This window comes from Rhizobacter sp. P5_A1 (assembly GCF_056400745.1).
The window spans coordinates 1-52,111 of the sequence record NZ_JBFUKR010000033.1 but is presented as its reverse complement, the minus strand read 5'-3'; the positions used below and the strand labels follow the sequence as shown (position 1 = coordinate 52,111).

Sequence of the window (52,111 nt, the reverse complement as noted above, 5' to 3'; positions counted from 1 at the left end):
GATCAGCGCGCCGGCGTCGCCGGTTCGGCCGCGGAAGGCGCGAGGAACAGCGCCGGATCGACCAGCGCCCGGTTCAGGCTGACCGACCAGTGCAGGTGCGGCCCGGTCGCGCGGCCGGTGGCGCCGACCGCGCCGAGCGTCGCGCCCGCGGGCAGCACGTCGCCGACGGCGACCGAGATCGCCGACAGGTGGCAGTACATCGTCAGCAGGCCGGCGCCGTGGTCGAGCCAGACGGTGTTGCCGTTGAAGAAGTAGTCGCCGGTGTCGATCACTCGGCCCGCGGCCGGCGCGACGACCTTGGTTCCGGCCGCGGCCGCGATGTCCATGCCGCTGTGCGGATTGCGCGACTGGCCGTTGAACACGCGGCGCAGCCCGAACGAGCTGGAGCGGCGCCCGGGCACCGGTTGCCGCAGCCACAGCGTCTCGGGCGGCGTCTCGCTGAAGGTCGCGACCACCTCCTTCAGGTGCGCGGCCTCGCGCTCGTAGCGCGCCAGGTCCTGCTTCGACAGATCGACCTGGCCGGGCGCGACCTGCAGCTGCTGCTCGGCGTAGCGGAACGGCTGGATCGTGAACGGCAGCGAGCTCTCGACGCCATCGGCGCGCCGCACGGTGACGCCGCCGCGGCCGGGTTTCGCGGCGAGCGCAATGCCGAGCACGGCGGTCCACTGCGAGCCCTCGCGCAGCACCATCACCGGGACGCCGTTGACGCTGACCTGCGGCGCCTCGCGCGACGCGCCGAGCGCGAGGCGCGCGACGCCGCCCGGCGCGAGGCGCTGCTGCGGCAGATCGAGCGCGCTCGCCGCGGCTGCGGCCAGGCAGAGCAGCGCGGCGACGAGCGCCTGGGTCAATGCGCGGTCGAGCTTTCGGGACGGTCGAAGGGATGAAAGGGCGGGGTGCATGCCCGCGAGTTTCACATGCCCCAGCGCAGTGCCGGCGTGTGCAGCGGCGCATCCCACAGCGCGAGCGTCGCGTCGTCGACCGCGCTGACGGTGATCGAGCAGCCCGCCATCTCGAGCGAGGTCACGTACGAGCCGGTCAGGTGGCGCACCACCTTCACGCCGGCCTCGGTCAGGACCTTCAGCGTCGCGTCGACCATCAGGTAGAGCTCGAGCAGCGGCGTGCCGCCGAAGCCGTTGACGAGCAGGATCACCCGCTGGCCGCGCGGCAGCGACAGGTCCTTCAGCACCGCGCCGGTCAGCTCGGCGGCGATCTCGTCGGCCGTGCCGAGCCGCACGCGCTTGCGCCCGGGCTCGCCGTGGATGCCGACGCCCATCTCCATCTCGTCGGCGCCGATCTGGAACGTCGGCTTGGCCGCGGCCGGCACGGTGCACGAGGTCAGCGCCACGCCCATCGACGCGGTCGCCTTGTTGACCGCGTCGCCGAGCGCCTTCAGCTGCGCCAGGCTGTCGCCGCGCTCGGCGGCCGCGCCGACGATGCGCTCGACGATCAACGTGCCGGCGACGCCGCGGCGCCCGGTCGTGTAGGTCGAGTTCTCGACCGCGACGTCGTCGTTGACGATCACGGTTTCGTTGTCATGGTCCAGCATCTCGGCGGCCATCTGGAAGTTCATCATGTCGCCGGAGTAGTTCTTGACGATGAACAGCACGCCGGCGCCGGTGTCGACCGCGTTGGCGGCGGCGAGCATCTGGTCGGGCGTCGGCGATGTGAACACCTGGCCGGGGCAGGCCGCGTCGAGCATGCCGTGGCCGACGAAGCCGGCATGCAGCGGCTCGTGGCCCGAGCCGCCGCCGGAGATCAGCGCGACCTTGCCGGGCTTCGGCGTGCGGCGCCGCACGAACTGGTGCGCCGCGCCGAGCGTGACGATGTCAGCGTGCGCGGCGGCGAAGCCGTCGAGCGATTCGGTCAGCAGGCTGTCGACGTGGTTGATCAGCTTCTTCATTCGGTCACCTCGGGAACGTGGAGAACGGGGGTCGCGCCGCGTGGTTCAGAGCCTGTCACAGACCGCGACCATGATCAACGCCATCGAGCGCGAGCCGGGGTCGACATGGCCCAGCGCCCGGTCGCCGAGGAACGACGCGCGGCCGCGGATCGCGTCCATCCGGGCGGTCGCCTGCGCGCTGTCGAGCGCGCACTGGCGAACGCGCGCGACCAGGTCGGCGCCGCCGAGCGCCAGCACCTGCTGCACCGGCGCCAGCACGTCGAGCAGCGTCTTCTGGCCGACCTCGGCCTTGCCCAGACGGGTCAGCGCCTTGATCCCGGCGTCGATCGCGCGCGCGAGGTCGGCGGCTGCCGGCGCCGCGGGCAGCTCCTTCGAGAGCGTGACGAGCAGCGTGCCGAAGACCGGTCCGGAAGAGCCACCGATCGTCGACATGCAGGTCATCCCCATCGTGCGCAGCGCATCGTTCAGCGGCTGGCCGGCCAGCTCGCCGAGCCGCGCCTGGATCGCCAGCGCGCCGCGGCGCATGTTCAGGCCGTGGTCGCCGTCGCCGATCGCCTGGTCGAGCGTCGTCAGCTCGTCGACGTGGTCGATCAAGGTCTGCGTCGCATCGCGGATGAGCTCGGCGTGAGTCATGTGATCCTCCCTGTCATGTGGTGATGCGCCGGCCGTCGGCGTCGAACCACAGCGGCCGCAGCAGCTCGACCTGCACCGCATCGCCGGGCTCGAAGCTCGCGCCGGGTGGCGCCGCGGTGATCAGCTCCTGCTCGCTGTCGTCCAGACCCACGTGCACGAGGTGCAGGTCGCTCAGGCGTTCGATGCGCCTGACGCGCGCGTGGCGGTGGCGATCGTTGTCGTGGATGCCGGCGCGGTGCAGCCGCAGGTGCTCGGCGCGCGCGCCGACCGTGACGGCATCTGCCGGTGCCGGCACGCCGGCGACGAGCGCGCGCGGCATCAGGTTGATGCGCGGCGAGCCCAGGCGCGCCGCGACATAGCTGCTGACCGGGTCTTCGTAGATCTGCTGCGGCGTGCCGACCTGCACCAGCCGGCCGTGCTCGAGCACGCCGACGCGGCTGGCCATCGTCAGCGCCTCGATCTGGTCGTGGGTCACGTACAGCATCGTCGCGCCCAGGTCCTGCTGGATGCGCTTGAGCTCGAGTCGCAGGTCGTTGCGCAGCTTCGCGTCGAGCGACGACAGCGGCTCGTCCATCAGGTACAGCGAGGGGTCGCGCACCAGCGCGCGGCCGATCGCGACGCGCTGCATCTGCCCGCCCGAGAGCCGGGTCGCGGGGTTCTGCAGCTTGTCGGCGATGCGCAGCATCTGCGCGACTTCAACCACCTTGCGGCGGATCTCGGCCTCGGGCGTCGGGTGCAGCGGCGAGCGCAGCGGGAACGCGAGGTTGTCGTACACGCTCAGGTGCGGATAGAGCGAGTACTGCTGGAACACGAAGGCGACATCGCGCAGCGCCGGCGCGAGCGCGGTCACGTCGCGCCCGGCGATGTGGATGTGTCCGGCGTCGGGCGTCTCGAGGCCGGCCACCAGGCGCAGCGTCGTCGTTTTGCCGGCGCCGCTCGGGCCGAGCAGCACGACGAACTCGCCGCTGGCGATATCGAGGGTCAATCCGTCGATCGCCTGGATCGCGCCGAAGCGCTTCGCGATGCCGGTCAGGCGCAGGTCAGCCATCGCGGGCTCCGTTGCCGTTGACGTTGCGGCGGCGCCCGGTGTGCGGGCGATCGTCGCGTGCGGTGCGCAGCGCACGGCCGGACTCTCGATCGAACAGCGAGACCGCGGCGGCGTCGAAGGCCAGGCCGACCTGGTCGCCGCGCCGTGCGCCGCTCGCCACGTCGACCTTCGCGCGCAAGGTCGCGCCCTGTGCGGTGCTCACGGTGACGATCCGGCTCGCGCCGAGGTATTCGGTGCCGAGCACCTCGGCGCGCAGCGGCGATGCGTCGTCGAGCCGCACGTGCTCGGGGCGCACGCCACACAGCAGCGCGCGCGCCGAGACATCCTCGCGCAGCGCGGGCACGGCGATCTGCGCGGCACCGATCTGCACCGCGCTCGCACCGCTGGCGAGCGCGGCCTCGAAGGGCAGGAAGTTCATCGCCGGGGCGCCGATGAAGTCGGCGACGAACACGCTCGCCGGCCGCTCGTAGACCTCGAGCGGGGCGCCGAGCTGCTCGATCACGCCCTGGTTCATGATCGCGATCGTGTCGGCCATCGCCATCGCCTCCATCTGGTCGTGCGTGACGTAGACGGTGGTCGCGTTCAGGCGGTCGTGCAGCGCGCGCAGCTCGTGGCACATCACCTCGCGGAACTCGGAGTCGAGCGCGCCGAGCGGCTCGTCCATCAGGAAGGCGAGCGGCTGGCGCACGATCGCGCGGCCCAGCGCGACGCGCTGGCGGTCGCCGCTCGACAGGCCCGAGACCGGCTTGTCGAGCAGCCCGCTGATGCGCAGGATGCGTGCGGCCTGTTCGACCTGCGCGTCGATCTCGGAACGCAGCATGCCTTGCGAGACGAGCGGGAACGCGATGTTGCGGCGCACGTTCATGTGCGGGTACAGCGCGAACATCTGGAACACGAACGCGATGTCGCGCGCCGAGGCGCGCTTGAAGCTCACGTCTTCCGCGCCGAGGAAGATCTGCCCCGAGGTCGGCAGCTCCAGGCCGGCGATCATGCGCAAGGTCGTGGTCTTGCCGCAGCCCGAGGGGCCGAGCAGGCAGAAGAACTCGCCGTCGCGCACCGTGAAGCTCGAGTCCTTCACCGCGGTGAAGTCGGCGAAGGCCTTGTGCAGCTGGTGAACGCGGATCTCGGCCATCACGCTACTCGGGGAATTTGGAGACGACCATGAACATGGCGGTCCCGAACAAGGTCGTCACGAATGACCAGGTGTAGAGCAGCATCGCAAAGGGCTGCAGCATCATCACGAGGCCGAGCGTGATGACGATGCAGGCCAGCATCTCCATGCGCCCCCGGCGCAGCCACTCTGGCCACCTCTTCGATGGGGCTTTCATTTGCGCACCGCTCCGAAGGTGATGCCGCGCAGCAGGTGCTTGCGCAGCAGGATCGTGAACACGAGGATCGGGATCAGGAACAGCGTGGTGCCGGCCGCGACCGCCGGCCAGTCCTGCCCACCCTCGCCGATGATGATCGGGATGAACGGCGGCGCGGTCTGCGCGGTGCCCGAGGTCAGCAGCACCGCGAACGCGTACTCGTTCCACGCGAAGATCAGGCAGAAGATCGCTGTCGCGACGATGCCGGTCGTCGCCTGCGGCAGCACCACCTTGCGGAAGGCCTGCAGGCGCGTGTAGCCGTCGACCATCGCGGCCTCTTCGTACTCGCGCGGGATCTCGTCGATGAAGCCCTTCAGCAGCCACACCGCGAGCGAGACATTGACCGCGCTGTACAGCAGGATCATGCCGAGGCGCGTGTCAGACAGCCCGAGCTCGCGGTACATCAGGTAGATCGGGATCGCGACCGCGATCGGCGGCATCATCCGCGTCGACAGGATGAAGAACAGCAGGTCGTCCTTCAACGGCACCTTGAAGCGCGAGAACGCGTACGCCGCCATCACGCCGAAGCCGACCGACAGCAGCGTCGAGCCGAACGCGATGATCAGCGAGTTGACGAAGCGCGGCATGAAGTTCGAGGCGCCGGCGACCACCATGTTGGCGTTGCGCGCGACCTTGTCGCAGGTGTCGGTGGCGGGCGGCAATGCGGCGATGTATTCCGGCGTCTGGCGCGAGCGCGTCGTGAACAGGTTGCAGTAGCCCTCGGCCGACGGCGTGAACAGGATCTTCGGCGGGTAGCTGATCGAATCGGGCGGTGTCTTGAAGCCGGTCAGGATGATCCAGACCAGCGGCACGATCGTGACCAGCGCGTACAGCGCGACGAGTGTGCCGGCGATCCAGCGCGACTGCGCGCTCGGCTCGACGACCGAGTGTGCGGTGCTGATCCCTCTCGCGATGCTGATGCTCATCGGGTGCCCCTCACCGGTTCTTGACGCGGTTCAGCGCCTTGACGTAGATGTTGGCCAGGCCGAACACCGCGACGAACAGGATGATCGCGAACGCCGACGAGTAGCCGGTGCGCCACTTCTCGAAGGCCTCGCGCTTCAGCGTGATCGACGCGAGCTCGGTGGCCGACCCCGGCCCGCCCGAGGTCAGCAGGTTGACCATGTCGAACATCTTGAAGTTCTCGATGCCGCGGAACAGCACCGCCAGCATGACGAACGGCAGCACCATCGGCAGCGTGATCGACCAGAACTGGCGCCACGCCGACGCGCGGTCGACCTCGGCCGCTTCGTAGATGTAGTCGGGGATCGAACGCAGGCCCGCGAGGCAGATCAGCATCACGTAGGGCGTCCACATCCAGGTGTCGACGATGATGATGGCCCAGGGCGCCAGCCTGACCGAGCCGATCATCTCGAACGACGACGGCGGCACGCCGGTCAGGAACGACACCGCGTAGTTGAACAGGCCCGTCTGCGGCTGGTACAGAAAGGCCCAGAAGTTGCCGACGACGGCCGGCGACAACATCATCGGGATCAGGATCATCGTGGTCCAGAAGCCGTGGCCGCGGAACTTGCGATCGATCAGGTAGGCGAGCGCGAAGCCGATCAGCGTCTGCAGCAGGATGGTCCAGAACAGGAAGTGCGCGGTGGCCTGCATCGCGACCCAGATGTCGGGGTCGGTCAGCACCGAGACGTAGTTGTCGATGCCCACGCCAAGCACGTTCGCATTCGGCCGGTTCGCGCGGAAGTTCGTGAACGAGAGCTTGATCGTCCAGATCAGCGGGAAGATGTTGATCGCGAGCAGCAGCAGCATCGTCGGGCCGACGAACAGCCACGCGATCGAGCGATCCGACAGCCCGCGCATGCGCGTGGCCAGCACCGGGGGGGTGGCCTGCGCAGCGCGTGCGACGAGCGTGGAAGGGACCGACATCGGTGGCCTGTGAGGATGCGGCTGCTGTGTTGTCGACTGCGATCTACTTCGACTTCCCGTCTTCCTTGAACACCTTCTTCCAGTCGACCACCAGCCCGTCGAGCGCCTCCTTCGCCGTGCCCTTGTCGGCGACCACGTAGTCGTGCACGCGCTTTTGCATCGCCAGCATCAGCTGCGCGTACGAGGGTTCGGCCCAGAAGTCGACCACCATGTCCATCGAGTCGAGGAAGGCCTGCGCGAACGGCGAGCTCTTCGGGTAGCCCGGGTCGTTCAGCACCGACTTCGCGGCCGACGAGCCGCCGATCGCCTGCCACTTCTTCTGCACGTCGGGGCTGGCGAACCACTTGATGTACTGCAGCGATTCGTTGCGGTTCGGCGAGTACGCGACCACCGAGATGCCCTGGCCGCCGAGCTGCACGCCCTTGGCCTTGTCGGCGGGGTTCGTGAAGAAGCCGATCTTCTCGCCGCCGACGTTCGGGTCCTTGTACAGGCCGGGGAAGAACGCGAACCAGTTCATCATCATCGCGACCTGGCCCGACTTGAAGGCGTCCAGGCCCTCGCCCATGTAGGCGTTGGTCAGGCCCGGCGGCGTGCTGCCCTTGTAGAGCGCCTTGTAGAACTCGAGGCCTTTCACCGCGTCGGGCGAATTGACGAAACCGTCCATCGCATACGGCTTCTTCGGGTCCTCGTACTTGAAGCCCATCGGGTAGAGCACGTTGGTCACGCCCATCGTGATGCCTTCGGAGCCGCGCTCGGTGAACAGGTAGGCACCGTAGACCTTCTTGCCGTCGATCATGCGGCCCTGGAAGAACTCGGAGACCTGCCTGAACTGCTCCCAGGTCTTCGGCGGTGCGAGCTCGCGATTGAACTTCTTCTTGAACTCGGTCTGGATCTCGGGCCTGGCGAACCAGTCCTTGCGGTAGGTCCAGCCGACCGCATCGGCCATCGCCGGCAGGGCCCAGTAGTTCGGCGTGTTCTTCGGCCACTCCGCGTAGCCGACCACCGTGGCGGGCGCGAAATCGGTCATCTTGATGCCTTCCTTCGCGAAGAAGTCATTCAGCTTGACGTAGTGGCCGTTCTCGGCCGACCCGCCGATCCACTGGCTGTCGCCGATGATCAGGTCGCACAGCTTGCCCTTCGAGTTGAGCTCGTTGAGCATGCGGTCGGCGAAGTTCGTCCAGGGCACGAACTCGAACTTCATCTTCACGCCGCTCTTCGCGGTGAAGTCTTTCGAGAGTTCGACCAGCGCGTTCGCCGGGTCCCAGGCGGCCCAGCACAGCGTGATGGTCTTGTCCTGCGCGCGCACCGATGTGCTCGCCAGGCTGAGGGCGGCCACTGCAGCGAGGGCGATCACCCCCGGCAGCATCTTCGAGATGGTTTTCATGAGGCTGTCTCCAACAGGGTTCGTGAGTTCAGGGACGACACACACCGGACCGCCGCTCAATGAAGGTTTTCGGCCGTCAGGATCTCGACGCGCGGCTGCACCACGTTGAGTGCGCCGCGAACGTTCTCGCACAGCGCGCGCAGCACCCGCGCCGCGCTCAGCACGCAGTAATGGATGTCCTGGTGCAGGACATACGACAGGCCGTTCGCGGCCAGCAGCGCGCGATGCGCCTCGGTGAAGTCGTGCGCGACGACGCCGGTGTGCGGCGCCAGGCCCGCCGCTTCGAGCGCGCGAACCACGCCGGCACTGCCCGAGCCGACGTTGTAGAGGCCGGCCACGCGCGCCGCCTCGGCGGCGTCGGACCGCAGGAATTGCAGCAGCGTCTCGCTGGCGCCCATCTCGTCGGCCGGCAGGTCGGGTGTGCGCAGCATGCGCAGCTTCGGGAAGCGCTCTTCGATGACCTGCGCGAAGCCGATGCGCCGCTCGATCTCCGCCGACAGCCGCGTCGCCTGCGACGAGAGCAGCAGCGTGTCGCGCCCGGCGGCATTCGCCATGCGCGCCAGCAGCAGGCCGGCGGTGCGGCCAGCGGCGCGGTTGTCGGCACCGATGCAGGTCTCGCGCATCGAGCCGGCGACATCGGAGAAGAAGGTCACGACGTGCACGCCCGCGCGCACCAGCTCGTTGATCGCGAGCTTGATCGGCGGCAGATCGGGGGCGAGCAGCGCGATCCCCTCGCACTCGCCGACCTGGGCCAGCTCGGCGGCGAAGCGCGCCGGATCCGACGTGTCGATGCGATGCGTGACCTCGGTGATGTGGGCGTGCCGGAAGTCTCCCGCCGCCTGCGCGATCTGCCGGTCGAGCAGTTCGAGGAACGGCGACTCCTCGGCCGGCAGCACGAACGCGAACCGGAAGTTCTCGCCGCGCCTCGGCCGCCCGGGCTGTTGCGGTGCGCCCAGCTCGCCAACCACCTGCAGCACGCGCTGCACGGTCTCGGCATTGACGCCGGGGCGGCGGTTCAGGACCCGGTCGACCGTCGCGGTACCGACGCCCGCGAGGCGGGCGATTTCGGCGATGGTGGGTGCGGCGGACATCGGCTGGGTTGGCTTGATGCGATGACTTTAATAACATCAATAATTAAATCAATCAGGGTTTAACTGGAGTTGGAGAAGGGTCGACGGCGTGCCCGCAGCGATTGCCCGGGCCGGCGCAACATCGCGTTACCCCGAGTCCAGAAAGGCGCTCATTTGCCCGGATCGCGTCGCGTGGGCGACGACCAAGATCGTCATCCCGACGCGGTGAACCGCGACAAATCGCACACGCGGAAACGTCGCGTCGCGCGGTCCGGGACTTGCGAGCGTCACGCGGCCATGCGCGCGGGCAGCCATGACGAAAACGGGAGCAGCAGATGGGTGCGATTCGAGTTGAAGTTCGGCACTGGATCATCACCAGCCTGCTGGCCGCCTGCACCGTCTGGCTCGGCGGCTGCACGACCGCCGGCCTGCTGGTCGGCGCCGTCGGCGTCGCGACCGACACCAGCGTGACCTGGGAAATCGCCAAGCACCTGCACGCGAAGATGACCGAGGGCGACGACATCGCGTGCCATCGCCTCGACAGCGTGCAGCGCGCGCTGAATCTGCGCTGCGGCCCGTTCGTGCCGGGCAGCTTGCGCGCGGCGGATCTGCAGCACAACCCGCTGCAGGGCTGCGCGCTCGCCGTCGCGGTGCGCGAGCCGCGCTTCTGGCCGGCGTTGCCCGAGTTCATCGAGAAGGGCGCGCTGCCTGAAACCTGCGCGCGGTCCCCGCTGGTCGAACTCGCGCAGGCCCAGGACTGCCCCGACTTTTCGAGCGCCTCGCCGGCGGTGCTGCAATCGCTGCGCTGGCTCGCCGAGGTGGACGCGCGGTCGGTCCACCATGACGTGATGCGCCTGCTCAGCTGCCCGAACGCGCAGCGCGCAGGGCTCGACCGCGCGCTCGAGACCTGGCTCGCGCAAGGCGTGCTCGATGTCGGCAGGATTTCGTTCGGCCCGCTCGGCGCGCTGCACCCCGACTACCTCGCCACACCTTTCGCGCATGCCCTCGAAGCGCAGGGCCACACGGCGCGGCAAGGCCTCGGCGGCTACGACGGCGTGCAGCCGCGCGGCTTCGAGCTCGCGCTGCGCGGCAGCCACTGGGCCGCGCTCGACTGGTGGCTCACGCGCGTGCCCGAGCTCGCGAACCGCGTGCCGCCGACGCAGGCCAACCAGCTGCCCTGGCTGCCGCTCGCGCGCGTGCTGACGCCGAACTTCCTGAGCCAGCCGGCGACCCAGACCGAGATGGTCGAGTTCCTGCTCGCGCGTGGCGCGAACCCGTGGCAGAAGCTGCCGTTCGATGCCGGCAGCTCGGTCGTGCAGTACGCGCGCGCGCTGAAGAGCCCGCAGCTGGCGCTGCTCGACCCGCCGATCATGCCGGTCGTGGTGGCCGCGACCGCAACACCGGGCGGTCCGGGGCAGTAGGGCCTACGCGCCGCGCAGCGGCGCGCGGATCACTTGCCCCACGAATCCTTCAGCGCTGCGATCCGGTTGATCACCGGCCTGCCGGCCGTGTGATCGACGCGGTCGGCGACGAAGTAGCCGTGGCGCTCGAACTGGAACTTGTCGTCGGGCTGCGCGTTCGCGAGCGAGGGCTCGACGAAGCCGCGGACGACCTGCTTGCTGTGCGGGTTCAGCGCGGCCTTGAAATCCTTGCCGCCGGCGTCGGGCTGCGCTTCGGTGAAGAGGCGGTCGTACAGGCGCAGTTCGGCGGCGACCGCGTCGTGCACGCCGACCCAGGTGATCGTGCCCTTGACCTTCACCGCATCGGCGCCGGGCGTGCCGCTCCGGGTGTCGGGCACGATGGTCGCGGTGACGGCGGTGATCGCGCCGCTCGCATCCTTCTCGCAGCCGGTGCACTCGATCACGTGGCCGTACTTGAGCCGCACCTTGTTGCCCGGGAAGAGCCGGAAGAAGCCCTTGGCCGGCACCTCGGCGAAATCGTCGCGCTCGATCCAGACCTCGCTGCCCAGGCTGAATGCACGCGGCGCGAGTTCGGGCCGGTGCGGATTCGCCGGCGCGTGGCAGCGCTCGCGAGCGTCCGCGCTGCCGAACAGCTCGGCCCAGTTCGTCAGCTTGAGCCGGACCGGGTCGACGACCGCCATCGCGCGCGGCGCTTTGGCCTCGAGGTCTTCGCGCAGCGCGATGTCGAGGCTCGCGTAGTCGGTCCAGCCGCCGGCCTTGCTGGTGCCGGCGCGCTCGCACATCAGGCGGATCGCCTCGGGCGTGTAGCCGCGCCGGCGCAGGCCGACGATCGTCGGCATGCGCGGGTCGTCCCAGCCGTCGACGATCTTCTCGTCGACGAGCTCGCGCAGCTTGCGCTTGCTGGTGATCACGTAGGTCACGTTCAGGCGCGCGAACTCGTGCTGGTGCGGCCGCGGTTGCGCGAGCAGGCCCAGCGTGCACAGCGTGTCGAGCAGCCAGTCGTACCAGGGCCGCTGGTCTTCGAACTCGAGCGTGCAGATGCTGTGCGTGATGCCTTCGAGCGCGTCCTCGATCGGGTGCGCATACGCGTACATCGGATAGATGCACCAGGTGTCGCCGGTGTTGTGGTGCGTCGCGTGCTTGATGCGGTACAGCGCCGGGTCGCGCAGGTTGATGTTCGGGCTCGCCATGTCGAGCTTCGCGCGCAGCACCGCGGCGCCGTCGGGCAGCGCGCCGTCGCGCATCGCGCGAAAGCGCGCGAGGTTCTCGGCCGGCGTGCGGCTGCGGAACGGGCTGTCGGTGCCGGCGTGGCCGAAGTCGCCGCGGTTCGCGCGCATCGCGTCGGCGCTCTGCTCGTCGACGTAGGCCAGGCCCGCGCCGATCAGCGCCTCGGCGGCGCGGTACATGAAGTCGAAATAGTTGCTCGCGCAGTAGAGGTGCTCGACGCCGTTCGCCTGCCAGTCGAAGCCCAGCCAGCGCACCGCGTCGAGGATCGCGTCGACGTACTCCTGCTCCTCCTTCTCGGGGTTCGTGTCGTCGAAGCGCAGGTGACAGATGCCACCGTACTCGGCCGCGAGGCCGAAGTTCAGCGTGATGCTCTTCGCGTGTCCGATGTGCAGGTAGCCGTTCGGCTCGGGCGGAAAACGCGTGCGGATCTTCGCCGGGTCGGGCTGGCCGGCCGCATGGTGCGCCGCATCGCCCGGCGTGCCGGCGAAGCGGCGCTGCGCGTAGATGCCGTCGGCCAGATCGCGCTCGACGATCTGGCGCAGGAAGTTGCTGCTGGTGCTGCGTGCGGAGGCGTTGTCGGCGGGTGCGGTCATGGGTGATCAGGCGTGCCCGGCGTTCGGGCCGGCGCTGGGAAGCTGGGTTCGATTCTGCCAGCAACGACTCCTTACCTCCGGTCACGCCGCGGGGTCAACGCGGGCCGGGCCGTCCCGCGTTGAAGGCGTACCAAGCCGCACCTGCGGCGAGCCCAAGGAGAGCCAGATGATCAAGTCCGTCGTTCTTGCGTTGGTCACCAGCACCGCCGCGCTGGGCGCAACGAGCGCCCATGCCGGTGGGGTTTCATGGTCGGTCGGCATCAACACCCCGGTCGTCGGCACGGTGATCTCGAACCAGCCGGCCTACTACGACCCGGGCTACGGGGTCTATGCGCCGGTGCCGGTGTATGCGCCGGCTCGCGTCTACGCGCCGCCGCCGGTCGCCTACTACCCGGCGCCGGTCGTCTACCAACGGCCGGTGCCGGTGCTGTATCCACGCTACTACGGGTACGGGTATGGCGGCCATCCCGGCTGGCACCACGGTCACCGCCACTGGCACGGCGGCTACCGCTGAAACGTCGCTGTGGGCGGATGACTACGGCGCGGGGGCGTCCCGCCCCACGCGCCGGCGCGGGCTGCGCCGATGGGTCGCAGGCGCCGCGGGTAAAAGAATGATTCACGAGGCCGGGCGCGGCGATGCTGCGCCGGTATCGACATTGACTTGAAGGAGTTCCGCCATGTCCACACGCCATCTTTCAACCCTCGCCGCTCTCTCGACGCTCGCGTTCCTGACCGCCTGTGTCGCGCCGCCGCGCGAGCAGCGCGTGGTCTACACCCAGCAGCCGGTCGGGCGCTACGCGGCGCCCGTTTACGCGGAATACGGCCGGGTCGAGAACATCGGCTACATCCAGGTTTCGCAGCGCCCGAGCGGTGCCGGTGCCGTGCTCGGCGCGGTGATCGGTGGCGTGATCGGCAACCAGTTCGGCGCTGGCACGGGTCGCGCCCTGGCGACCGGTGCCGGCGCGATCGGCGGTGCGGTGGCCGGCAATGCGATCGAAGGCCGCCAGCGCCGCGACGACGAGGTCTATCGCGTGCAGGTGCGCTTCGACAACGGCAGCGTGCGCGACTTCGACTTCATGCGCATCGACGATCTGCGCATCGGCGACCGCGTCAAGTTCGAGGACGGGCAGCTGCACCGCCTCTGATCCGCGGCTTCAGCCTTCGCGCCGACGCAGCTGTTCGATCTCGCGCTGCAGCATGCTGCGGCGCAGGCCTTCGCCTTGCAGGCCGATGAAGGTGACGAGGCCGTGGATCGCCAGGCCCAGGCTCCAGCCCATCAGCGGGAAGCGGGCCCAGTGCGGCTCGCCGGTCAGTGCGTTGATCGCGAAGAGGCCGAGGTTGACGAGCACGAACACCAGCGCATGCAGGTAGAAGCCGACCTTGCGGCCGACGCGGCGGCGGGCACGGGCTTCGAGGCTGGTCGTCGATTCGGGCGTTTCAGTGGTTCGCATGGTTCGCATGGTTCGCTCCGGTGGGTCAGTGAGCGAATCCTCGATCCGGCCGGCTCGCCGCGGTGCGCTGCGGCGACGAAACGACGAGGCAGGCGACGAAACCGTCGCCGCGCGGCGCGAGCCGCACCTCACATCGCCTTGAACAGGTGCGCGTAGAGCCGGCTCGCGACGAGCTTGTCGGCGTGGCCGCGCAGCGTGATGTGCACCTTGCCCGACTCGTCGCGCAGCGCGGTCGCGATCGCGTCGGCGCGCACGACGGTGCCGCGGTGGATCTGCCAGAAGCGCTCGCCGTCGAGTTGCGGCAGGAGTTCGCGCAGCGAGGTGCGGATCAGGTACTCGCGCTCGGCGGTGATGACGCGCACGTACTTGTCGGCGGCCTCGAAGTACAGCACGTCGCCGACCGGCACCATGTGGATCGCGGCGCCGACGCTGGCCTGGATCACGCCGAGCCGCTGCGGCGCCGCGCCCACCCCGCCGTTGGCGCGGGCCGCGAGGTCCGGCGCGGTGAGCAGCTGGCGCAGCTGCGCGAGCGTCGCGTCGAGCGCGGCCGCGGGCGCAGCGGACTCGGCGCGGGTCTTCAACGCCGCCTGCACGCGTGCGCAGGTCTGCGCGAGGCGATCGGGCTGCACCGGCTTCAGCACGTAGTCGACCGCGGCGCGCTCGAAGGCCTGCAGCGCGTACTGATCGTAGGCGGTCACGAACACGATCAGCGGCGGCGCGCCGCCCTCGGGCCAGTCCTCGGTCAGCGCCTGCGCGGCCTCGAGGCCGTTCATGCCGGGCATGCGGATGTCGAGGAAGACCACGTCGGGCTTCAGCGCCAGCGCATGCTCGACCGCGGCCGCGCCATGGCCGACGTTCGCGATGATTCGCAGCTCGGGCCAGAGCCGCGCCAGCTCGGCCTGCAGGTTCGCGGCGAGCAGCGGTTCGTCTTCGGCGATCAGGGCACTCGGGGTCATGACATCGCGGGCGGGGTGGCGATCGGCAATCGGAGGATCGCGAGCGTACCGCCTTCGGCGTCGCCGGCATCGGTCAGCGTCAGCGACGCGCGCGTCCCATACAGCGCGGCCAGGCGTTCGCGCACCTGCACCAGGCCGAACTTCGTGCCCGCGACGGACGCATCCGACAAGCCCGTGCCGGTGTCGCGCACGCGCAGCACGAGCTCGTCGCCTTCACGCGCCGCACCGACATCGATCCGGCCACCGGCGACGGCCGGCTCCAGCCCGTGCTTGATGCAGTTCTCGACCAGCGGCTGCAGCAGCAGCGGCGGCACCGGCAGGTCGGCCAGCACGTCGGGCAGTTCGAAGCGGGTCTGCAGCCGCTCGCCCATGCGGACCTGCATCAGCGCGAGGTAATCGGCGAGCCGCGCGAACTCGGCGCGCAGCGGGTGCTGCGCAGCGCGCGAACCGGCGAGGGTCGCGCGCAGGAACGCGATCAGCTGATCGAGCATCGCCTGCGCACGCGCCGGGTCGATGCCGATCAACACGCGCAGGTTCGCCAGCGTGTTGAACAGCATGTGCGGCTCGAGCTGCGACTCGAGCAGCTTCAGCTGGTGCTCGGCCGCCAGGCGCTGCGCGGCGAGCACCGCGGCCTCTTTCGCGGCGATCGTCTCGCGCGAGTGGAACCAGTAGGTGATCACGGTGCCCGGCACCAGCGAGCCGATCAGCAGCGCGAGCATCTGGCGCCAGCTGCCGCGGAAGTAGCCGGCGAAATGGCGGCCCAGGATCAGACTCGCGATCTCGTTGCCGACGCTGAAGCCGACCACGGAGCCGACGACGATCGCGACCAGCATCAGCGGCCAGCCGGGCCAGTGGCTTGCGGCCTCCGGCGAGCCGGCCGGGTCGTTGCGGTGCGCCCACTTCGCCAGCGGGATGCGGCCGAGGTCGATCATGAACCAGCACATCGTCGCGATGCACACCGACTGCACCAGGTTCGGCCAGAACGGCGTGCCGAAGCCGCCGGTCAGCAGCAGCGCGATCACGACGCCGAAGGCCATGCTGCGCAGCCCGCGCACCAGGAAGCGCTCGCGGCGGTGCGCGACGACGAGCGTTTCGGCGATCGGCGGCGAATGAGACATGCGCGATTGTCTCAGGCGGTCTGCAGGCCGGCCGGGCGTCGCGCGAGACTGCGCAGCGCGATCCCGCGCGCCAGGAACAGCCCGCTGAAGCCGCCGTAGGCGAGGCTGCACAGCCCCGCGAAGACCGCATCGGCGGCGCGCGCCGGATGCATCGCGAGCTGGACGCCGACGAAGTACTTCACCGCGAACAGCCCGACGATCAGCGCCAGCGGCACCCAGCTGCCCGGCACGTGCAGCGTCGCGGTCTGCGCCGACCAGGTCGCGCCGCGCGCCGAGACGATCTGGCGCCCGAACGCCAGCGCCGCGCCGACCCCGGCGGCCCAGCCGCCGAGCGCGACGGGGAAGTGACCGAACGCGCTGAACACGCCTGACAGCGACAGCGCGATCATCACCAGCGGCAGGATCGTGACCCGCAAGAGGCTCATCTTCCGATCGCGGGTCTGCCACAGGCCGAACGCGATCAGCACGCTGAGCAAAACCCAGACCCATGTGGGGGTGTGTTGGACGATCGCGATGAACATGATGGAACTCCTTGAAGCGAAATGACGGGGCGCCATGCGCCGATGCCCCGCACTGTGCCGAGCGGCCCGCCGGCCGGCCACGGCCCTGCGACGAAGCGGCCGCAGGTGGCGCGAAACGCCGGTCCGCGGCCGCGAGCTGCCTGCTGCAAAATGGCTCGACACGACCGAGCCCGACCGGGAGGCAAGCCGATGACCGCCGCAGCCGAGACCGCCAGCACCCATCCCCACGCCGCCTCCGAAGCCCGCCGCACGCCAATGCCGCTGGCGGCGGTCGCCGGGGCGCGATTCAACAGCCTGCGCGGGCAGGGCGTGATCGTCACCGGCGGCGCCGGCGGCATCGGCGCCGACATCGTGCGCGGCTTCGCGGCGCAAGGCTGCGCGGTCGGCTTCCTCGACCGCGACGAGGCGGCCGGTCTCGAACTCGCGGCGAGCCTGCCGAACGCGCATTTCCAGGCCTGCGACGTGACCCAGGTGCCGGCGCTGCAGGCGGCGATGGCGACCCTGATCGCGCGGCTCGGCGGCGTCGACGTGCTCGTCAACAACGTCGCCAACGACGAGCGCCACGCGATCGAAGCGGTCACCCCGGAGTTCTTCGACGACCGAATCGCCGTCAACCTGCGGCCGCACTTCTTCGCGACGCAGGCGGTGATCGGCCCGATGCGCGAGCGCGGCGGCGGCGCGATCGTCAATCTCGGTTCGGTCAGCTGGAAGAACAAGACGCCGGGGCTGTCGGTCTACGCGACCGCCAAGGCGGCGATGCTCGGCTTCACGCGCAGCCTCGCACGCGAGCTGGGGCGCGACGGCATCCGCGTCAACTGCGTGGTTCCCGGATGGGTCATGACGCAGCGCCAGATCGAGCGCTGGCTCGATGCCGCCGGCGAGCGCGAGATCGAGCGCAACCAGTGCCTGCCCGGCCGCATCGTCGGCACCGACATCGCGCAGATGGTGATGTTCCTGGCCGCCGACACCGCGCGGATGATCACCGCGCAGGAGTTCGTCGTCGATGCCGGCTGGTCCTGAACCGAGGCCATGCCGGAGCGCTGCATGAACAACGAAAGGAACGGATTGACGCGGCTCGCCCGCCAATGGCCGCTCGCGCTCACGGCCGCAGCGCTGTGGGCCTGCAGCAGCAGCGTGCCGCTGACGCCATGGCGGCCGGTGCCGCCGCCCGAACCGCCGGCCACGGCGGCACCGATCGCGCCCGCGCAGGCAACGGCGCCGGCGCCGGCCGCGATACCGGTGCCGGCCGCGCCGGCCTCGGCCGCGTCGGCACCGGCCGAAAGCGCCGCGGTCGCTGCGCGCTTTCCCGATCCGCCGGTCGGCTACCGCACGCCGGCGTTCGAGCCCGGCCATGCCGGTTTCACCAGCAACGCCGAGTTGCGCACGCTGCTGCACGGCCTGGTGCGCGACGGCGACGGCCGCGCCGGCTCGACGACGGTGACGCTGCAGCAGGTCGGCAGCTCGCAGACTGGCGTGCCGCTGGAGGCGCTGCACTTCAGCCGCGCGCCGGTCCCGCTGGCCTCGAGCGGCGCCACCGTGCGGCCGGCGCGCCCGACCGTGCTGCTGATCGGCCAGCAGCATGGCGACGAACCGGCCGGCTGCGAGGCGCTGATCGCGATCGCGCAGGAACTCGCCGGCGACGGCCGGCTCGCGGCGGTGCTCGAGCGCATCGACGTCGTGATCCTGGCGCGGGCGAACCCCGACGGCGCGGCCGCCGGCAAGCGCGTCACCGCCAGCGGCATCGACGCGAACCGCGATCACCTGCTGCTGCGCACACCCGAGGCCCAGGCGCAGGCGCAGCTCGTGCGCGAGTTCAACCCGGCGGTGGTCGTCGACGCGCACGAGTTCTCGGTGCTCGGCCGCTACGTCGAGAAGTTCGGCGCGGTGCAGCGCTTCGATGCGCTGATCCAGTACGCGATGACGGCGAACCTGCCCGAGTTCGTCGCGAAAGCCTCGGAGGAGTGGTTCCGCCAGCCGATGCTGCGAAGCCTGAATGCCCAGCGGCTGAGCCACGAGTGGTACTACACGACCTCGACCGACATCGCCGACAAGAAAGTCTCGATGGGCGGCGTGCAACCCGACACCGGGCGCAACGTCAACGGCCTGCGCAACGGCATCAGCTTCCTGATCGAGACCCGCGGCGTCGGGCTCGGGCCTGCGCATCTCGCACGCCGCGTCCACACCCAGGTGACCGCGATCGCCAGCGTGCTGCAAAGTGCGGCCGCGCGCGCCGACGACCTGCTGAAATTGCGCCGCTTCGTCGATGCCGAGGTCGCCGCGAAGGCCTGCCAGGGCGAAGTCATCGTCGAGGCCGCGGCGACGCCGAGCGAATACAACCTGCAGATGCTCGACCCGCAGACAGGCGCCGACAAGACGGTCAACGTCGCGTGGGATTCGGCGCTCGAGCTGACGACCGTGAAGCGCCGCGCACGCCCGTGCGGATACTGGCTCGGCGCCGACCAGGCCGATGCGGCGCTGCGCCTGCGCGCGCTCGGCGTGCAGGTGCAGCGGCTCGACGAGCCGGGCGCGCTGCGCGGTGAGACCTACACCGAGCTCGCGCGCGATCTCGCGCCGCGCCGCGACGTGCGCGGCAGCATCGCCGACGCCGGCGGCGCGCTGCGCATCCAGGTCGACCTGGTGCCCGCGCTGCTCGACGTGCGCAGCGGCAGCTACTACATCGGCCTCGACCAGCCGCTCGCGAACCTCGTGGTCGCCGCGATGGAGCCCGACACGCAGAGCGGCTTCATTGCGAACCGCATCGTCTCGGACCTGAAGTCGCAGGCGCGCGTGCTGCAGCGACCCGAGGTCAAGATGACGCCGATGCCATGAGCGCAGCCTGTAAGGACCGCGCTCGACCGCCGACTGACTCGCGATGAACCCGCCCGCCGCCCCGTCGCCTGCCCTGCGCGAGACCGCACCGACCGAAGCGCCGGCCGCGCGCGCGGCGGCGCGCCGCATCTATCGCCACCGCCTGCCGGTGCGCCTGATGCACTGGATCAACGTCGTCTGCCTGACGATCCTGCTGATGAGCGGCCTGACGATCTTCAACGCGCACCCGGCGCTCTACTGGGGCCGCGATTCGCACTTCGCCGATCCGTGGCTCTCGATCGGCGCGCTGAGGGCGCCGAACGGCGCCATCCGCGGCGTCACGACGATCGCCGGCCAGCGCTTCGCGACCGACGGCGTGCTCGGCGCGTCGAAGGTCGGCGATGCGAGCACGCCGACCGCGCGCGCGTTCCCGTCGTGGGCCACGATCCCGGGGCCGCAGTGGCTGTCGATGGGCCGGCACTGGCACTTCTTCTTCGCCTGGCTGTTCGTGGTCAACGGCATCGCCTACGTGCTGTATGCGCTGTTCAGCGGCCACCTGAAGCGCGACCTGCTGCCCACGCGCGAAGAACTGCGCCACATCGGCCGCTCGATCAAGGACCACCTGCTGCTGCGCCACCCCGAAGGCGCGGCGGCGCAGCGCTACAACGTGCTGCAGAACATCGCCTACCTGGTCGTGATCTTCGGGCTGCTGCCGCTGGTGATCGTCGCCGGGCTGGCGATGTCGCCGCGGCTCGATGCGGTGTTCACCGGCTGGGTCGACCTGCTCGGCGGGCGCCAGTCGGCGCGCAGCCTGCATTTCCTTGCGGCGACCGGGTTGCTGCTGTTCGTGCTCGTGCACCTGTTCGAGGTGCTGATCAACGGCGCGTGGAACCAGATCCGCTCGATGCTGACCGGCTGGTACACCGTGCCGAAGGAGAAGAAGCCATGACCCGCAAACCGATCTCGAGCGGTCGCCGCGTGCCGCCGAGCCGCCGCAGCGTGCTGCGCGCCGCGCTCGCATCGGTCGGTGCTGTGTCGCTGGCCGGCTGCGATCGGCTGTCGAACAACCGGGCCTTCGTCGACGTGCTGAAGAGCGCGCAGGACCTCAGCCATGGCGCGCAGCGCCTGGTCGCCGGCCGCAAGGCGCTCGCACAGGAGTTCAGCCAGGCCGATGTCGCCGCGCATTTCAAGGCCAACGGCACGCTGGTCCCGGTCGACGCCGACTACCAGGCGCTGATGCGCGGCGGCTTCAAGGACTGGAAGCTGCAGGTCGACGGCCTGGTCGAGCACCCGGCCGCTTTCACGCTCGACGAGCTGCGCGCGATGCCTTCGCGCACCCAGATCACGCGCCACGATTGCGTCGAAGGCTGGAGCGTCATCGGCAAGTGGAAGGGCGTTCAGCTGAGCCACCTGCTGGAACAGGTCAAGCCGCTGCAGAACGCGAAGTTCGTCGTGTTCCGCTGCGCCGATTCGATGGAGCGGCCGGTCGCCGGCGTCGACTCGACCTACTACGAAAGCGTCGACATGGACGACGCGTACCACGTGCAGACGGTGCTCGCGTACGAGCTCAACGACCAGCCGCTGCCGGTCAACAACGGCGCGCCGCTGCGCGCCCGCATCGAGCGCCAGCTCGGCTACAAGCACGCGAAATACCTGATGCGGATCGAGCTCGTCGAGCGCCTCGACACCCTCCGCGGCGGTGCGGGCGGATACTGGGAAGACAACGGCTACGAGTGGTACGCCGGCATCTGATCCCTTGCTTCGGGAGTGCTCGCCATGTTCAGCACGTTCAAGCTGCTTCGATCATTGACTGTGGCGCTGGCCCTGGGCCTCGCGGCATTCGCGGCCGCCGCCGGCGAGCTGCCGTTCGACAAGGCGAAGTTCGATGCCGCGCTCGCGCAGGGCAGGCCGGTGATCGTCGACTTCTGGGCCAGCTGGTGCCCGACCTGCAAGCAGCAGAAGCCGATCGTGCACGAGCTGCTGCAGCAGAAGAAGCTGCAGCCGGTGACGTTCTTCGTCGCCGACTTCGATGCCGAAGAGGCGCTGAAGAAGCGCCTCGGCGTCACGATGCAGAGCACCTTCGTCGTCTTCAAGGGCGGCAAGGAAGTCGCTCGCGCAACCGGGCAGACGCGGAGGGCAGAGATCTCGGCCTTGTTCGACAAGGCCCTCTGAGCGGGATCGTGCGCTCGGGTTCGGGGCCGTGATGGACTTCGGCCTCGCGACCTTCGCGCTCGGCTACCTGGCCGGTGCGCTGTCCACGCTCTCGCCCTGCGTGCTGCCGCTGCTGCCGATCCTGATCGCGACGGCGCTCGCGCGGCATCGCTTCGGGCCGCTCGCACTTGGCGTCGGCCTGGCGCTGTCGTTCATGCTGGTCGGCACCTTCATTGCGGCGCTCGGTGCGTCGATCGGGCTCGATGCGGCGCTGCTGCGCCGGGTCGCGGCGCTGCTGCTGGTGGCGTTCGGCGTGGTGCTGCTCGTGCCGGCGCTGCAGGCACGCCTGGCGCGCGCGACCGGCGGGCTCGGCGCCTCGGGCGGCGCGCTGGTCGCACGCGTTCCTGGCCGCGGCTGGCCCGGCCAGTTCGCGGTCGGGCTCGGGCTCGGGCTGGTCTGGAGCCCGTGCGTCGGGCCGACGCTCGGCGCGGCGACGACGCTCGCGTCGCAAGGCCGCGACCTCGGCCAGATCGCGCTGCTGATGCTGCTGTTCGGCCTGGGCGCCGCGACGCCGCTGCTCGCGATCGGCATGCTGTCGCGTGAGGCGATCGCGCGTGCACGCGATCGCTGGCGGGTGTTCGGCGAGCGCGGCCGCTGGCTGCTCGGCGCGGTGCTGGTCGCGATCGGCCTGGCGGTGCTGAGCGGCGTCGACAAGCGCTTCGAAACCTGGGCCGTCGATCACTCGCCGGACTGGCTGACCGAGTTGACGACGCGCTTCTGATGGCCGGCCTTCGCCGGGGTTCCATTGGTTGCCCCACCGCGCTTCTCGCGACCCGCGACGCATGAAGTGCCGCTGTAGCTTTGGATCTCCGATCGCGGACCATTGCGGTTGTTCGCCCACAGCTTGCGACGCTCGGTGTGTCGCGGCAGGCGGTACCCGGCGCGGGCTCATGCTGTGGCGGTCGGTGCTGCGCACCGACTGCACTGCGCTGCTCGGTCCGGGGTCGCGCCGCCGAACTCACTGCGCTCACTTCGTTCGCTGCGTTCAGACAGCCGCGGCGAGTCAGACCACGAAGCACGCGCTGCGCGCGTGCCGACCCCGGCCCTGCGCTGCTCGTCGCCACAGAAATCGCCCGCACCGGGTACCGCCTGCCGCGAAGCCCACCCTCAGCGGCGTTTCGGTCTGACGCCGCCACCGTGCCTGCAAAGGCGAGAGCGGCCGGGCCGGCGAGGGCATGAAGAAGCCAGCGCCGAGCAGCGCAGCGCAGCAGGGTCGGGCCGCTTGCGGCCCAAGTCCGCATGTTTGAGGTCCTGTACCCAGGGCCGAGTTTGCGGACTTGCCCTGCGTAGCGAGCAGCGCAGGGCACCCCCGACGCAGTCGGGGGCGCGGCTTCAGCCCTCGCCGGCCCGGCCGCTCTCGCCTTTGCCGCTCCAACGACCGACCGGGACAGGCCGCAAACGTCAGCGTCTGCGGCTGCCGCCGCCGAGGATGCTGCCGAGCACGCCGCGGATGATCTCGCGGCCGACGCTCGAGCCGATCGAGCGCACCGCCGAGCGCGCGGCCGCCTCGGCCAGACCCTCGTGCTTGCCGCCGCGCGGGCCGGTGCTGCCGAACAGCACGTCCTTCAGGCCGCCGAGCAGGCCGCCGCCGGCGTTCGCGTCGGCGCTCGGGCCGCCGGGCAGGCTCGCGGTGCCGGTCGGCGGGATCGTCGGTGCCGGGGTCGAGGGTGGCGTGGCGGCGCCGGCGCTCGCGGCCGCGCGGCCTTTCAACCGCTCGTAGGCCGATTCGCGGTCGACCGCCTTCTCGTAGACACCGGCCACCAGCGAGCTCTGGATCAGCGCGGCGCGCTGCGCCGGCGTGATCGGCCCGATCTGGCTGCCCGGCGGGATCACGAAGACGCGCTGCGTCGGGCAAGGCCGACCCTTCTCGTCGAGCAGGCTGACCAGCGCCTCGCCGACCGCGAGTTCGGTGATCGCGGTTTCGATGTCCAGCCCCGGGTTCGCGCGCATCGTGCTCGCCGCCGCCTTCACCGCCTTCTGGTCGCGCGGCGTGAACGCGCGCAGCGCGTGCTGCACGCGGTTGCCGAGCTGCGCGAGCACGGTGTCGGGGATGTCGAGCGGGTTCTGCGTCACGAAGTAGACGCCGACGCCCTTGCTGCGCACCAGCCGCACGACCAGCTCGATGCGCTCGACCAGCGCCTTCGGCGCCTCGTTGAACAGCAGGTGCGCCTCGTCGAAGAAGAACACCAGCTTCGGCTGGTCGAGATCGCCGACCTCGGGCAGCTGCTCGAACAGCTCGGAGAGCATCCACAGCAGGAAGGTCGCGTACAGCCGCGGGCTGTTCATCAGCTGGTCGGCCGCGAGGATGTTGACGACGCCCTTGCCGTCAACCGTCTGCATGAAATCGGCGATGTTCAGCATCGGCTCGCCGAAGAAATGGTCGCCGCCCTGCTGGTCGATCTGCAGGATGCCGCGCTGGATCGCGCCGATGCTGGCGGCGCTGACGTTGCCGTACTCGGTCGTGAACTGGCCGGCGTTGTCGCCGACGTACTGCAGCATCGCGCGCAGGTCTTTCAGGTCGAGCAGCAGCAGGCCGTTGTCGTCGGCGATCTTGAACACGAGCTGCAGCACGCCTTGCTGGATCTCGTTCAGCGCCAGCATGCGCGCGAGCAGCAGCGGGCCCATGTCGCTGACGGTCGCGCGCACCGGGTGGCCCTGGGCGCTTTTGTCGGTCGCGAAGACATCCCACAGGGTCGCGGGGCAGGCGACCGACGGCGAAGGCTCGATGCCGCGCTCCTTCAGCACCGCGGCGAGCTTGGCGCCGACCTGGCCGGCCTGCGAGATGCCGGTCAGGTCGCCCTTCACGTCGGCCAGGAAGACCGGCACGCCGAGGCGGCTGAAGTTCTCGGCCAGGGTTTGCAGCGTGATCGTCTTGCCGGTGCCGGTCGCGCCGGTGATCAGCCCGTGGCGGTTCGCCAGCGCCGGAAGCAGGAAGCACTCCGTCTGCTCGTGTCGGGCGATCAGGATGGGCTCGGCCATGGGTGCTCCAGATGGGGCGCGGGGCGCCAAGTAAAATTGCAGTCTATCGAACAAACACGGCCGCACCGGATTTCGCCGGGCGGCACGTCACCGACAAAAGGGAGCCTCATGGCCGGTCATTCCAAATGGGCCAATATCCAGCACCGCAAGGGCCGCCAGGACGAGAAGCGCGGCAAGGTCTGGACTCGGGTGATTCGTGAGATCACCGTCGCGGCCCGCCAGGGCGGCGGCGATCTGGCGATGAACCCGCGCCTGCGTCTCGCGGTCGAGAAGGCCAAGGCGGCGAACATGCCGGCCGACACCGTCAAGAAGAACATCGACAAGGCCACCGGCAACCTCGAAGGCGTCAGCTACGAGGAGATCCGCTACGAGGGCTACGGCATCGGCGGCGCGGCGATCATCGTCGACTGCATGACCGACAACCGCGTCCGCACGGTCGCCGAAGTGCGCCACGCGTTCAGCAAATACGGCGGCAACATGGGCACCGAAGGCTCGGTCGCGTTCCAGTTCAAGCACGTCGGGCAGTTCGTGTTCGCGCCCGGCACCAGCGAGGACAAGGTGATGGAGGTCGCGCTCGAGGCCGGCGCCGACGATGTGCTGACCGACGACGACGGCGCGATCGAGGTGCTGTGCGCTGCGCCCGAGTTCGAGGCGGTGAAGGCCGCGCTCGAAGCCGCCGGGCTCAAGCCCGAGGTCGCCGAGGTCACGATGCGTGCCGAGAACACGGTGCAGCTGTCGGGCGAGGATGGCCAGCGCATGCAGAAGCTGCTCGACGTGATCGAAGACCTCGACGACGTGCAGGACCTGTACCACAACGCCGAGATTTCGGAATGAAGGTGCTGGTCATCGGCAATGGCGGCCGCGAGCACGCGCTCGCCTGGAAGCTCGCGCAATCGCCCAAGGTCGAGACCGTCTTCGTCGCTCCCGGCAACGGCGGCACAGCGGCCGATCCGAAGCTGACGAACGTCGCGCTCACCGATTTCGCCGCGCTGGCCGATTTCGCGCAGATCGAGAAGGTCGCGCTGACCGTCGTCGGCCCCGAGGGGCCACTGGCCGGCGGCATCGTCGACGTGTTCCGCGCGCGCGGGCTGCGCGTGTTCGGGCCGACGCAGGCGGCCGCGCAGCTCGAGAGCTCGAAGGCCTTCGCGAAGGCCTTCATGCATCGCCACCAGATCCCGACCGCGGCGTTCGCGACCTTCAGCGACGCGGCCGCGGCGCATGCGTACGTCGATGCCCAGGGCGCGCCGATCGTCATCAAGGCCGACGGCCTGGCGGCCGGCAAGGGCGTCGTCGTCGCGATGAGCCTGCCGCAGGCGCACGAGGCGATCCGCTGGATGCTCAGCGCCGACGACAACAAGCTCGGCGTGCAGCACAACGATGGCCAGGCGCGCGTCGTGATCGAGCAGTTCCTCGAAGGCGAAGAGGCCAGCTTCATCGTGCTGTGCGACGGCAAGAACGTCGTCTCGCTCGCGACCAGCCAGGATCACAAGCGCCTGCGCGACGAAGACGAAGGCCCGAACACCGGCGGCATGGGCGCGTATTCGCCGGCGCCGGTCGTCACGCCGAACGTGCATGCGAAGGTGATGCACGAGATCATCCAGCCGACCATCGCCGGCCTTGCGAAGGAGGGCATCGTCTTCACCGGCTTCCTCTACGCCGGCCTGATGATCGACGCGGGCGGCCAGCCGCGCACCGTCGAGTTCAACTGCCGGCTCGGCGACCCGGAGACGCAGCCGATCCTGATGCGCCTGAAGAGCGACCTGTTCGATGTGCTGATGCACGGCGCATCGGGCACGCTCGACAAGGTCGACCTCGAATGGGACCGGCGCGTCGCGCTCGGCGTCGTGATGGCCGCGAGCGGCTACCCGCTGGAGCCGCGCAAGGGCGACCTGGTCACGAACCTGCCGGCCGACGGGGACGACGCGATGGTCTTCCACGCCGGCACCGTGCCGACCGAAGCCGGCCCGGTCACGTCCGGCGGACGCGTGCTCTGCGTGACGGCGCTGGGCGACTCGGTCAAGCTCGCGCAGCAGCGCGCCTACGACCTGCTGCGCGGCATCCACTTCGATGGCGCGCAGTACCGGCGCGACATCGGCTTCCGGGCCATCAAACGTTGAGCGCGAACACGCCAGCAGTCCGCGACTATCTGCTCGACCTGCAGGGCCGCATCGTCTCGGCCATCGAAGCCGAAGACGGCCAGCCGTTCATCACCGATGCATGGCAGCGCGAGCCCGGCGGTCGGATTTCAGCCCCCGAGACGCCTGCGGCGTCGGCCCCCCGGGGGGGCGTGCCCGCCTTGGGGCGGCCCGGCGCCGGGCTGGAGGGCGAGGGCCTGTCGCGCCTGCTCGAGGGCGGCGCGGTGATCGAGCGCGGCGGCTGCAGCTTCTCGCACGTCAAGGGCAGCGTGCTGCCGCCGTCGGCGACGCAGCACCGGCCGGAGCTCGTCGGCGCGCCGTTCGAGGCGCTCGGCGTCTCGCTGGTGTTCCACCCGCGCAACCCGCATGTGCCGACCGTGCACATGAACGTGCGCATGCTCGCGGCGCTGCCTGCCGGCCGCGAGCCGGTCACCTGGTTCGGCGGCGGCATGGACCTGACGCCGTACTACGGCGTCGAGCCCGACGCCGCGCACTTCCACCGCGTCAACCGCGACGCGCTCGCGCCGTTCGGCGCCGACAAGTACCCGCGCTTCAAGCGCTGGTGCGACGAGTACTTCTTCCTGAAGCACCGCAACGAGCCGCGCGGTGTCGGCGGCGTGTTCTTCGACGATTTCGCCGAGGGCGGCTTCGAGCAGAGTTTCGCGCTGCTGCGCGCGGTCGGCGATGCGTTCCTGCCCGCGTACCTGCCGATCCTGCAGCGCCACAAGGACGATGCCTACGGCGCGCGCGAGCGCGAGTTCCAGGCCTATCGGCGTGGCCGCTATGTCGAGTTCAACCTCGTGTCCGACCGCGGCACGCTGTTCGGGCTGCAATCCGGCGGGCGCACCGAGAGCATCCTGATGTCGATGCCGCCGAGCGCGGCGTGGCGCTACGACTGGCACCCCGAGCCCGGCACGCCGGAGGCGCGGCTGTACAGCGACTTCCTGCGTCCGCGGGAGTGGGCCGACTGGGCGCCGACTTGAGCCAGTCCGCGGGCCGAGCGCCGGGCCGCTCCCAAGCCGGCCCGCATCCCCTCGGGGGATCGTCGGACGTAATCGTCCGGCGAGGGGCGGACATCCGTGTCGGCATCTTCGGCGGCAGCTTCGATCCGGTGCACAACGCGCATGTCGCGCTCGCACGTTCGGCGCTCGCCGAGCTGCAGCTCGACGAACTGCTGTGGTTGCCGGCCGGTCAGCCGTGGCAGAAGCAGCGCGTCCTCACGCCGGCGGTGCACCGCGAGGCGATGCTGCGGCTGGCGATCGAAGGCGAGCCGCGCTTCGTGCTGTCGCGCATCGAGATCGAGCGCGGCGGCCCGAGCTACACCGTCGACACGGTGCGCGAGCTGCACGCGCAGCGGCCGGGTGTGCGCTGGTCCCTCGTGATCGGCCAGGATCAGTACGCCGGGTTCCACACCTGGCACGGCTGGCAGGAACTGCTCGGCCTGGTCACGCTGGCGGTGGCGAACCGGGCACCGAACGGGCCCGCTGCGCCGCTCGACGTCGACCCGCAGCTGCTGCGCGTGCCGCACGAGGCGGTCGCATTGCCGATGATGGACGTCTCGTCGACCGACATCCGCCTGCGCATCGCGCGGCGACAGGGCATCGACGATCTGGTCCCCGCTGCGGTGGCGCGCTATATTGCCCGGCACCATCTTTACCAAGACAACCCCCCGCCTCAGGAGCTGAATGGACATTCGTAAACTGCAACGCGTCATCGTCGATGCACTGGAAGACGTCAAGGCCCAGAACATCGTCGTGTTCAACACCGAGCACCTGTCGGCCCTGTTCGAGCGCGTGATCATCGCGTCGGGCACGAGCAACCGGCAGACCAAATCGCTGGCATCCAGCGTGCGCGACGCAGTCAAGCAGGGCGGCTTTCCGGGACCGCGCACCGAAGGCGAGGCGAACGGCGAGTGGATCATCGTCGACTGCGGCGCCGCCGTCGTCCACGTGATGCAGCCGACGATCCGCGAGTACTACCACCTCGAAGAGATCTGGGGCGGCAAGCCGGTCAACATGAAGCTCGCGGTCGCCGCACCGAAGCTGGTGAAGGCGGCCGAACCGGAGGCGCCGGCCAAGAGGGTCGCGGCGAAGAAGGCGGTGGCGAAGAAGGCACCGACGAAGGCGCCGGCCAAGGCACCGGCGAAAGCGCCGGCCAAGGCACCGGCGAAAGCGCCGGCGAAGGCACCGGCGAAGAAGGCCGCTGCAGCCAAGACGACGGCAGCGCGCAAGGCGCCGGCGAAGAAGCCTGCGCCGCCGCCAGGCAAGATCGTCACCCGCGTCGTCGGCGTGAAGAGCGCGGCCGCGAAGAGGCCGGCCGCGGCGAAGAAGGCACCGGCCCGGGCGCCGGCGAAGAAGGTCGCGGCGCGGAAGACTTCCAGCCGCGCATGAGCGCGCCGGGCCGCCCCCAGCGCGAATGGCCCCTCGCGGAGGGGTGGCGCGCAGCGCCCGGGGTGCCCCGTTGAAGCTGCTGGTCGTCGCTGTCGGCCAGCGGCAACCCGCTTGGGCGCAGACGGCCTACGCCGAATTCGAGAAGCGCTTTCCGCCCGAGATGCGGCTCGAGCTGCATGCCGTGAAGGCCGAGGCGCGCGGGCAGAAGACCGCCGAACAGCTGATGGCCGCCGAAGCGGCGCGCTTGCAGGCCGCGCTGCCACGCGGCGTGCGCCGGGTCGTGCTCGACGAGCGCGGCACGCGCGTCACGACCCTGCAGCTCGCCGAGCGCATGAAGGCCTGGTTGCGCGATGGCCGCGATGTCGCGCTGCTGATCGGCGGGCCCGACGGGCTCGACGCGTCGCTGAAGGCGAGCGCGGACGAGACGCTGCGGCTGTCCGAACTCACGTTGCCGCACGCGTTCGTCCGCGTGCTGCTCGCCGAGGCGCTGTACCGCGCATGGACCGTGACGGTCAATCATCCCTATCACCGTGAGTGATTCCGCCCCCAAGACGACTTCGTCGTCGCCCCCCCGAGGGGGAGCGTCCGCCTTGGGGCGGCCCGGCGTCGGACCTCCGTTCGTCTACCTCGCCTCGCAAAGCCCGCGCCGTCGCCAGCTGCTCGACCAGATCGGCGTGCGCTACGAGCTGCTGCTGCCGCGCGACGACGAAGACGCCGAGGCGCTCGAGGCCGAGCGCGCCGGCGAACTGCCGGCCGACTATGCGCTGCGCGTGACGCGCGCGAAGCTGCAGGCGGCGCGCGCGCGGCTGAAGCAGGGCGGCCTGCCGGACGCGCCGATCCTGTGCGCCGACACCACCGTCGCGCTCGGCCGGCGCGTGCTCGGCAAGCCGCGCGACGCGGCCGACGCGATCGCGACGCTGAACCTGCTGTCAGGGCGCACGCACCGCGTGATCAGCGCGATCGTGGTCGGCACGGGCCGCCGCAGCCACAGCGCCGTCAGCAGCTCGCGCGTGCGTTTCGCGGCGATGCCGGCGCACACGATCGAGGCCTATGTCGCGAGCGGCGAGCCGTTCGGCAAGGCCGGTGCGTATGCGATCCAGAGCCATGTCTCGGCCTGGATCGAGCACATCGAGGGCAGCTACTCGGGGATCATGGGTCTGCCGCTGTTCGAGACGGCGCAGCTGCTGCGGCGCGTCGGGATCGACACCCTGTGATGACTGCGTCGTTCTACGATCGGCTCGCTCCGCACTACCACCTGCTCTACGGTGATTGGGAGAGCTCGGTCGCGAGGCAGGGCGCAGCGCTGGCCGGGCTTCTGCGCGAGGCCGGCGTGCCGGCCGGCGAGCCCGTGCTCGACGCGGCCTGCGGCATCGGCACCCAGACCCTCGGCTTGCTTGCGCACGGCTACCGGGTCACGGCCTCCGACATATCGCCGGGCGCCGTCGAGCGGCTCCGGGCCGAGCTCACGCGCCGGTCGCTTCAGGCAAGCACGTACGTCGACGACCTGCGCGCGCTGAGCCACACGCCGCCCGAGACCATGGCCGCCGTCATCGCGTGCGACAACAGCATTCCGCACCTGCTGTCGGATCGGGAGATTCTCGAGGCCTTCCGGAGCTGCTACCGATGCCTTCGGCCCGGCGGCATCGCGGTGTTCTCGGTGCGGGACTACGCCGCGATCGAACGCATCGACCCGGACGTGCGGCCCTACGGCATGCGTCGCGACGGCGGCAACCGCTTCCTTGCGGTGCAGGTCTGGGAATGGGACGGCGATCACTACGACCTGCGCGTCTACCTCACGTCGGAGTCGCCCGAGGGCGTGTGTGAAACGCAGGTGCTGCGCAGCCGCTACTACGCGGTGACGATCGATCGATTGCTCACGCTGCTCGAAGAGGCTGGCTTCGTCGACGCGCAGCGTCGCGACGACGTGCTGTTCCAGCCCGTGCTGTTGGCGCGTCGGCCAGGCTCCTAGGATCGCGGATCAGGCCCACACCGGCGCGAGGCCGCGCCGCACCCGCGCGCTGACGGCGTCGACGATCAACACCAGCGCGAACATCGCGATCAGCACCGTGGCCGACTGCGCTTGCTGGAACAGCGCGAGGTGGAAGTACAGCATCTGCCCGAGCCCGCCGGCGCCGACGAAGCCGAGCACCGCGGCCATGCGGATGTTCATCTCCCAGCGGTACAGGCCGTAGGCCACCCACTGCGGCAGCGCCAGCGGCAGCATGCCGTAGCCGAACGCCGCGATGGCGCCGCTGCCCGCGTCGCGCAGCGCACGCTCGGGGCCGCGCGGCGCGTTCTCGAGCGTCTCGCCGAACAGGCGGCCGAACACGCCGCTCGTATGCAGCGCCAGCGCCAGCGCGCCGGCGAACGGGCCGAGGCCGGCAGCCAGCACCATCAACGCGGCCCAGACCAGCTCGGGCACGCTGCGCAGCACGTTGAGCAGCAGCCGCGCGACTTGCTGCGCCGCGGCGCCGAAGCGGCCTGCCGCCGGCAACGCCAGCGCCGCGCCGGCGAGGCCGGCGAGCAGCGTGCCGAGGGCCGAGACCGCGAGGGTCTGCAGCGCGGCCCATCCGGTCTTCGCGAGAAACGGCGCCGACACGTCGGGCGGGAAGAACTCGCCGATGAACTTGGCCATCGCCCGCGCCGACGCGGCCGAGAAAAGCCCCGAGAGATCGAGCTTCAGGTAGACGAAGCTGCCGATCACCGCCGCGAGCAGCGCCGCGCTGACGAGCACGCAGGTCAGGCACGGCCCGGCCGCGTGCGCGCGCTCGGCGGTCGACAGCGTGTCGTCGCGCGCACCGCTCATGCGAGCAACCTGCGCAGCGCCGCGCTCAGCGCGTCGGCCGCGAGCACCAGCAGCAGGAACACCAGCAGGATCGTGCTGGCCTCGCCGCCGTTGAGCATCTTCATCGACTGGTCCATCAGCTGGCCCAGGCCGCCGGCGCCGACGAAGCCCATCACGACCGACGCGCGCACCGCGCACTCCCAGCGGTACACGGTGTACGACGCCAGCTCCTGCGACGCCTGCGGGATCAGCCCGTAGAACAGCGCCGCGATGCGGCCGCTGCCGGCCTCGAGCAGCGCGCGCGCCGGCCGCGTGTCGCTCGACTCGAGGATCTCGGCGTAGACCTTGCCGAGCATGCCGCCGTAGGTGATCGCGATCGCCAGCACGCCGGCCGTCGGGCCGAGGCCGAGCGCACGCACCAGCAGCAGCGCCCAGACGACCTCGGGAATCGCGCGCAGCCCCGTCAGCGCCGCGCGCGCGATGCCGCGCATGGCGTGGCCGCGCCAGCGCGCGTTGCCGGGGCCGATGCGCGAGATCGACAGCGATCGCGTCACCGTGAACCCGAGCGGCACCGCGAGCAGCGCGGCCAGGGCGACGCCGGCGGTGGCCATCGCCAGCGTCTCGAGCGTCGCGCGCGGCAGCAGCCCGAGGAACTCGCCCGACAGCGCCGGCGGCAGGAAGCCCGCCAGAAACCCTCCCATCACCTTCAGGTTGTTCGCGTCGAACAAGGCCCAGGGTCTGAATTCGGCGAGTTGCAGCATCGGCCACAACAGCACGACGGCGATCAGCAGCGCGCCGGCACGGCGCCGCGCGAGCGGGTCGCGGGGCGCATCGACACCGGGCCGCAACGCGGTCATCGGCAGCCTGGCCTGACCAGCGGCAGCACCTTGCCGACCGCGCTCGGCGCGAGACCGCCGCCCTGCATCGGCAGCGCAGTGCCTTCGGTCGCGTACAGCGCATGCAGCATCGCCGCGCTGACCTGCGCGGCCGGCCGATCGAACACCAGCTCGCCGGCACGCAGGCCGATGACGCGCGGAAACCATTTCAGCGCGAGGTCGACCGCGTGCAGCGAAGCGAGCAAGGTCGCGCCGGTCTGATCGGCCTGCGCGACGAGCTGGCCGACCGCGATCTCCGACAGCGACGGGTCGAGCGCCGAGACCGGCTCGTCGGCGATCAGCAGCGGCGGCGCCTGGTACAGCACGCGCGCGATGCCGACGCGCTGCAGCTCGCCGCCGGAGAGGCGATCGCAGCGATCGAACAGCCGATCGGCCAGGTCGAGCCGCGCCAGCGCGGCGCGCGCGCCGGCGATGTCCGACGGGTAGGCGAGCGAGAGCAGCGCGCGCCGCGTCGACCACATGCCGAGGCGCCCGGCGAGCACCGCGGTGACGACACGCAACCGCGGCGGGATCGGCGGCGCCTGGTGGATCACGCCGACGCGCGCGCGCAGCCGCTGCAGCGCACCGGCGCCGAGCCGCCACGGGTTGCTCGCGAGCACGTCGACACGGCCCTCGGTCGGCCGCAGCGCGGTCGCGGCGATGCGCAGCAGGCTGGTCTTGCCGGCGCCCGACGGGCCGATGATCGCGACCCGCTCGCCCGCGCCGACCGCGAGGCTCAGGTCGCGCAGCGCGCGGTGGCCATTCGCGTGGACGAGCCCGAGGCGATCGAACGCAAGGCTCACGCTGCCGGCCCCTCGCGCATCACTTGATCAGGCCAGCCGACTTGGCCGCAGCCTCGATGCCGTCGTAGTTCGAGCTCGTCGTCGCGATGAAGCGGCTTGCGCGTTGCAGGTCCATGATCTCCTTCATCGCGGGCTGCCCCGGGTCGAGTTTCAGGAACGCGTCGGTCAGCTTCTTCGTCAGCGTGGCGTCCAGCCCGGGCCGCACGGTCCAGTTGTAGTCGTAGTACGGCGGCGTCGTCGCGAGCACGCGCACCTTCGCGGCGTTCGGGTTCTTCGCTTCGACCAGCTTGTCCCACACCGAGGCGTTCAGCACGCCGCCTTCGGCGCGGCCCGACGCGACGAACGCGACCGTCGCATCGTGCGCGCCCGAGAACGCCACGGCCTTGAAGTCGGTGTCGGGCTGGATGCCGGCCTTGCCGAGGTAGAAGCGCGGCATCAGGTGACCGGAGGTCGACGAGGGCGAACCGAACGCGAAGGTCTTGCCCTTCAGATCGGCCAGCGTCTTCGCCGGGCTGTCGATCGGCACGATGAACTTGCTGGTGAACTTCTCGTCCTCGGCCCGCTGGACGATCGGCGTCGCGCCGCCGTTGGTCCGGATCTTCGCCTGCACGAACGTGAAGCCGCCGAGCCAGGCCAGGTCGATCTTCTGGTTCGCCAGGCCTTCGACGACCGCGGCGTAGTCGGTCACCGGCGTGAACTGCACCTCCAGCCCGGTCTCGCGCTGCAGGTAGTCGCCGAGCGGCTTGAACTTGCGCTGCAGCTCGGTCGGCGCCTCGTCGGGGATCGCCGAGACGCGCAGCACGGTGGTGGCTTGCGCGAATGCGGCGCCGGCACCGAGCGCGATCAGGATCGCGACGAGCGCGCGGGAGACGAGTTTTTTCATGGGGCAGCCTGGGGTGGACGAGGGTGGATGCGGCGTCACGGCGCCGCGGTGCGGAAGCCCGCGAATATATCGGTGCGCTGCGGCTGGAAGAAGTTTCGGTAGCGTGGGTCGCGCAGCCGCGGGTGTGTCGCGAATGCAGCGCCGCGCAGTTCGCGATGGTCGCCAAACCACGGCGCGGAGTACTCGGCGTAAGGGCCCGGCGCGAAGCCGGGGTAGGGCGCGAAGGCGTCGGCGGTCCACTCCCAGACGCTGCCGCCCCACGTGAACGACGGCACGCTGGCCGCGGCATGCTCCCATTCGGCCGCGTCGGCCAAGCGCCGGCCGGCCCAGCGGCAGTAGGCCTCGGCCTCGAAGGCGTTGACGTGCAGCGCCGGCGCGGTCGGGTCCAGCGGCAACCAGCGGTCGAACCAGCGCTGCTGCCAGCCGCCGCTGCGCGCGTCGCGGCGCCAGCGCTGCGGGTGCGCGAGCCCGGATTGCGCGCGCCACGCGCCGGCCGCGCCGGGCCAGTGCGCGGGCTCGTCGTAGCCGCCGGCCTCGACGAAGCGTGCGAAGGCGCCGGCGCTGACCGGCGCGCTGTCGATCTCGAAGTCCTGCAGCTGGACCGTGCGACCGGGGCGTTCGTTGTCGAACGCGAAGCCGGCGGCGTCCGCGTCGATGCCGACCCGGACCGCGCCGCCGCGCACGACGAGCGGCGCGCTTGTCGGCAGCACCGGCATCGAGATGCCCACCGGCGCCGGATAGCCGAGCGCGGCACGCAGCCAGCAGAACGCCTCGCCATGCATGTCTTCATGGAACAGCGCGAGGCGCGCGAAGTAGAGCGCCGCGTCGTCGCCGTCGCGATCACGCGGCAGGGACTCGATGCAGGCGCCGAGTTGCCCGGCGAGCATCGTTTCGAGCGCGGCGCGCTCCGGCATCGGTGTGGACCAGCGCGCGGCGTGGGCGAGGCGCGCGGAGTCGAAATGCGCGTCGGGGCCGACGAAGCGCGGCGCATGGCGCGCCGCCGCGTGACCGTGCGCATCGCGCTGATGCGGGCCGCGCAGGATCCAGAACTCGGCGAACCAGGCCAGGTGCGCGAGCTCCCACGCGACCGGGTTGACGCCGGCCTGCTGCGGCGGCCGCCACTGTGCCGGGCTCAGGTCGCCGACCCCTGCCCAGGTGCGTGCGCGGCTCTCGCGCAGCGCCGCGACAAGCTCCGCGCCGGCCAGGTGGCGTGCGGCTCCGGTCATGCCGCTCGTCCCGCGCATGGCAACATCCGGGCATGACCCGCAAGCCCTGCGTCTGCCTCGTCTCGCCGGCCCTGGCGGACGCCAACAACGGCAACTGGCACACCGCGCTGCGCTGGAGCCGCTTTCTCGCGGACGCCGCGCAGGTGCAGATCGTGCAGGCCTGGGACGGGGCGCCGGTCGACGCGCTGATCGCGCTGCACGCACGCCGCTCGGCCGATTCGATCGCGCGCTTTCGCGACGCGCACCCGCACGCGCCGATCACCCTGGTGATGACCGGCACCGACCTGTACCGCGACCTGCGAATCGACACGAACGCTCAGCATTCCGTGGAGTGTGCCAGCCACGTCGTCGTGTTGCAGGACGAGGCGCTGAAGGCGCTGCCCGTCGAGGCGCGCGCGAAGGCGCGCTGCATCGTGCAATCGGCGTCGCGCGTGCTGCGCGACGACGCCGCGGTCGGGCACGTCGGCCTCGTCGCGGTCGGCCACCTGCGCGACGAGAAAGATCCGCTGACCTTGATGGCCGCGGCGTGCCGGCTGCCGCCGGATGGGCCGATCCGCATCCACCACATCGGCCGGCCGCTCGATGCCGCGCTCGGCGCGGCGGCGCAGCGCACGATGCGTGCGTGCGCGCATTACCGCTGGCTCGGCGGCCTCGACGTGCGCGCGACGCGGCGCTGGATCGCGCGCTCGCGGGCGCTCGTCCACATGAGCCGGATGGAAGGCGGCGCGAACGTCGTGATCGAGGCCGTGCGTTCGCAGGTACCGGTGCTGGCGAGTCGGATCGACGGCAATGTCGGGCTGCTCGGCGCCGACTACGACGGCTACTTTCCGGTCGGCGACGCCGACGCACTCGCGGCGCTGATGCTGCGCTTCGCCGGCGATGCGCCGTTCGCGCGCCACCTCGCCGCGCAATGCCGCGCGCGCGAGCCGCGCTTCACGCCGGCCGAAGAGGCGCGCGGCGTGCATGCGCTGCTGGCCGACATGCTCGCCGGGCAAACGTCGCCGCCGGCTGACACAATGAGCGCTTCGACGCCTCGCCGGAGCAACGCAACATGAGTTCATCGAAGATCGCCGACATGGCCGCGCTTGCGCCGCTGCGCCTGACCAGCTTCTCGCACGGCGGCGGCTGCGGCTGCAAGATCGCACCCGGCGTGCTCGCCGAGATCCTGAAGAGCAGCGGCGGCGGCCTGATCCCGAAAGAGCTGATGGTCGGCATCGAGACCGCCGACGACGCGGCCGTCTACCGGCTCAACGACGCGCAGGCGCTGATCGCGACAACCGACTTCTTCATGCCGATCGTCGACGACCCGTTCGACTTCGGCCGCATCGCCGCGACCAACGCGATCAGCGATGTCTACGCGATGGGCGGCACGCCGATCATGGCGCTGGCGCTGGTCGCGATGCCGGTGAACCAGCTGCCGCTCGAGGCCATCGGCCAGATCGTCAAGGGCGGCGAGGCGATTTGCCGCGAGGCCGGCATCCCGATCGCCGGCGGCCACACGATCGATTCGGTCGAGCCGATCTACGGCCTGGTCGTGATGGGCCTGGTGCACCCCGACCGCGTGCGCCGCAACGCCGACGCGAAGCCGGGCGACGTGCTGATCCTGGGCAAGCCGATCGGCGTCGGCGTGCTGTCGGCGGCGCTGAAGAAGGGCAAGCTCGACGACGCCGGCTACGCGCAGCTCGTCAAGACCACGACGATGCTGAACAAGCCGGGCATCGCGTTCGCCGCGATGGACGGCGTGCATGCGCTGACCGACATCACCGGCTTCGGCCTCGCCGGCCACACGCTCGAACTGGCGCGCGGCGCCGGCGTCGGCGCGGTGATCGAGTGGTCGAAGGTGCCCTTGCTGCCGGGCGTCGCGGCGATGGCCGCGGATGGCTTCGTCACCGGCGCCTCGGGCCGCAACTGGGACGGCTATGGCACGCAGGTCCTGCTGGCCGACGCGCTGCCGCCGACCGCGCGCGACCTGCTCGCCGACCCGCAGACCTCGGGCGGCCTGCTCGTCAGCTGCGCGCCCGAGGCCGCGGCCGAAGTGCTGAGCATCTTCAAAGCGGGCGGCTTCGATCAGGCGGCGGTGATCGGCCGCATCGAAGCCGGCGCACCGGCCCTGCGCGTCGCGCCCTGAGCGCGCGATGCAGGACATCCTGATCAACTGGACGCCGCAGGAAACACGCGTCGCCATCGTCGAGAACGGTGCCGTGCAGGAACTGCACATCGAGCGCGCGCTCGAGCGCGGCCTGGTCGGCAACATCTACGCGGGCAAGGTCGTGCGCGTGCTGCCGGGCATGCAGTCGGCCTTCATCGACATCGGCCTCGAGCGCGCCGCGTTCCTGCATGTGGCCGACGTGCAGGTCAACGGCGTGACCCCGCGCGGCGCGTTCGCGGCCGCGCGCGGCGAGCCGAGCAATGCGCCGCAGACGCCGATCGAGCGCCTGGTGTTCGAGGGCCAGACCTTGACCGTGCAGGTCATCAAGGACCCGATCGGCACGAAGGGCGCGCGGCTGTCGACCCAGATCAGCATCGCCGGGCGCCTGCTCGTGTTCCTGCCGCAGGACGACCACATCGGCATCTCGCAGAAGATCGGCTCGCACGAGCTGCGCGAGCAGTTGCGCGCGCGCATGAACCTGCTCGCGCAGGTGCCCGAGGGCGCGGGGCCGCCGGGCGGCTTCATCCTGCGCACGAACGCCGAGGAGGCGAGCGACGAAGAACTCTCGGACGACATCCGCTACCTGCGCAAGACCTGGGCCGCGGTGCGCGACAGGAGCTTCAAGTCGCCGCCCGGCACCTTGCTGCACCAGGACCTGAGCCTGGTCGAACGCGTGCTGCGCGACCTGGCGCACGACGCGACGCAGGCGGTGCGCATCGACTCGCGCATTCAGTTCGAGGCGCTGCAGACGTTCGGCCTCGAGTTCACGCCGACATCGGTCGCGAAGCTCGAACACTATGCCGGCGAGCGGCCGATCTTCGACCTGTTCAACATCGACGAAGAGATTGCGCGCGCGCTGATGCGCCGCGTCGAACTGAAATCGGGCGGCTACCTGATCATCGACCAGACCGAGGCGCTGACGACGGTCGACGTCAACACCGGCGGCTTCGTCGGCGCGCGCAACTTCGACGACACGATCTTCAAGACGAATCTCGAGGCGAGCCAGGCGATCGCGCGCCAGCTGCGGCTGCGCAACCTCGGCGGCATCATCATCATCGACTTCATCGACATGACGCGCGAGGAGCACCAGAACGCAGTGCTCGCCGAGTTGCGCAAGCAGCTCGCCCGCGACCGCACCAAGATCACCGTCAGCGGCTTCACGCAGCTCGGCCTGGTCGAGATGACGCGCAAGCGCACGCGCGAATCGCTCGCGCACATGCTGTGCGAGGTCTGCCCGGTCTGCGAGGGGCGCGGCCAGGTCAAGACGCCGCGCAGCGTCTGCTACGACATCCTGCGCGAGATCCTGCGCGAGGCGCGCCAGTTCAACCCGAAGGAGTTCCGCATCATCGCGTCGGCCGCGGTCGTCGAGATGCTGCTCGACGAGGAGAGCCAGCACCTCGCGGGGCTGTCCGACTTCATCGGCAAGCCGATCTCGCTGCGCGCCGAACCGCTCGGGTCGCCGGAGCGGTACGACATCGTGCTGCTTTGATTCAGCGCCGCGCGGCGAACCGGCGCTTCAGCGCGAACCACGGCGCGAGCAGCGCCGGGCACTCGGCGTAGACGAACAGCCGCAGGCGCAATTTCATCGGCACGCGCCGCGCGGCGACAACGGCACGCCAGCGCGCGGCAAGGCGACGCGCCGCGAACACGTCGCGCACGAAGGCCTCGCGCTCGAACTGGCGCGAGAGTGCGTCCTCCACCAACTCGAGCTGCCCGGCGCGCTTCGCGTCGGCGAGCAGCTGCGGCAGCTCGACGAGCGCGTGGCGGTTGTTCTTCAGCAGGCGCTCGATCACGTCGCGCGCATGCAGGTTGCGACGCTTGCGCGAGATGCCGCCGCGGCGGTATTGCACCAGCGGCTCGTCGAGCGTGATCGCGCCGCCGCTGACGATTGCGCGGAACACCATCAGCCAGTCTTCGGCGACAGTACCCGTCGGGAACGGGCCGAAGCGGTCGAAGACGCGGCGCGTCCAGGCCTGCGCCGCGCCGATCACGTGCGGCGGTCGCGCGATCCAGTCGGCGGCGTCGCGGTAGGTCGAGAGATCGGTCGGCACGATCGTGCCGTGCGTCTGGCCGGCGTCGTCGAGATCGAGCACCGGGCTCGAGACCAGGTCCGGACGACGCTGCGCGGCGAGCCAGGCATCGACGACGCGCTCGCAGCGCTGCGGCAGCGAGACATCGTCCGCGGCCGCGACGAACAGCAGCTCGCCGTGCGACAGGCCGACCATCCGGTTCAGGTGCGCACCGATGCCGAGGTTCACCGGATTGCGGTTCAGGATCAGGCGGTGCGGGCCAACGTAGCCGGCCACCGCGCGTTCGATCGCGGCCCAGGTCGAGTCGCTCGAGGCGTCGTCGGAAATCACGATCTCGAGCGGCGAATGGGTCTGCGCCAGCGCGCCGCGAATCGCGGCTTCGATCGTCGTTTGCTGCTGGTAGGCGAGCAGCAGCATCGTGGCCAGCGGCCGTGCTTCGGGCTCCGTGCCGGGCAGGGGAGAGTGCGTCACGGTGAGGCCGGGCGTGGGTCGGGAGGCGGCGGGGCGGAGGGGGCTGGAAGACGCCCGATCAGCACTCGGGCTGCAACGCTGAAATCAGCCTGCTGCAGCGCGCGCCGATGCCCCTGGTCGGCGATGTGCTCGCGCAACGGCGCGTCATCGAGATAGCGCTCGCATTGCTTGCGGAGTTCTTCGGGCGCCGTGAACACGTCCATCTCGCGCCCCGGCTCGAAGAGCGCCCTGACTTCGGCGGCATCGTCGGTCAACATGAAGGCCCCGCTGGCCGGAATCTCGACGACGCGCTGGGTCGTGCCCGACAGATGCGCGTCCCAGCTCGAAATGTTCAGCACGATCGCGCTGTCGTTGTAGAGCGCATTGAGCTGTGCTCCCCAGATGAAATCGCCGCGATGGAAGGCCGCGAATGCATCGACCTTGTCCCACTTCGGGCCCCACAGCTCGAGCGGCAGGGCGCGCAAGGGCTCGAGAAAGCGCAGGCGCCGTGGCGTCGGCGTGCCGACGAAGACGATGCGACGCTGCGTGACCCGCGGCCAACGGATGCGCCGGAAGGTCTGGGTGTCCAGGCCATGCGAAGGCAGCCAGCCGATGCGTTGCCGAAACGACGCTTCGATGTCGGTGTGGATGCAGTAGTAGCGGTCATAGAGCCGCGACTCGGCCTCGGCCAGCCCCGGCTCGAGCGGACCCTCCACATACCAGCCGACGAGGCTCTTCACGCCCAGGCGCCGACAAGCCTGCAGCGTGCCCGCGCGGTGCGCAAAGCCGCGGATCACGATCAGCGTGTCGGGCCGAAAGTCGCGCACCGCCTTCAGCAACGCGCGTTCGCGTCGCCCCTCGGGTGTCCACGGCAAGGCGGCCCGGATGCGCTGTTTGTCGATGCCCAGCAAGCGTCCGGGCAGCGTGAACACGCGCTCGAGCAGCTTCGCTGCCGGGTGGCTCGCCGGTTCGAAGCCGAACGAATTGAAGCGCTCGACCTGCAGGCCATCGCGCTCCAGCGTTGCCGCGACGTGTTCGAAGAATCCGAAGCGGTAGCGTTGATCGTCGAAGGCGCCGGAAATCAGAACGCGCTCGGTCATGGGGTGGCGATCACGTCTTGGCGCCTCGGCCGGGTGCGCGCCGCAGCGACTCGGCGATCGCCAGCAGCGCATCCACATGCACCGAGACGCGCGGGTCGTAGCCCAGGTTCTGCCGCGGCGTCGCCAGCCGGTGCGTGCCCGCGCGCCAGCGCCCGACCGCTTGTGCGACGGCTGCGTCGAGCGACGCGGGCGGCCCGAGCGCGAAGGGCAGCTGCGCCGGCGCACGGATCACCTCCGCGCACCCCGCACCCTGGGCCAGCAGCACCGGCGTGCCGCACAGCACCGACTCGACACCGACCAGCCCGAAGGGTTCGTACAGCGAGGCCATCACGGTGAAATCGACGGCGCGGTAGACGTTCTCGATGTCGCTGCGGTAGCCGAGGTGGCGCACGTTGCGCGCGCTGCCCTGCATCGCGCGGCCGGCGATCACGAGCGTCGCCGGCAGCTCGGTGCGCGCGAAGAAATCGACCAGCAGATCGAGGCCCTTGCGCTTGTGGCCGGTCGAGGCGAGCAGGAACACCGCGCGGTCGTTCGGCAGATCGAGCTGCGCGCGCAGTGCGTCGCGCGCCGCGGTGTCGACGGCCGAGAAGCGCTCGCCGTCGACCGGCGGATACAGCAGCGCGATCTTGCGCGGATCGATGCCGTAGTGGCGAACACACTCGTCGCGCATCCGCGCCGAATGCGCGACGATGGTCTGCGAGGCTTCGAGGTGGGCGCGCTCCAGGCCGATCTTCCAGCGGTCGTTCAGGCCCGCGCGCTGGCCCATCGCTTCGAGAAAGCCGGGGTGCGTGCCGCCGCAGATGCCGATGTCGGACCAGCGCGTCTGGTTGCACCCGATCAACGGGAACAGGCCGAGCCGGCGCTTCGCGCGGCCGATGCGCCAATCGAAGAACAGGTCGCGCCACTTGCCGGGCGCCACCTTCACGCTCGTGTGCACCGGCGTGACCCACTGGTACTCGGGCAGGGTCTCGTCGAAGGCCTTCGCGATCAGCGTCGGCTTGATGCCGCGCTCGTGGAGGCCGCGCACCAGCGTCATCGCATAGCGCTCGATGCCGCCGCTGTTGCGCAGCCCGTGGTTGCTGATCGCGAGCTGCTCGAAGGGCTCGTTCGCACGCACCGGCTCAGGCCCGGTCGTCGGCGTTGAACGGCACCGCCGGCTTGAAGCTCAGCGCGAGGCGCGCGCGCCAGCGTGCCTTCGCGAGCAGCGCGCGGTCCGCGTCGTCCAGCGTGCGGCCGGCCATCGCGACCTCGAGCTCGACCGGCTCGCCGCGATGCAGGCAGATGCGGTCGAAGTCGCGCTGGCTGATGCCCCACTTGTGAAGGAACTGCAGGCGCCCGTCGTTCTTCACGATGCGCTGCGTCGAGACGCAGGCGAAGTGGTAGACGAAGCTGTCGCCGAGGCCGACGAAGGTGCGGCAGCCGGCGTGCCAGAGCTTCATCGACAGGTCGTTGTCGCTGCTCATGCCGGGCGAGAACTCGGTGCTGTAGCCGCCGACTTCGGTCCACATCCAGGTCGGCAGCAGGGTCGGCGGCCAGGTCGAACCGAGCCAGTGGGTGCGGCGCAGCGCCGGCAGCGCGGCAATCAGTTCGGCCTCGCGAAAGCCTGCGACATCGCGCCCGAAATCGGCCGCGACGGTGCAGCGGTTGTTCGCGCCGCCCGGCTCGATCATCGTCGCCGACAGCATGAAGCGCTGGCCTTCGAGGCGCTGCGCGACCTCGAGCAGGCGCGTGTCCCAGCCCGGCAGCACCGCCATGTCGTCGTTCAGGTACAGCAGGCAGGGCCGGGTCGCGAGCGCCGCGACCCGGTTCACCGCGAAGCAGATGCCGATGTTGGCGGGGCTCGCGGTGTGCTTCAGCCCTTGTTCGCGCACCCACGCGAGCGTGCCGTCGGAGCCGTCGTTGACGTGCACGAGGATCTCGTGGGCATGCGCCGAATGGCGCCGGATCGTCTCGACCGCGAGCTGCAGGAACGGCAGGTTGTTCCAGGTTGGGATGATGATCGAGAACATCAGGCCGCGCTTGAAGCTTTGGGCGCGCGCGGCACGCGCCCCATCAGGTAGAACTCGTCGTTCGGCCGCATCGAGGTCAGGTTCGCCATCCGGTTCGACAGGCCGAACAGTGCGGTGATGCCGGCGATGTCCCAGGCGTCTTCATCGCTCCAGCCGTGTTCGCGCAGCGCGGCGAAATCGGGCTCGCCGACCGTGTCGGATGCGTTGCAGACCTTCATCGCGAACCCGAGCATCGCCTTCTGGCGCGGCGTGATGTCGGCCTTGAGGTAGTTGGTCGCGAGCTGGTCGGCGATCATCGGTGCCTTCTCGTAGATGCGCAGGATCGCGCCATGCGCGACGACGCAGTACAGGCAGCCGTTCGCCGCGCTGGTCGCGACGATGATCATCTCCTTCTCGCCTTTTGTGAGCCCGTTGAGGCCCGAGTCGCGCAGCAGCAATGCGTCGTGGTACGCGAAGAACGCGCGGAACTCGTCGGGCCGGTGCGCGAAGGTCAGGAACACGTTCGGCACGAAGCCGGCCTTCTCCTGGACCTCGAGGATCTTCGCGCGGATGTCTTCGGGCATCTGGTCGAGCGCCGGAACGGGGTAGCGGCTGATCGGCAGCGGCGTCGTCATGGTTCAGCTCCTGAATTGCAAGGCATGCAGGCGGGCGTACAGGCCGCCGTGCGCGAGCAGCTCCCGGTGGCTGCCCTGCTCGACGACGCTGCCGGCCTCGAGCGCAATGATGCGATCGGCGCGCTCGATCGTCGAGAGGCGGTGCGCGATCACGAGGCTGGTGCGGCCCTGCATCAGCGTCTGCAGCGCCTGCTGCACGAGGCGCTCGGATTCGGAATCGAGCGCCGACGTCGCCTCGTCGAGGATCAGGATCGGCGCATCCTTGTAGATCGCCCGTGCGATCGCCAGGCGCTGGCGCTGGCCGCCGGAGAGCTGCGCCCCGTTGTGGCCGATCAGGGTGGCGCTGCCTTGCGGCAGGCTGTCGGCGAAGTCGGCCAGGTTCGCCGCGACCAGCGCAGCGCGCGCGCGCGCCGGGTCGACCGGCGCGCCGAAGCAGACGTTGGCTTCGACGCTGTCGTTGAACAGCACGACCTCCTGGCCGACGAGCGCGAACTGCGCGCGCAGCGCGTGCAGGTCCCAGTCCTTCAGCTCGACGCCGTCGAGCGAGACGCTGCCGCCGCCCGGGTCGAGAAACCGCGGCAGCAGGTTCGCCAGCGTGCTCTTGCCGGCGCCCGAAGGGCCGACCAGCGCAACGGTCTCGCCAGCGCTGATCGAGAGCGTCACGTCGTTCAGCGCCGGAACGTTCGCCGCCTCGCCGAAGCGCAGCGTGACATGGCGCAGCGCGAGATCGCCACGCGCGCGCGCCGGGGCGTACGTGCCGCCGCTCTCACGCGGCGCGTGCTCGATCAGGTCGAGACCGCGTTCGACCGACGCGGCGCCGCGTGCGATCGGCGCCGAGACGTCGGTCAGACGCCGGATCGGTGTCGCGACCCCGATCGCCGCGGTGATGAAGGCGATGAACGCACCGGTCGTCGTGCTGCCGGTGCTGCTCTGCCACAGCGCGACCGCGATCACCGCAGCGAGCGCGACCGCGGTGAGCATCTGCGTCACCGGCGTGACGGTCGCACCGGCGACGGTCGACTTCATCTGCAGCCGCCGCAGCGAAGCGCTCGCATCCTCGAAGCGCTCGCGCTGCACCGTCTGCACGCCGTGCAGCCGCACCATGCGCCAGGCCAGCACGTTCTCCTCGACGACGTAGCCGAGGCGATCGATCGCGATCTGCGATTCCTTCGTGATGCGGTGCATGCGCCGGCCGAACACACGCATCGCGTAGCCGACGACCGGCCCGAGCGCCGCGATGAACAGCGTCAGCTTCCAGTTCAGCAGCAGCAAGGTGCCGAGCAGCGCGATCACCGTGAAGCTGTCTTTCAGCACCGTCTGCGCGGCGCCGATGAGCTGGTTCACCCCGCCCAGGATCTCGTAGACGACGGTGTTCATCAGGCTGCTCGCGGAGCGCTCGACGAAGAGCTTGGGCTGCGCGTCGAGCAGCCGTGCGAAGAGCTGCGAACGCAGCCGCAGCGTCGCCTGGTTCGCGGACCAGGCCATCGTGTAGTCGACGACGAAGCCGGCCAGGCCGCGGATCGCGAACAGCACGACGAGAGCCACCGGAATCGCCCACAGCGGCGGATGCGGCAGTTCGGCCATCCACTTGAACGGCATCTTCTTCAGCCCGCCGTCGACCAGCGGCACCATCATCCAGGCGACGCCGGTCTCGCAGATGGCCGAGAGCGCCGAGCCGAGCGCGGCGAGCGAGAACGCGAGTCGTGTGCCGCCGAAATAGGGCACGAGCACGCGCAGCCTGCTCAGCAGGCCCGGCGCGGCGCTCATTGGGGGAACTCGGGCCGCCGTGGCGGACTCTTCAGGAACATCAGCTTGATGTATTTGTAATAAGTGTATTCGGCGTTGTAGACCGCCAGCATCAGCCCATGCTGCCCGTCGAGAAAGCCCAGCCGCAGGAAATAGGTGCGCACGAACGCGAACAAGCCATGCATCACCGCCTTGCCCACGCCCGCCGACTGGCCCGCCGCGAGCATGTCGCGCGCGTTGCCGGTCGAGTAGCGATCGAGCTTCTCGAGCACGTCGTGGATGTCGGGGTAGCTGAAGTGGATCAGGTCGTTCGTCAGTTCGCCGATGCGCCCGTCGACCGTCATGTGCGCGTGCAGAAAGTGCTCGGTGAAGTCCGAGACCGCGCGCCGGCCGAGGCGCAGCGTGTGGTCGGGTCGCCAGCCGGCGTGGTGGATGAACCGGCCGCAGAACTCCGACAGGCGCGGGATGCGGTAGCCGTCGAACGCATTCGAGCGGATCGCCGCGAGGACCTCGGCGCGCAGCGCGTCGGTGATGCGCTCGTCGGCGTCGAGCGACAGCACCCACGTGCTCGTCGCGAGCTGGAAGCCGCGCGCCACCTGCGGTCCGTAGCCCGGCCAGTCGGTCTGCACGACGCGCGCGCCGGCTGCGGCCGCGAGCGCGGCGGTGCGGTCGCTGCTGCCCGAGTCGAGCACCACGACCTCGTCGGCGAACGATGCGCTCGCGATGCACTCGGCGATGTTGCGCGCCTCGTTCTTCGCGACGATCACGACGGTCAATGTGGCGGCGGGCGGCGTCGTCGGGTCGGGCGTGGTTGGCACGGGGTGGGTCTGCAAGTGCTCCTCTATGATGCCGGGCATTGTCCCAGATTCACTTGCGGCCTCTGAGGCCGATCGCCCACACGATGTTCCATCCTTGCCTTCGATCCCTGGCCGCGCTGCGTGCGGCATTCGGCCTGTTGCTGGTGGCCGCGCTGAGCGTCGGCACGCCGGCGCACGCGCAGTTCCGCGTCGAGATCTCCGGCGTCGGCGCGACCCAGCTGCCGATCGCGATCACCAAGTTCCGCGACGAGGAGCGCGCGGCGCCGTCGTTGTCGATCTCGGGGATCGTGCGTGCCGACCTGGAGCGCAGCGGCGTGTTCCGCAGCGTCGACGCGCCCGGCGCGCTCGACGAGAACAGCCAGCCGGTGATGGCCGAATGGCGCGGCCGCGCCGCCGACGCACTCGCCGCCGGCTCGGTCACGCGGCTGGCCGACGGCCGCTTCGACATCCGCTTCAAGCTCTGGGACGTCGTCAAGGGCAACGTGATCGCCGGGCAGAGCACGGCCGTCGAGGCCGGCGACCTGCGCCTGGCCGCGCACCGCATCGCCGACGCGATCTACGAAAAGCTGACCGGCGACAAGGGCGTGTTCTCGACCCGCATTGCGTACGTGACGAAGGGCGGCGGGCGCTACACCCTGCGTGTCGCCGATGCCGACGGCGAGGGCGGGCAGGTCGCGCTGAACAGCCCCGAGCCGATCATCTCGCCGGCCTGGTCGCCGGACGGCAAGCAGCTCGCCTACGTCTCGTTCGAGAAGCAGAAGGCGGTCGTCTACATGCAGGACACCTCGACCGGCGCACGCCGCGAGCTCGCGAACTTCCGCGGCTCGAACAGCGCGCCGGCCTGGTCGCCGGACGGGCAGACGCTGGCCGTCACGCTCTCGCGCGAGAACGGCTCGCAGCTCTACCTGATCGACCGCAACGGCGGCAACGTGCGGCGCCTGACGACGAGCAACGCGATCGACACCGAGCCGGCGTTCGCGCCCGATGGCCGCGGCATCTACTTCGTCAGCGACCGCGGCGGCGGCCCGCAGATCTACCGCACCAGCGTCAGCGGCGGCAACGTCGAACGCGTGACCTTCGGCGGCAACTACAACATCAGCCCGGCGATCAGCCCCGACGGCCGCACGCTCGCCTACATCTCGCGCCAGGGCAACGCGTTCCGGCTCTACACGCTCGACCTCGCCGGCAACGGCGCGCAGCCGGTCGCGCTGACCGACACCAGTGACGACGAGAGCCCGAGCTTCGCGCCGAACGGCCGGCTCATCATCTACGCCTCGCGCGCCCAGGGCCGCGACGTGTTGATGACGACCACGCTGGATGGCAAGATCAAGGCGCGCCTGGTGTCCACCACCGCCGACGTGCGCGAGCCGGTCTGGGGCCCGTTCGGCCGTTGAGCGCCGCGCAGTCTTTCTTTTCGATGAGGATGAAAACCACCATGAACCTGAACCCGATCCGTTCGTTGCCTGGCGCGCGCATCGCATCGCTGAGCGCCTGCGTCGCGGCCGCGTGGCTCGTCGCCGGCTGCTCGAGCGTGCCGCTCGGCGAGAGCGGCGGCGCGCCGGTCGAGAGCCGCAACCCGACGGCCGGCACGCCCGGCGCCGGCAGCACCGGTGCCGGTGCCGGCCAGAGCCGCGTGACGCCGGTCGACCTGGCGAAGGACGCCAACGATGCGAACGGCGGCGCGCAGCGCACCGTCTATTTCGACTTCGACAGCTTCGTCGTCAAGGACGAGTACCGCCCGATCATCGACCGCTTCGCGAAATCGCTCGTCGCCGACCGCAAGAAGCACCTGCAGGTCGAGGGCCACACCGACGAGCGCGGCGGCCGCGAATACAACCTCGCGCTCGGCCAGAAGCGCGCCGAGGCGGTCGCGAAGTCGCTCGCGCTGCTCGGCGCGACCGAATCGCAGGTCGAGGCCGTCAGCTTCGGCAAGGAGCGGCCGGCGGTGCAGGGCAGCGACGAGGCCGCCTGGGCGAAGAACCGCCGCGCCGAGCTGAACTACCGATGAAGCCGATGAACGCCATGCAAGGGATGTCGCGGACCGCGGTCGCCGGTCTGTGCCTGTGCGCTGCCGCGCTGTTCGTGCCGGCCGCGCAGGCCGGCTTGTTCGACGACGACGAAGCGCGCCGCGCGATCCTCGACATCCGCACGCGGATCGACCAGAACGCCGAGCGCCAGCGCACCGGCCAGCAGCAGCTGACCGAGCAGATCGATCAGCTGCGGCGCAGCCTGCTCGACCTGAACAACCAGCTCGAACAGGTGCGCGCCGACAACGCGCGGCTGCGCGGCCAGAACGAGGAGCTGACACGCATCGTCTCCGAGGTGCAGCGCAAGCAGAAGGACCTGCAGTCGGGCGTCGACGACCGGATGCGCAAGTTCGAGCCGCAGAAGGTGGTCGTCGACGGCAAGGAGGTCAGCGTCGATCCCGAAGAGAAGCGCCAGTACGACGAGGCGATGGAGCTGCTGCGCAAGAGCGATTTCGCCGGCACCGCGAACGCGCTGACGGCGTTCCGCAAGCGCTACCCGGCCAGCGGCTACAACGAGTCGGCGCTGTTCTGGCTCGGCAATGCGCAGTACGGCACGCGCCAGTACAAGGACGCGATCACCTCGTTCCGCACGCTCGTCGGCGCCGCGCCCGAGCACGCGAAGGCGCCCGAAGCACTGCTCGCGATCGCGAACTGCCAGGCCGAGCTCAAGGACATCAAAGGCGCGCGCAAGACCATCGACGAGCTGCTGAAGACCTATCCGAAGTCCGAGGCCGCGCAGGCCGGACGCGACCGCCTCGCGTCGCTGAGGTAGTGCACCGGGCGGATCGGCGGCACCCGGCACCTAAAATGCCGGGATGTTCGATACCGATCTGAAAGCGCTGGCCACGCTCGTGCTGTGGGCCGCGTTCGGCCTGTCCGTCGCGTTCGGCGCGATCGCGCAGCGCACCCACTTCTGCACGATGGGCGCGGTCGCCGACATCGTCAACATCGGCGACTGGACCCGCATGCGCATGTGGGTGATGGCGATGGGTGTCGCGATGATCGGCTTCAACCTGATGGTCGCGCTGGGCTGGCTCGATGCCGGCAAGAGCATCTACGCCGGGCCGAGGTTTCTCTGGCTCTCGGCGCTCGTCGGCGGCGTGCTGTTCGGCTTCGGCATGGTGCTGGCCTCGGGCTGCGGCAGCAAGACGCTGGTGCGCATCGGCGGCGGCAACCTGAAGTCGCTGGTCGTGTTCGTCGTGCTCGGCGTCGCCGCGTTCGCGACGCTGAAGGGCATCACCGCGGTCGCGCGTGTCGCGACGGTCGATGCGGTCGGGCCCACGTTCGCGAGCGGGCAGGACCTGCCGTCGCTGCTGGCCGCGGCGAGCGGCATCGCGAAGGGCACGCTCGCGGCGGTGCTCGGCCTCGCGATCGGCGGCGCGCTGATCGGCTGGTCGCTCGCGAGGGCCGAAGGGCGCTCGCGCGAGAGCCTCCTCGGCGGTCTCGGCGTCGGCGCGATCGTCGCCGGCGTCTGGTGGGTCACGGGCCGCCTGGGTCACGTCGCCGAGGACCCGAACACCTTGCAGGAGGCCTTCGTCGCGACCAACTCCGGGCGCATGGAGTCGCTCAGTTTCGTCGCGCCGGTCGCGTACACGCTGGACTGGCTGATGTTCTTCAGCGACAAGTCGAAGCTGCTGACAGTCGGCATCGTCAGCGTCGTCGGCGTCGTCGTCGGCTCGGCCGCGCAGGCGCTGGCGATGAAGAGTTTTCGCTGGGAGGGCTTTCGCGATGCCGGCGACACCGCGAACCACCTCGTCGGCGCGCTGCTGATGGGCATCGGCGGCGTGACCGCGCTGGGCTGCACGATCGGCGAGGGGCTCTCGGGCCTCTCGACCTTGAGCCTGGCGAGCTTCGTCGCGCTCGCGGCGATCATCGCGGGCGCGGTCGCGGCGCTGCGCTTCCAGGCCTGGCGCATCGAGCGGGCCGACCACAACGCGCGACCGGCGCTGAGCCCCCTGCGTTCGCCGGTGCCGCGATGAATACGATTGCCGACCGTCTCCCGCTCGCACCGCTCGAAGCGGATCTCGAACGCCGCTTCGGCGGCCTGCGCCGCCTGTACGGCGATGCCGCCTACGCGCGCATCCGCGCCACGCGGATCGCGATCGTCGGGCTCGGCGGCGTCGGCTCCTGGTGCGCCGAGGCGCTCGCGCGCAGCGGTGTTGCGGCACTGACGCTGATCGATCTCGATCACATCGCCGAGTCGAACATCAACCGTCAGGTGCAGGCCATCGGTGCGACGCTCGGCCAGGCCAAGGTGCACGCGCTGCGCGAGCGCATCGCCGACATCCACCCGGGCTGCGACGTGATCGGCGTCGAGGATTTCGTCGACGCCGACAACTGGCCCGCGCTGCTGCCCGCGCCGGTCGACGCGGTGATCGATGCCTGCGACCAGGTGCGCGCCAAGGCGGCGATCGCCGCGTGGGCGCTCGCCACGCGCAGCACGCTGGTGATCGCGGGCGCGGCCGGTGGCAAGCGCCGCCCGCACGAGGTGGCGGTCGATGATCTCGGCCTCGTCACGCACGACCCGCTGCTCGCTTCGCTGCGCCAGCGCCTGCGCAAGCACCACGGTGCGTCGCGCAACGGCAGGATCGGCCTGCGCTGCGTGTTCTCGCGCGAGGCCGTCGTGGCGCCCGATGTCGATGCCTTGTGCAGCGTCGACGGCGCGATCGCCGACGGCACGCTGAACTGCCACGGTTACGGCTCCAGCGTCGGCGTGACCGCCACGTTCGGCATGGTCGCCGCGAGTCTTGCGCTAGAATCTGCCGCAGCGCAGAAATGATCCGCCGCCAAGCCGGCTATAATCGAAGGCTTGCCGGGTTGTTAGCTCAGTTGGTAGAGCAGTAGACTTTTAATCTATTGGTCGTGGGTTCGAGCCCCGCACAACCCACCAGGCGAACAACACGGTCGCACTGCGCCGGCGGTACCGAATTTGAAGAATGTGGGGCTCTTAGCTCAGTTGGTAGAGCAGCGGACTCTTAATCCGTAGGTCGAGTGTTCGAGTCACTCAGGGCCCACCAATAAAGACAACGGCTTAGGCGAATCGCCTAGGCCGTTTGTCTTTCCGGGCGTGACAAAAACGTGACCGCTGGATCACGTTTGCCGAGTCCTGATTCGATCCGAGGCGCCGCAACCAACAGATTTTCCGTAGCGAACTTGGCATAGCGGTCAACCATCTGCCGCGACTTCCAGCCGCCCAGGTCTTTCAGCTCGTCGCAGGACGTTCCCGTTGCCGCTTCGCAGCGCCGGCTCGGAAGACCCAAAGCGCATGAGCGTTCGACGACCAACGACGCGAACGCGCGGGTCGCTATTTCCCCGGATGATCGAGCGTCGACTCGGCCGGCTCCGCCGAACCGATGTCAGACCAGTTCCTCGTGTCGTAGCGAAACTCAGCCACCGCGCACGTGGGCATGTCGACGATCTCGCTCGACAGCCGGTGAGCCAGCTCGGTGAACTCGGGGTTGTGGCCGAAGAGGATCACCCGGTCGAGCCTGTTG

Annotated in this window: 53 protein-coding genes, 2 tRNA genes and 1 pseudogene; 27 read left to right on the top strand and 29 right to left on the bottom strand. The window is 70.1% G+C overall.

From position 1 onward, the window contains the following. Nucleotides 1-2: 2 nt before the first annotated feature. Genes AC1DTW_RS24700 through AC1DTW_RS24655 form a run of 10 tightly spaced genes read right to left on the bottom strand, consistent with a single transcriptional unit; the run spans nt 3 to nt 9,313 of the window. Nucleotides 3-899 carry a peptidoglycan DD-metalloendopeptidase family protein gene (locus AC1DTW_RS24700; protein ID WP_477984054.1) on the bottom strand — a complete coding sequence of 299 codons (897 nt, stop codon included), beginning with the start codon at nt 897-899 and terminating at the stop codon, nt 3-5. An 11-nt stretch (nt 900-910) separates the two neighbouring features. Continuing rightward, nucleotides 911-1,900, bottom strand: coding sequence for a dihydroxyacetone kinase subunit DhaK (gene dhaK, locus AC1DTW_RS24695; protein ID WP_477984053.1), 990 nt, complete (start codon nt 1,898-1,900; stop codon nt 911-913). A gap of 45 nt (nt 1,901-1,945) precedes the next feature. Beyond that, nucleotides 1,946-2,533, bottom strand: a complete 588-nt coding sequence (gene dhaL, locus AC1DTW_RS24690; RefSeq protein WP_477984052.1) for a dihydroxyacetone kinase subunit DhaL — start codon at nt 2,531-2,533, stop codon at nt 1,946-1,948. Between the two features lie 13 nt (nt 2,534-2,546). Beyond that, nucleotides 2,547-3,581, bottom strand: coding sequence for an ABC transporter ATP-binding protein (locus AC1DTW_RS24685; RefSeq protein ID WP_477984051.1), 1,035 nt, complete (start codon nt 3,579-3,581; stop codon nt 2,547-2,549). Beyond that, complete coding sequence (locus AC1DTW_RS24680) at nt 3,574-4,713, bottom strand: ABC transporter ATP-binding protein (RefSeq protein WP_477984050.1); 1,140 nt, start codon at nt 4,711-4,713, stop codon at nt 3,574-3,576. The genes AC1DTW_RS24685 and AC1DTW_RS24680 overlap by 8 nt, the downstream gene beginning before the upstream one ends. Nucleotides 4,714-4,717: 4 nt before the next feature. Then, nucleotides 4,718-4,909, bottom strand: a complete 192-nt coding sequence (locus tag AC1DTW_RS24675) for a hypothetical protein (RefSeq protein ID WP_477984049.1) — start codon at nt 4,907-4,909, stop codon at nt 4,718-4,720. Then, on the bottom strand, nt 4,906-5,874 hold the full coding sequence (locus AC1DTW_RS24670) for a carbohydrate ABC transporter permease (protein ID WP_477984048.1): 969 nt from the start codon (nt 5,872-5,874) through the stop codon (nt 4,906-4,908). Before AC1DTW_RS24670 ends, AC1DTW_RS24675 begins: the two co-directional genes overlap by 4 nt. A gap of 10 nt (nt 5,875-5,884) precedes the next feature. Then, entirely contained in the window at nt 5,885-6,838 is a 954-nt protein-coding gene (locus AC1DTW_RS24665) for a carbohydrate ABC transporter permease (RefSeq protein ID WP_477984047.1), read from the bottom strand. 43 nt (nt 6,839-6,881) lie between these two features. Beyond that, nucleotides 6,882-8,222 (bottom strand): ABC transporter substrate-binding protein, encoded by a 1,341-nt coding sequence (locus AC1DTW_RS24660; protein WP_477984046.1) that lies wholly within the window; start codon nt 8,220-8,222, stop codon nt 6,882-6,884. A 56-nt stretch (nt 8,223-8,278) separates the two neighbouring features. Further along, nucleotides 8,279-9,313: a LacI family DNA-binding transcriptional regulator gene (locus tag AC1DTW_RS24655; protein WP_477984045.1), complete on the bottom strand. Its 1,035-nt coding sequence runs from the start codon at nt 9,311-9,313 to the stop codon at nt 8,279-8,281. A gap of 314 nt (nt 9,314-9,627) precedes the next feature. On the opposite strand from AC1DTW_RS24655, the gene AC1DTW_RS24650 reads away from it, so the two are divergent. Continuing rightward, complete coding sequence (locus tag AC1DTW_RS24650) at nt 9,628-10,713, top strand: hypothetical protein (RefSeq protein ID WP_477984044.1); 1,086 nt, start codon at nt 9,628-9,630, stop codon at nt 10,711-10,713. Between the two features lie 29 nt (nt 10,714-10,742). Here the strand turns inward: AC1DTW_RS24650 and AC1DTW_RS24645 are convergent, their stop codons facing one another. Further along, a complete protein-coding gene (locus AC1DTW_RS24645; RefSeq protein ID WP_477984043.1) occupies nt 10,743-12,533 on the bottom strand; it encodes a glutamine--tRNA ligase/YqeY domain fusion protein in 1,791 nt (596 codons plus the stop codon). Nucleotides 12,534-12,699: 166 nt separating this feature from the next. Between AC1DTW_RS24645 and AC1DTW_RS24640 the strand changes: the two genes are divergently transcribed. Together AC1DTW_RS24640 and AC1DTW_RS24635 are read left to right on the top strand one after the other, a co-directional pair. Beyond that, nucleotides 12,700-13,047 (top strand): hypothetical protein, encoded by a 348-nt coding sequence (locus AC1DTW_RS24640; RefSeq protein WP_477984042.1) that lies wholly within the window; start codon nt 12,700-12,702, stop codon nt 13,045-13,047. A 163-nt stretch (nt 13,048-13,210) separates the two neighbouring features. Then, nucleotides 13,211-13,678: a glycine zipper 2TM domain-containing protein gene (locus AC1DTW_RS24635; protein ID WP_477984041.1), complete on the top strand. Its 468-nt coding sequence runs from the start codon at nt 13,211-13,213 to the stop codon at nt 13,676-13,678. A 9-nt stretch (nt 13,679-13,687) separates the two neighbouring features. On the opposite strand, the gene AC1DTW_RS24630 is transcribed toward AC1DTW_RS24635, so the two are convergent. The 4 genes from AC1DTW_RS24630 to AC1DTW_RS24615 form a co-directional block, all read right to left on the bottom strand. Next, entirely contained in the window at nt 13,688-13,993 is a 306-nt protein-coding gene (locus tag AC1DTW_RS24630) for a 2TM domain-containing protein (protein ID WP_477984040.1), read from the bottom strand. A 119-nt stretch (nt 13,994-14,112) separates the two neighbouring features. Beyond that, nucleotides 14,113-14,940, bottom strand: a complete 828-nt coding sequence (locus AC1DTW_RS24625; protein WP_477984039.1) for a LytR/AlgR family response regulator transcription factor — start codon at nt 14,938-14,940, stop codon at nt 14,113-14,115. Then, nucleotides 14,937-16,058: a sensor histidine kinase gene (locus AC1DTW_RS24620; protein WP_477984038.1), complete on the bottom strand. Its 1,122-nt coding sequence runs from the start codon at nt 16,056-16,058 to the stop codon at nt 14,937-14,939. The genes AC1DTW_RS24625 and AC1DTW_RS24620 overlap by 4 nt, the downstream gene beginning before the upstream one ends. An 11-nt stretch (nt 16,059-16,069) precedes the next feature. After that, the gene (locus AC1DTW_RS24615) at nt 16,070-16,615 is read right to left on the bottom strand and encodes a DUF6622 family protein (protein WP_477984037.1); all 546 of its coding nucleotides are present in this window, start codon (nt 16,613-16,615) and stop codon (nt 16,070-16,072) included. A 153-nt stretch (nt 16,616-16,768) separates the two neighbouring features. On the opposite strand from AC1DTW_RS24615, the gene AC1DTW_RS24610 reads away from it, so the two are divergent. The 6 genes from AC1DTW_RS24610 to AC1DTW_RS24585 are packed head-to-tail and all read left to right on the top strand — an operon-like array spanning nt 16,769 to nt 22,319. Further along, a complete protein-coding gene (locus AC1DTW_RS24610; protein ID WP_477984036.1) occupies nt 16,769-17,599 on the top strand; it encodes an SDR family NAD(P)-dependent oxidoreductase in 831 nt (276 codons plus the stop codon). Nucleotides 17,600-17,623: 24 nt separating this feature from the next. Beyond that, entirely contained in the window at nt 17,624-19,408 is a 1,785-nt protein-coding gene (locus tag AC1DTW_RS24605) for a M14 family metallopeptidase (RefSeq protein WP_477984035.1), read from the top strand. 43 nt (nt 19,409-19,451) lie between these two features. Beyond that, nucleotides 19,452-20,336 carry a cytochrome b/b6 domain-containing protein gene (locus AC1DTW_RS24600; protein WP_477984034.1) on the top strand — a complete coding sequence of 295 codons (885 nt, stop codon included), beginning with the start codon at nt 19,452-19,454 and terminating at the stop codon, nt 20,334-20,336. Next, the gene (locus AC1DTW_RS24595; protein ID WP_477984033.1) at nt 20,333-21,139 is read left to right on the top strand and encodes a molybdopterin-binding protein; all 807 of its coding nucleotides are present in this window, start codon (nt 20,333-20,335) and stop codon (nt 21,137-21,139) included. Before AC1DTW_RS24600 ends, AC1DTW_RS24595 begins: the two co-directional genes overlap by 4 nt. A 24-nt stretch (nt 21,140-21,163) precedes the next feature. Further along, nucleotides 21,164-21,559, top strand: a complete 396-nt coding sequence (locus AC1DTW_RS24590) for a thioredoxin family protein (protein ID WP_477984032.1) — start codon at nt 21,164-21,166, stop codon at nt 21,557-21,559. A 31-nt stretch (nt 21,560-21,590) separates the two neighbouring features. Beyond that, nucleotides 21,591-22,319, top strand: a complete 729-nt coding sequence (locus tag AC1DTW_RS24585; protein WP_477984031.1) for a cytochrome c biogenesis CcdA family protein — start codon at nt 21,591-21,593, stop codon at nt 22,317-22,319. 680 nt (nt 22,320-22,999) lie between these two features. On the opposite strand, the gene AC1DTW_RS24580 is transcribed toward AC1DTW_RS24585, so the two are convergent. Continuing rightward, entirely contained in the window at nt 23,000-24,577 is a 1,578-nt protein-coding gene (locus AC1DTW_RS24580) for a helicase HerA-like domain-containing protein (protein WP_477984030.1), read from the bottom strand. Nucleotides 24,578-24,685: 108 nt separating this feature from the next. Between AC1DTW_RS24580 and AC1DTW_RS24575 the strand changes: the two genes are divergently transcribed. From AC1DTW_RS24575 to AC1DTW_RS24540, 8 genes are all read left to right on the top strand, one after another. Then, a complete protein-coding gene (locus tag AC1DTW_RS24575) occupies nt 24,686-25,411 on the top strand; it encodes a YebC/PmpR family DNA-binding transcriptional regulator (RefSeq protein WP_477984029.1) in 726 nt (241 codons plus the stop codon). Next, entirely contained in the window at nt 25,408-26,694 is a 1,287-nt protein-coding gene (purD, locus tag AC1DTW_RS24570; RefSeq protein ID WP_477984028.1) for a phosphoribosylamine--glycine ligase, read from the top strand. Before AC1DTW_RS24575 ends, purD begins: the two co-directional genes overlap by 4 nt. Then, nucleotides 26,691-27,695: an oxygen-dependent coproporphyrinogen oxidase gene (gene hemF, locus AC1DTW_RS24565; RefSeq protein WP_477984027.1), complete on the top strand. Its 1,005-nt coding sequence runs from the start codon at nt 26,691-26,693 to the stop codon at nt 27,693-27,695. Before purD ends, hemF begins: the two co-directional genes overlap by 4 nt. Next, entirely contained in the window at nt 27,671-28,411 is a 741-nt protein-coding gene (gene nadD, locus AC1DTW_RS24560) for a nicotinate-nucleotide adenylyltransferase (RefSeq protein ID WP_477984026.1), read from the top strand. The genes hemF and nadD overlap by 25 nt, the downstream gene beginning before the upstream one ends. Further along, complete coding sequence (gene rsfS, locus AC1DTW_RS24555; RefSeq protein WP_477984025.1) at nt 28,398-29,102, top strand: ribosome silencing factor; 705 nt, start codon at nt 28,398-28,400, stop codon at nt 29,100-29,102. The genes nadD and rsfS overlap by 14 nt, the downstream gene beginning before the upstream one ends. A gap of 70 nt (nt 29,103-29,172) precedes the next feature. Further along, nucleotides 29,173-29,640 carry a 23S rRNA (pseudouridine(1915)-N(3))-methyltransferase RlmH gene (gene rlmH / locus AC1DTW_RS24550; RefSeq protein ID WP_477984024.1) on the top strand — a complete coding sequence of 156 codons (468 nt, stop codon included), beginning with the start codon at nt 29,173-29,175 and terminating at the stop codon, nt 29,638-29,640. Between the two features lie 52 nt (nt 29,641-29,692). Next, complete coding sequence (locus AC1DTW_RS24545; protein ID WP_477984023.1) at nt 29,693-30,316, top strand: Maf family protein; 624 nt, start codon at nt 29,693-29,695, stop codon at nt 30,314-30,316. Then, entirely contained in the window at nt 30,316-31,071 is a 756-nt protein-coding gene (locus AC1DTW_RS24540) for a class I SAM-dependent DNA methyltransferase (protein WP_477984022.1), read from the top strand. The genes AC1DTW_RS24545 and AC1DTW_RS24540 overlap by 1 nt, the downstream gene beginning before the upstream one ends. Nucleotides 31,072-31,080: 9 nt before the next feature. Here AC1DTW_RS24540 and phnE read toward each other — a convergent pair whose 3' ends face one another. The 5 genes from phnE to senA are packed head-to-tail and all read right to left on the bottom strand — an operon-like array spanning nt 31,081 to nt 35,674. Beyond that, nucleotides 31,081-31,908, bottom strand: coding sequence for a phosphonate ABC transporter, permease protein PhnE (gene phnE / locus AC1DTW_RS24535; RefSeq protein ID WP_477984021.1), 828 nt, complete (start codon nt 31,906-31,908; stop codon nt 31,081-31,083). Next, on the bottom strand, nt 31,905-32,744 hold the full coding sequence (locus AC1DTW_RS24530) for a PhnE/PtxC family ABC transporter permease (protein WP_477984020.1): 840 nt from the start codon (nt 32,742-32,744) through the stop codon (nt 31,905-31,907). The genes phnE and AC1DTW_RS24530 overlap by 4 nt, the downstream gene beginning before the upstream one ends. Next, nucleotides 32,741-33,565: a phosphonate ABC transporter ATP-binding protein gene (locus AC1DTW_RS24525; RefSeq protein WP_477984019.1), complete on the bottom strand. Its 825-nt coding sequence runs from the start codon at nt 33,563-33,565 to the stop codon at nt 32,741-32,743. Before AC1DTW_RS24525 ends, AC1DTW_RS24530 begins: the two co-directional genes overlap by 4 nt. 19 nt (nt 33,566-33,584) lie before the next feature. Beyond that, entirely contained in the window at nt 33,585-34,448 is an 864-nt protein-coding gene (locus AC1DTW_RS24520; protein ID WP_477984018.1) for a putative selenate ABC transporter substrate-binding protein, read from the bottom strand. 35 nt (nt 34,449-34,483) lie between these two features. After that, nucleotides 34,484-35,674, bottom strand: coding sequence for a selenoneine synthase SenA (gene senA, locus AC1DTW_RS24515; protein WP_477984017.1), 1,191 nt, complete (start codon nt 35,672-35,674; stop codon nt 34,484-34,486). Nucleotides 35,675-35,706: 32 nt separating this feature from the next. Here senA and senB point away from each other — a divergent pair, with 32 nt between their 5' ends. From senB to rng, 3 genes are read left to right on the top strand one after another with little or no spacing between them, the layout of a single operon-like run. Continuing rightward, nucleotides 35,707-36,729, top strand: coding sequence for a selenoneine biosynthesis selenosugar synthase SenB (gene senB / locus AC1DTW_RS24510; protein ID WP_477984016.1), 1,023 nt, complete (start codon nt 35,707-35,709; stop codon nt 36,727-36,729). Further along, entirely contained in the window at nt 36,726-37,802 is a 1,077-nt protein-coding gene (gene selD / locus AC1DTW_RS24505; protein WP_477984015.1) for a selenide, water dikinase SelD, read from the top strand. Before senB ends, selD begins: the two co-directional genes overlap by 4 nt. A 7-nt stretch (nt 37,803-37,809) precedes the next feature. Next, entirely contained in the window at nt 37,810-39,312 is a 1,503-nt protein-coding gene (gene rng / locus AC1DTW_RS24500) for a ribonuclease G (RefSeq protein WP_477984014.1), read from the top strand. Nucleotide 39,313: 1 nt separating this feature from the next. On the opposite strand, the gene AC1DTW_RS24495 is transcribed toward rng, so the two are convergent. Genes AC1DTW_RS24495 through AC1DTW_RS24465 form a run of 7 tightly spaced genes read right to left on the bottom strand, consistent with a single transcriptional unit; the run spans nt 39,314 to nt 46,590 of the window. Beyond that, nucleotides 39,314-40,324: a glycosyltransferase gene (locus tag AC1DTW_RS24495; protein WP_477984013.1), complete on the bottom strand. Its 1,011-nt coding sequence runs from the start codon at nt 40,322-40,324 to the stop codon at nt 39,314-39,316. Beyond that, entirely contained in the window at nt 40,321-41,403 is a 1,083-nt protein-coding gene (locus AC1DTW_RS24490; RefSeq protein ID WP_477984012.1) for a CgeB family protein, read from the bottom strand. Before AC1DTW_RS24490 ends, AC1DTW_RS24495 begins: the two co-directional genes overlap by 4 nt. Nucleotides 41,404-41,413: 10 nt before the next feature. Continuing rightward, entirely contained in the window at nt 41,414-42,520 is a 1,107-nt protein-coding gene (locus AC1DTW_RS24485) for a glycosyltransferase family 4 protein (protein WP_477984011.1), read from the bottom strand. Between the two features lie 4 nt (nt 42,521-42,524). Further along, the gene (locus tag AC1DTW_RS24480) at nt 42,525-43,412 is read right to left on the bottom strand and encodes a glycosyltransferase family 2 protein (RefSeq protein ID WP_477984010.1); all 888 of its coding nucleotides are present in this window, start codon (nt 43,410-43,412) and stop codon (nt 42,525-42,527) included. Next, entirely contained in the window at nt 43,412-44,026 is a 615-nt protein-coding gene (locus AC1DTW_RS24475; protein ID WP_477984009.1) for a peroxidase-related enzyme, read from the bottom strand. Before AC1DTW_RS24475 ends, AC1DTW_RS24480 begins: the two co-directional genes overlap by 1 nt. Nucleotides 44,027-44,029: 3 nt before the next feature. Beyond that, nucleotides 44,030-45,793 (bottom strand): lipid A export permease/ATP-binding protein MsbA, encoded by a 1,764-nt coding sequence (gene msbA, locus AC1DTW_RS24470; protein WP_477984008.1) that lies wholly within the window; start codon nt 45,791-45,793, stop codon nt 44,030-44,032. After that, nucleotides 45,790-46,590 carry a glycosyltransferase family 2 protein gene (locus AC1DTW_RS24465; RefSeq protein WP_477984007.1) on the bottom strand — a complete coding sequence of 267 codons (801 nt, stop codon included), beginning with the start codon at nt 46,588-46,590 and terminating at the stop codon, nt 45,790-45,792. The genes msbA and AC1DTW_RS24465 overlap by 4 nt, the downstream gene beginning before the upstream one ends. 83 nt (nt 46,591-46,673) lie before the next feature. On the opposite strand from AC1DTW_RS24465, the gene tolB reads away from it, so the two are divergent. The 7 genes from tolB to AC1DTW_RS24430 all read left to right on the top strand — a co-directional run bounded on the left by tolB (nt 46,674) and on the right by AC1DTW_RS24430 (nt 51,634). After that, nucleotides 46,674-47,984 carry a Tol-Pal system beta propeller repeat protein TolB gene (gene tolB / locus AC1DTW_RS24460; protein ID WP_477984006.1) on the top strand — a complete coding sequence of 437 codons (1,311 nt, stop codon included), beginning with the start codon at nt 46,674-46,676 and terminating at the stop codon, nt 47,982-47,984. Between the two features lie 41 nt (nt 47,985-48,025). Further along, nucleotides 48,026-48,598 carry a peptidoglycan-associated lipoprotein Pal gene (gene pal, locus AC1DTW_RS24455; RefSeq protein WP_477984005.1) on the top strand — a complete coding sequence of 191 codons (573 nt, stop codon included), beginning with the start codon at nt 48,026-48,028 and terminating at the stop codon, nt 48,596-48,598. A 5-nt stretch (nt 48,599-48,603) separates the two neighbouring features. Further along, nucleotides 48,604-49,389, top strand: a complete 786-nt coding sequence (gene ybgF, locus AC1DTW_RS24450; protein ID WP_477984004.1) for a tol-pal system protein YbgF — start codon at nt 48,604-48,606, stop codon at nt 49,387-49,389. A gap of 43 nt (nt 49,390-49,432) precedes the next feature. Next, complete coding sequence (locus AC1DTW_RS24445; protein WP_477984003.1) at nt 49,433-50,596, top strand: YeeE/YedE family protein; 1,164 nt, start codon at nt 49,433-49,435, stop codon at nt 50,594-50,596. Continuing rightward, complete coding sequence (locus AC1DTW_RS24440; RefSeq protein WP_477984002.1) at nt 50,593-51,396, top strand: tRNA threonylcarbamoyladenosine dehydratase; 804 nt, start codon at nt 50,593-50,595, stop codon at nt 51,394-51,396. The genes AC1DTW_RS24445 and AC1DTW_RS24440 overlap by 4 nt, the downstream gene beginning before the upstream one ends. Before the next feature lie 35 nt (nt 51,397-51,431). After that, a tRNA-Lys gene (locus tag AC1DTW_RS24435) sits at nt 51,432-51,507 on the top strand. A gap of 51 nt (nt 51,508-51,558) precedes the next feature. Next, nucleotides 51,559-51,634: transfer RNA gene (locus AC1DTW_RS24430), tRNA-Lys, on the top strand. Nucleotides 51,635-51,921: 287 nt separating this feature from the next. Here the strand turns inward: AC1DTW_RS24430 and AC1DTW_RS24425 are convergent. Next, a pseudogene (locus AC1DTW_RS24425) lies at nt 51,922-52,111 on the bottom strand (SixA phosphatase family protein); the annotation flags it as partial.

Excerpts from the sequence above, each read along its gene's own strand:
- AC1DTW_RS24640 (WP_477984042.1), top strand. The coding sequence starts at position 12,700 with ATGATCAAGTCCGTCGTTCTTGCGTTGGTCACCAGCACCGCCGCGCTG.
- ybgF (WP_477984004.1), top strand. The coding sequence starts at position 48,604 with ATGAACGCCATGCAAGGGATGTCGCGGACCGCGGTCGCCGGTCTGTGC.
- rng (WP_477984014.1), top strand. The coding sequence starts at position 37,810 with ATGCAGGACATCCTGATCAACTGGACGCCGCAGGAAACACGCGTCGCC.
- AC1DTW_RS24625 (WP_477984039.1), bottom strand. The coding sequence starts at position 14,940 with ATGACCCCGAGTGCCCTGATCGCCGAAGACGAACCGCTGCTCGCCGCG.
- AC1DTW_RS24680 (WP_477984050.1), bottom strand. The coding sequence starts at position 4,713 with ATGGCCGAGATCCGCGTTCACCAGCTGCACAAGGCCTTCGCCGACTTC.
- AC1DTW_RS24480 (WP_477984010.1), bottom strand. The coding sequence starts at position 43,412 with ATGTTCTCGATCATCATCCCAACCTGGAACAACCTGCCGTTCCTGCAG.
- AC1DTW_RS24530 (WP_477984020.1), bottom strand. The coding sequence starts at position 32,744 with ATGACCGCGTTGCGGCCCGGTGTCGATGCGCCCCGCGACCCGCTCGCG.
- AC1DTW_RS24575 (WP_477984029.1), top strand. The coding sequence starts at position 24,686 with ATGGCCGGTCATTCCAAATGGGCCAATATCCAGCACCGCAAGGGCCGC.
- AC1DTW_RS24655 (WP_477984045.1), bottom strand. The coding sequence starts at position 9,313 with ATGTCCGCCGCACCCACCATCGCCGAAATCGCCCGCCTCGCGGGCGTC.
- AC1DTW_RS24630 (WP_477984040.1), bottom strand. The coding sequence starts at position 13,993 with ATGCGAACCATGCGAACCACTGAAACGCCCGAATCGACGACCAGCCTC.
- AC1DTW_RS24585 (WP_477984031.1), top strand. The coding sequence starts at position 21,591 with ATGGACTTCGGCCTCGCGACCTTCGCGCTCGGCTACCTGGCCGGTGCG.
- AC1DTW_RS24475 (WP_477984009.1), bottom strand. The coding sequence starts at position 44,026 with ATGACGACGCCGCTGCCGATCAGCCGCTACCCCGTTCCGGCGCTCGAC.
- AC1DTW_RS24440 (WP_477984002.1), top strand. The coding sequence starts at position 50,593 with ATGAATACGATTGCCGACCGTCTCCCGCTCGCACCGCTCGAAGCGGAT.
- AC1DTW_RS24600 (WP_477984034.1), top strand. The coding sequence starts at position 19,452 with ATGAACCCGCCCGCCGCCCCGTCGCCTGCCCTGCGCGAGACCGCACCG.
- AC1DTW_RS24490 (WP_477984012.1), bottom strand. The coding sequence starts at position 41,403 with ATGACCGAGCGCGTTCTGATTTCCGGCGCCTTCGACGATCAACGCTAC.
- tolB (WP_477984006.1), top strand. The coding sequence starts at position 46,674 with ATGTTCCATCCTTGCCTTCGATCCCTGGCCGCGCTGCGTGCGGCATTC.
- AC1DTW_RS24620 (WP_477984038.1), bottom strand. The coding sequence starts at position 16,058 with ATGTCTCATTCGCCGCCGATCGCCGAAACGCTCGTCGTCGCGCACCGC.
- AC1DTW_RS24445 (WP_477984003.1), top strand. The coding sequence starts at position 49,433 with ATGTTCGATACCGATCTGAAAGCGCTGGCCACGCTCGTGCTGTGGGCC.
- purD (WP_477984028.1), top strand. The coding sequence starts at position 25,408 with ATGAAGGTGCTGGTCATCGGCAATGGCGGCCGCGAGCACGCGCTCGCC.
- pal (WP_477984005.1), top strand. The coding sequence starts at position 48,026 with ATGAACCTGAACCCGATCCGTTCGTTGCCTGGCGCGCGCATCGCATCG.
- AC1DTW_RS24520 (WP_477984018.1), bottom strand. The coding sequence starts at position 34,448 with ATGAAAAAACTCGTCTCCCGCGCGCTCGTCGCGATCCTGATCGCGCTC.
- dhaL (WP_477984052.1), bottom strand. The coding sequence starts at position 2,533 with ATGACTCACGCCGAGCTCATCCGCGATGCGACGCAGACCTTGATCGAC.
- AC1DTW_RS24665 (WP_477984047.1), bottom strand. The coding sequence starts at position 6,838 with ATGTCGGTCCCTTCCACGCTCGTCGCACGCGCTGCGCAGGCCACCCCC.
- rsfS (WP_477984025.1), top strand. The coding sequence starts at position 28,398 with ATGGACATTCGTAAACTGCAACGCGTCATCGTCGATGCACTGGAAGAC.
- AC1DTW_RS24650 (WP_477984044.1), top strand. The coding sequence starts at position 9,628 with ATGGGTGCGATTCGAGTTGAAGTTCGGCACTGGATCATCACCAGCCTG.
- AC1DTW_RS24635 (WP_477984041.1), top strand. The coding sequence starts at position 13,211 with ATGTCCACACGCCATCTTTCAACCCTCGCCGCTCTCTCGACGCTCGCG.
- AC1DTW_RS24590 (WP_477984032.1), top strand. The coding sequence starts at position 21,164 with ATGTTCAGCACGTTCAAGCTGCTTCGATCATTGACTGTGGCGCTGGCC.
- msbA (WP_477984008.1), bottom strand. The coding sequence starts at position 45,793 with ATGAGCGCCGCGCCGGGCCTGCTGAGCAGGCTGCGCGTGCTCGTGCCC.
- senB (WP_477984016.1), top strand. The coding sequence starts at position 35,707 with ATGACCCGCAAGCCCTGCGTCTGCCTCGTCTCGCCGGCCCTGGCGGAC.
- AC1DTW_RS24660 (WP_477984046.1), bottom strand. The coding sequence starts at position 8,222 with ATGAAAACCATCTCGAAGATGCTGCCGGGGGTGATCGCCCTCGCTGCA.
- AC1DTW_RS24700 (WP_477984054.1), bottom strand. The coding sequence starts at position 899 with ATGCACCCCGCCCTTTCATCCCTTCGACCGTCCCGAAAGCTCGACCGC.
- selD (WP_477984015.1), top strand. The coding sequence starts at position 36,726 with ATGAGTTCATCGAAGATCGCCGACATGGCCGCGCTTGCGCCGCTGCGC.
- AC1DTW_RS24675 (WP_477984049.1), bottom strand. The coding sequence starts at position 4,909 with ATGAAAGCCCCATCGAAGAGGTGGCCAGAGTGGCTGCGCCGGGGGCGC.
- AC1DTW_RS24610 (WP_477984036.1), top strand. The coding sequence starts at position 16,769 with ATGACCGCCGCAGCCGAGACCGCCAGCACCCATCCCCACGCCGCCTCC.
- phnE (WP_477984021.1), bottom strand. The coding sequence starts at position 31,908 with ATGAGCGGTGCGCGCGACGACACGCTGTCGACCGCCGAGCGCGCGCAC.
- AC1DTW_RS24645 (WP_477984043.1), bottom strand. The coding sequence starts at position 12,533 with ATGACCGCACCCGCCGACAACGCCTCCGCACGCAGCACCAGCAGCAAC.
- AC1DTW_RS24670 (WP_477984048.1), bottom strand. The coding sequence starts at position 5,874 with ATGAGCATCAGCATCGCGAGAGGGATCAGCACCGCACACTCGGTCGTC.
- AC1DTW_RS24685 (WP_477984051.1), bottom strand. The coding sequence starts at position 3,581 with ATGGCTGACCTGCGCCTGACCGGCATCGCGAAGCGCTTCGGCGCGATC.
- AC1DTW_RS24605 (WP_477984035.1), top strand. The coding sequence starts at position 17,624 with ATGAACAACGAAAGGAACGGATTGACGCGGCTCGCCCGCCAATGGCCG.
- dhaK (WP_477984053.1), bottom strand. The coding sequence starts at position 1,900 with ATGAAGAAGCTGATCAACCACGTCGACAGCCTGCTGACCGAATCGCTC.
- AC1DTW_RS24540 (WP_477984022.1), top strand. The coding sequence starts at position 30,316 with ATGACTGCGTCGTTCTACGATCGGCTCGCTCCGCACTACCACCTGCTC.
- AC1DTW_RS24595 (WP_477984033.1), top strand. The coding sequence starts at position 20,333 with ATGACCCGCAAACCGATCTCGAGCGGTCGCCGCGTGCCGCCGAGCCGC.
- senA (WP_477984017.1), bottom strand. The coding sequence starts at position 35,674 with ATGACCGGAGCCGCACGCCACCTGGCCGGCGCGGAGCTTGTCGCGGCG.
- AC1DTW_RS24615 (WP_477984037.1), bottom strand. The coding sequence starts at position 16,615 with ATGGCGCCCCGTCATTTCGCTTCAAGGAGTTCCATCATGTTCATCGCG.
- AC1DTW_RS24580 (WP_477984030.1), bottom strand. The coding sequence starts at position 24,577 with ATGGCCGAGCCCATCCTGATCGCCCGACACGAGCAGACGGAGTGCTTC.